This window comes from Nocardia sp. NPDC049935 (assembly GCF_055586645.1).
In genome coordinates this window covers 227,032-283,805 of sequence record NZ_JBVJHV010000007.1, presented here as the reverse complement: position 1 = coordinate 283,805, position 56,774 = coordinate 227,032, and the positions used below count along the sequence as shown (strand labels likewise).

Below are 56,774 nucleotides of genomic sequence, written 5' to 3'. Positions count from 1 at the left end.
GAGCGTTTCCGGGGCCCGCTCGGTGATCTCGGCACGGACCCGCGCCGCCGCCGAGGTGGCGGCCAGGCCGCCGTAGCGGAGCATGGAGTGGCCGGTGAGGACGGCCGGGGCGATTCGCACCTCGCCGGGCGGGGCGACCTCGAGCATCTGCAGGCGGCAGCGGCGCACACCGTGCTCTTCGGCGATCGCGGGGAACAACCGGTCGATATCGTGACCGGTGGCGTGCACGATCGCGGTCGCGGCCAGGTCGCCGCGGGCGGTGTGTACCGCGCCCGCCGAAACGGCGGCGGCCTGGGTGTGCCAGGTGAAGGTGACGCCGCGGGCGGCCAGCCAGGCGGCGAGGGCGGGGACGGCGGCGCGCGGGTCGACTCGCAGGTCCAGCGGCAGGTGGGCGGCGCCGGTGACAGCACTGTCCGGGTGGGCGGCCGCCGGGAACATCCGGCCCGCCTCGTCGCGGGTCAGCAGGCGGGCCTGATCGCTGCCGCGTTGCGCGGCGAACTCCTCGAGGACCGCCTGTTCGGCGTCGCCGCGTGCCACCACCAGCGTGCCCGCGCGGGCGACCTCGAAGCCGGCGAGTTCGCCGAGCCGCAGCCATTTCTCGCGGGCGGCCCACGCGTAGTCGAGCGCGATTCCGGTCTGCGGGGTGGCGCAGATATGCCCGAAATTGCGGATCGACGCCCCCACCGCGCGGGCGTCGCGTTCGACCACCGCGACCCGCATACCGCGTTCGGCGGCATCGACGGCGTGGGCGAGGCCGACGATCCCGGCGCCGACGACGGCGAGGTCGACGGGGCCGTCCGGGAGGGCGGAGGTGGGTTCAGGGGAGACCGGCATGGGTGAAGCGTGGCATCGCGGACCGGCCGCATCAAGGAGCTTCGGCAACTTGTATAGATAAGTTCACCGGATGTTCGAGCAGTTGGCGGCGCTGTCTCTGGTCCTCGCTGCGCTGTCCGGCGATACTTGTCTGGTCAAGAATGCCTCCGCTGAGGCCGACCCGATCGAGAGGATGTCGTGACCCCGACGCTGCACGCCCGCGTTTCCGCGGCGCTCCGTGACCGGATCGTCCGGGGCGAACTCGCCCCCGGCGCCGCGCTGCCGTCCGAGGCGCGCCTGTGTGCGGAATTCGGGGCGTCGCGCGGCACCGTCCGCACCGCGCTGGCCACCCTGCGGCACGAAGGCCTGATCGCGGGCGGCCGGGGGAAACCGCCGGTGGTACGCGATGCCGCGCTGGGTCAGCCGTTCGAAACGCTGCTGTCGTTCACCGCGTGGGCGCGGCGGATGGGCCGGACGCCCGGCCAGCGCACCCTGGAGATCGCGCGCCGCGACGCGTCGGCGGTCGTCGCGGCCGAACTGGGAATCGAGGCGGGCGCACCGGTGATCGAACTGCTGCGCCTGCGGTCGCTCGACGGTGAACCGGTGATGCTGGAACGTGCCGCCTTCGTGGAAGACGTCGGACGCCTGCTGTTCGATTTCGACCCCGATACCGCCTCGATCTACGCCTCCCTCGCGGACCGGGGTGTGGACCTGCACGCGGCCCGCCACACCATCGACGCGATCGGCGCGGACGCCGAGGACGCGGCGTTGCTGGGGACAGCGCCGGGTGCGCCACTGCTGCGGGAGCGGCGGCGCACCCTGTCCTCCGACGGGGTACCCCTGGAATACGGCGACGACCGGTACCGTCCCGACCGGGTCACCTTCACCATCGACAACGCCCGCCCGGCCGGTTTCGGCCCGGATCTGACGGTGGTCAAGGACGACGGCCGGCCGGGGTCGTGACAGCGCCTGGTCCGGCGGTGCTCACGCCCGCATCCGGCGGGCCACCCGCGCCCGCTCCTCGGTGATCGCGCGGCGGCGGGTGAGCATGGCCTCGGCCGGGGAGCCGCCGGTGACGATCGCGTGGTGCACCGCCTCGATATCCTCGATACCTTCGCGAGCCCCCACCCCGGCGGCGGGCGTGATGGCGTGGTCGGCATCGCCGACGAGGATCACCGGGGCGGCCGGTGCCGCCGCGGTCGCGAGCGTGACATCGCGCGCGTTGGAAACATGGACCTGGTCGGTGGCCGCGACCAGTAGCTCGGTCAGGTCCCGGATCGAGCGGGGAGCCGCCGCGGTCACCGCCCGGGCCCAGCGGTCCACCGGGACGATCCCGATCTCGCCGGGCGGCAGGGGTTCCCGTTCGATGCGCAGGAACCAGAGGGCGGCGTCGGCGCCGGGGCGCCAGATATGCCCGAAGGTGGTGGCGGGGCGGCCGGCGGCCGCGTCTTCGGCATGGAAATGCAGGACGAACGGGTCGGTGGGGCATTCCACGGGTGTCGCGGTCATTCCGTAGATCACGACGTCACCCGCGTATTCGGGGGTGCGGCCCGGTTCGGTCCCCGCCCGCGCCACCGAGTCGATACCGTCGGCGCCGATCACCAGGTCCCGGGCGGTGACCGCGCGGTCGCCGATCCGCAGGGTGGTATGTCCGGTGGAAGCGTCGACCGCCACCTCCTCGACCGGGTTGCCGTACTCGATAGCGGCGCCCGCGTCGAGTGCGAACCGGTTCAGCACCGCGATCAGATCACTACGCAGCCAGAACCGGTGCCCCTCGGCGGGGCGTCGCCGGGTGACCCCGTCGCCGCGTGTGTACTGCAGTTCGGTCAGTGGATACGACGCCGCGTGCAGCTGCTCCTGCGGCACTCCGAGGGAGACGAGACTGCGATGGCCGCGACCGTCGAGGATCAGGAACGCCCCGCCGCCTCCGCCGGCGCGCTGTTCGTAGACGGTGACCGGACGGCCGGACTTCGACAGTGCCCCGGCGAGTGCGGTTCCCGCGATTCCGCTTCCCAGAACGGTGATCATCGGATCCTTTCCGGACGAGGTGGATCGGTGGCGAATCGGGCTGCGCGCCAACTGTACTGGCCGCGGCACGTCCCCGCGCCGGGGCCGGCTCGCCCGGCGGCCTCACTCCGATCGGCTCAGCACTCCGATCGGTTCAGCACTCCGATCGACTCAGCGCCTCGGCGACCCGCCGGTACCGCGCCGCGTCGGCCGGCCGGCCGTCGTCGACCGACCAGATGATCTCCTCCACGGCGCGCATCAGCGCCCAGTCCCGGGCGCGCGCCCGATCCACCCCGAGGGCGTCGGCGGTGGTGGCCACCATCTCCGGGACGCCGGTGGAACCGGGATCGGTCTCCACCTGTTTCATGAGCAGGAAACCGGCGTCGAAAGCGGCCTCGCCCAGATAGCCCTTCGGATCTATCAGCAGCCACGGTTCCCGCTCGGCGGCCACGATATTGCCCAGATGCGTATCGCGATTGACGATCAGCAGCGGCCCGTCCGGTTCGGCGAGAGCGGCGCAGCGGTCGCGGGCCAGGCCGAGCATCCTGTCGTCGAGATACCCGGCCGGTGGCGCGTCCGCGAGCCGGCGCGTCCAGCCCGCGACGATATCGGCGACCAGCGGGAGCGGGGGGAACCCGTCCGGGAGGTCGCCGGGCGGCCGGCGCAGCCGCCGGTAGAGGGCGCAGGCGAGCCGGATCCGGTCGCGGTGTTCCGGCAGGCCTTCCAGCGGAATCTCCGGTTGCGATACGAGCGGGGTGCCGGGGACCGCCCATTCGAGCAGCAGCGCGGCGCTGCCGGGGTGGTAGTCGAACAGCCGGACGGCGCCGTCGCCGCCGTACCGGTACAGGGCGGCCGTTTCGCCGAGATCCTCCTCGTCGACGACCGGGATCTTCAGTACCGCGACCGTGCCGTCGCCGCGGCGGACCGGCGCCGCGAACGAGTGGGTGCCGCCCTCGAACGACGTCCCGATCACCTCGAGTTCCCAGTCCCGGCACCGGTCGGCGACCATCCGGGGCAGATCGGCCAGCCAGTCCGCGCCGCGCTGTCCGAAAACCGTGCGGATAGTGGTGGTCACCTCGAGTGGCAGTGTGATCGGCATCGGTCCAGGGTGCCGATCCGGTAGCACTCCCGGCAAACGGTTTTGCCGTCGGCCGGACGGCATCGGCGTACGCTGCGTGGGCAGGCCGGACGCGGTACCGGTCCGATACGAGAGAACGGACGCGACGATGGCGTCGGACAACGTCTTCCACCCCGAGCTACGGCGGGCGCGGTTCCTGCCACGGACCGTCGTGAACCCGCGCACCCTCGGTTTCATCCGCCGGGTCACCGCGCGCGCGGCCCGGGCCCGGCCGGAGGGCGGCACCATCGAGCGGGTCGACGACCGGGTGACGGTCCGGGTGTTCCGGCCCGCCGCGTCGGGTGGACGCGTGCCGGGGTTGCTGTTCGTCCACGGCGGCGGATATGTGATCGGCAATGCCGCGATGGGCGACCGGTTCTGCCGGCTGGTGGCCGAGCGGCTCGGGATGGTCGCGGCCTCGGTGGAATACCGGCTGGCGCCCGAGCATCCCTATCCTCTCCCGCTCGACGACTGCTACGCGGGTCTGCGCTGGCTGGCCGCGCAACCCGATATCGACCCCGAGCGCATCGCGGTCGCGGGGGAGAGCGCCGGCGGTGGGCTGGCCGCGGCGCTGACCCTGCTGGCCCGCCAGCGCGGTGAGATCCGGCCGGCCTTCCAGTTGCTGTCCTATCCGATGATCGACGACCGGACCTCGGCGCGCGCGGAGCTGGATCCGCGCCGGATGCGCATGTGGAGCCGGCGCAACAACCGGTTCGGGTGGTCGTCCTATCTCGGCGCCGCCGCCATGAGCGGGGAGGTCCCGGTGCTGGCGGCGCCGGGCCGCTGCGACGATCTGGCCGGGCTGCCGCCCGCCTGGATCGGTGTGGGCACCAATGACCTGTTCTACGACGAGGATGTCGCCTACGCGGCCCGGCTGCGCGCGGCCGGGGTGGCCTGCACCCTGTACGAGGTGCCGGGCGCCTACCACGGGTTCGACCTGGTGGAGCCGGGCGCCGGTGTTTCGCGGGTGTACCGCAACGCCCAGTTGACCGCACTGTCCGATGCGCTCGGCGACAGCGACCGCGTATCGTCGTGAGCCCGGGCCCGGGTCACGCTCGGGCCCGTGCGGAGCCGTAGTTCCGGACCGCCACCGGAACCGTCAGCAGCACTGTCACCGCTATCCAGCCCCACGCCGCCGCGACCGGTTCCCGCAGGGGCCACGCGGCGCCTTCGGCCACCACTCCCGGCGCCCCGAACAGTTCGCGTAGCGCGGCGACCACGGCGCTCACCGGATTCCACTCCGCCACAGCCCGAAGCGCCGCGGGCATGGACTCGGTGGGCACGAAAATATTCGAGAACATGATCGTCCCGAAGATCAGCGGCGCGACCTGCTGCAACATCTGCTCGTCCCGGATCGCGGCGCCGAGACAGATTCCGGCCCAGCCGAGCGCGAACCGGAACACCAGCAGCAGCGCGATCGCCCCGGCGAGGGCCGCCGGCCCGGCGTCGATCCGCCAGCCCGCCAGCAGCCCGACACCCGACATGAGCAGCAGGGCCAGGCCGCCGGTGACGGTTTCGGCGAGCGCGAGCCCGGCGGGCACCGCCACCGCGGGGAGCGGCAGGGCCCGGAACCGGTCGGTGAGCCCGCTGCTCAGATCCGAATTCGCGGTGGCGGCGGTGGCGGCCAGACCCATCGCCGCGACCAGCACCAGCACCCCGGGCGTGAGATACGACCGGTAGGCGGCCGCGTCGGCGGTTCCGGCGAGTGCGCCGCCGAAGACGAATCCGAACAGCAGCATCATGCCCGCCGGTGCGGCGAGGGTCACCGCCAGTAGTCCGGGAGAGTGTTTGTAGGACAGCAGGATACGGACGAACGTGGTCCGGACGGCGGCGGCCGGGGTGGGCGGGCGCGGGGTGGGTGCGGTCATCGGGTGGTCCTCGGGGTCGGGCCGGTCAGGGCGAGGAAGGCATCGTCGAGGGTGGCGCGGCGGCGGCCGATATCGTGCACATCGATACCGGCGGTGTCGAGGGCGCGCAGGATCGGCAGCAGCGGGATATCGGCCCGCGGAAACGAATACGACAGGGTCGCGCTGTCCGGGAGATCGGAATCGCCGTGCGCGGCGGGCACACCGCCGAAATCGGCCAGCACCGCGGTGATGTCGTCGCCGCGGTGCGCGTCCGCGACGATATCCAGACCGCCCCCGATCTCGGCGGTGAGGTCGTGCGGTGTGCCGGCGGCCACCACCCGGCCCGCGTCGAGAATGGTGACCGTATCCGCCAGGCGGGCGGCCTCCTCCAGGTACTGGGTGGTGAGCAGGACGGCAGTGCCCTCCGCGACGAATTCGGTGATACAGCCGTAGATCTGGTTGCGGCTGCGCGGATCGAGCGCGGTGGTGGGTTCGTCCAGGAACAGCACGGCCGGGCGCACCACCATCGCGGCGACGATATCCAGGCGCCGGCGCATCCCGCCGGAGTACTCCCGCGCCGGACGGTCCGCGGCGGACGTGAGATCGAACCGCTCGAGCAGTTCGCGGGCGTGCGCACGGGCCCGGCGGGCGGGCAGGCCGTTCAGTCGGCCGAACATGACGAGGTTCTCGGCGCCGGTGAGCCGGGGGTCGACGGCATGGAACTGCCCGACCAGGCCGATGCGGCGTTTCACCTCGCGGGCCTCGCGGACCGCGTCGTACCCGGCGATCCGGGCGGATCCGCCGGTCGGGCGCAGCAGGGTGGCCAGCATCCGGACGGTGGTGGTCTTACCGGATCCGTTGGGGCCGAGCAGGGCGTGGACCCGGCCCGCATCCACCTCGAGATCGACGGAATCGACCACGGTGCGGTCACCGTAGGTCCTGGTCAGGCCGCTGGTTTCGATAACAGCCATGCTCGCTCCTTAATTGGGAACAATGTTCGCTGATAAGAATCTAGCCGAATGCGAACATCGTTCGCAAACCTCTCGAGGCATGCTGGTCCGATGCCCTCCGCCGAACCGACGAACGCGCTGTGGCTGCGGACCGGCGACTCCCGGCCCGGCCCCCGGCCCGGTCTCACCCTCGACGACATCGCCGCGGCCGGTGTCCGGCTGGCCGATGCCGAAGGATTGCGCGCCCTGTCCATGCGCCGGGTCGCCGAGGAGATCGGCACCGGCGCCGCCTCGCTGTACCGCTATGTGTCCGGTAAGGGCGATCTGCTGTCGCTGATGTACGACCGGGTCGCCGGGGAGTGCGAATTCCCGCCCGCCACCGGAGATCTGCGCGCGGACGTCCTCGATGCCGCCGAACGAACCCGCGGCCTGTACCGCCGGCACGGCTGGCTCGCCGAGGTCCGCCCCGGCACTCTCGGACCCCACGGTCTGCGGTATCTGGACCATATGGCCGAGATCCTGGCCCCGGCCGGACTCACCCCGGCCGCGACGATGCACGGGATCGCGATGATCTCCGGCTGGGTCACCGTTTTCGCCGGTCAGGAGGCTTCGGGGCGGTCGGTGGACGCCACCGGCGGCGGGGCCGAGCATATCGCCGCCATGCTGTCCCTGGGTGATTACCCGCATCTGACCGCGCTCTTCGGCCGGCCGGACGCCCCGGCCGAAGCGCCGGTGGACAACGACGCGGCCTTCCGGGCCGGTATCGACGCTCTGCTCTTCGGGATCGGTGGGTCCGCGGGCCCGAGTGGAACCGGGCGGCTGTGAGCGGAGCGCGCACCAGGCACAGTTATGCCGGGCGGTCGGTCGCCGAGCGGCGGGCCGAACGGCGGGCGCTGTTCATCGACGCCGGGCTGACGGTGTTCGCGGGGCGGTCCTACGCGGCGAGTTCCATCGCCGATGTGTGTGCGGTGGCGGGCCTGTCGCGCCGCCAGTTCTACGAGCAGTACTCCGCGCGCGAGGACCTGCTGGTCGATGTGTACGACCATGTCCAGCGGCAGGCCCGGGAGGCGTTCCTCGCGGGGCTGGCCGACGCCGGCGGCAGTGACCCCCGGATGCTGATGGACGCCGGGATGCGGGCCTATGTCCGGGCCGTCACCGCGGACGACCGCTGGGTGCAGGTCGCGTTCGTGGAGATCGTGGGAGTCGGTCCGGAGGTCGAACGGCATCGTGAACGGGTGCGCACCGGCTGGGGCGAGGCGATCGCGGCGGCCGCCGCCGCGGTGCCGGGTGTGCGGACCCCCACGGGCGGCTGGGAGCTGGCCATGTCGGCGTTCATCGGCGCGGTGAACGGCGCCGTGCACCACTGGAGCCGGCGGGAACCGCGCCCGCCCGCCGACGATCTGCTCGCGGTGCTCTCGGCGCTGCTGGGGGCGTTGATCCTGCCCTCGCCCGGCACCGGCTGATTGTGTTGTCCGACACCGCCGTGCCATACTCTGCGCCATGTTTGAGACGTAGGCGTCTCAATGTGGTCGTGAGGATGTGGGTCGATGAGGACCGAGACCGGGCGGGTACGCCGGATCTGCACACTGCTGAGCGCACTGCTCCTGATCGCGGCGCCGGTCGCCGCGACAGCCGGGGCGCAACCCGTTCCGGAGGTGGTGGAACCCGCGCGGGTTCTGCCGCTGCCACCCGAACTGGACCCGGGTTTCTACCGGCCCGCGGCCGGAACGGTCGCGGCCCACGCGCCGGGCGAGATCATCGCGGTACGCCGGGTGAATGTGGCCAATTTCGGTCTCGTCCCGCTGAATGTCGACGCCTGGCAGGTCTCCTACCGGTCCAACAACAGCCGTGACGAGGCCGTACCCGCCGTCGCGACCCTGCTGAAGCCGCGCGGCTCGGCGGCGGCGCCGCGGCCGCTGCTGTCGGTGCAGATCGCCGAGGACTCCACCGCCGGATACTGCACCCCGTCCTATGCGCTGCAGCATCTTTCGGCCGCGCCGTTCCTGGGCCAGATCGTCGCGCCCGCCGAATTCGTGTTCGCGCAGGCGGCATTGCAGCAGGGCTGGGCCGTGGTGATCCCGGACCATCAGGGACCCGACTCCGCCTACGCCGCGGGACCGCTGGCCGGCCGGATCACGCTGGACGGTATCCGCGCGGCCACCTCGTTCGCGCCGCTGGAATCCGGGCCCACGGCGCCGGTCGGTATGTACGGCTATTCGGGCGGTTCGATCGCCACCGGTCACGCCGCGGAACTGCGCGCCTCCTACGCACCGGAGCTCAATATCGCCGCCACCGCGATGGGTGGTGTGGGCGCGGATCTGGGCGCCGCCCTGGAAATGGCCGACAACCAGGCGACCTCCGGTCTCGTCTTCGCCGCGGTGATGGGATTGGCCCGCGAATACCCGGATTTCGCGGCCTTCCTGGACCGCAATCTCGATCCGGTCGGAAAAACCCTCATGACCCTGAAAGCGCCGCTGTGTGTCCAGTACCAGTCGGCGCTGCTGCCGTTCCTGAATCTGAAGGGGATGATGCGCACCCCGGGCGATCCGATGCGCGACCCCGCGGTCACCGCGATGCTCGACGATACGCGGATGGGCCGGTCGGTACCCGATATGCCGCTGTTCGTCTGGCATTCGGCCTGGGACGAGATCCTGCCGCTGCCCGCCACGAACCGGCTGGTGGACACCTACTGCGCCGATCCCGGCGCCCGGGTCCAGTACACCCGCGATCACGCGAGTGAGCACATCGCGGCCGAGGTCACCGGCGGACCCGCGGCCCTGCTGTGGCTGCGCGACCGGCTCGGCGGCGTCCCCGCGCGACCGGGCTGCGTCACGTCCGATATGCCGACCATGCTGGCGACGCCCGGTGAATTGCCCTTCCTCGCCTCGGTGTTCGGTGAGACCGTGGCCTCGTTCTTCGGCAGGCCGATCGGCGCCCGGTAGCGTCGCGGCTCCGGCCGGGAGCCGGGCCGCAGTGGCAGACTGCGGGTATGAGTACACCTGATTGGGCGGATGTGGACCGGTACGTCGTGGACCATCTGGTGCGCGATACCGAGGCGAGCGCGACGTTGCGGGCCAACTCCGACGCGGGGCTGCCGGCCATCGATGTCTCCGAGGCGCAGGGCAAATTCCTGTCCCTGCTCGCCAGGTCCGCCGGCGCCCGCCGTGTCCTGGAGATCGGCACACTCGGCGGATTCAGCACCCTGTGGCTGGCGCGCGGGGTCGGCGCCGAAGGCCGGGTCACCACACTGGAATACGAACCGCGGCACGCCGAGGTGGCCCGGGCGAATCTGGATCGCGCGGGGGTCGGGGAGCGGGTCGAGATCCGCGTCGGCGCGGCGATCGACAGCCTCCCGGTGCTGGCCGAAGAACGACCGGACCCCTACGACCTGGTCTTCATCGACGCCGACAAGGTGAACAACGCCAACTATGTGCGCTGGGCGCTGCGCCTGACCCGGCCCGGCGCGACGGTGGTGGTGGACAACGTGGTGCGCGGCGGCGGTCTGGCCGACGACACCTCCGACGACCCCGCGGTGCGGGCGAGCCGGGAACTGGTCGAATTGCTGTCCGCCGAACCGCGGCTGGACGCCACGGTCATCCAGACCGTGGGCGCGAAGGGCTGGGACGGATTCGCGCTCGCGGTGGTGAACTGACGACCGCTATCCGTCGGTGGTGGCGGACGCGGTGATCCGGCCGTCGTCGATCGCCTGCCGCAGCAGGGTGTGGTCGCGGGCGCTCTGATCGACGTAGTCCTCGGCGAAGGCGGCCATGGCCTCGTCGAATTCCGTTCCGGTGCCGAGATAGCCCGCGAGCGCGAAGCGGTCGCCGCCGCGGGCGTGCGCCTGGGCCAGGACCCGCGCGCACAGCCGGCCGTACAGGGCCATCATCTCGGCCGGCATCGTATCGATCACCGCGCTGCCCTTGCCGTCGCGGAGCTGGCGGATATAGAAGTCGCGGGTGCTGCCGTCGGAATCGGGGCCCTGGTGCCAGCCGAGGAAGATATCGCTGGCCGCCTGCATGAGGCGCTGTCCGGTCACGACCCGTTCACCCTGGTTGGCGTACCGCGGACCGTCGAGGTATCCGGCGAGGACCGAGGGCTGGGCTTCCTTGGCCTGGAGGAACAGCGGATCCCCGCCGGGCCCGCGCAGCAGGGCGATCCAGCAGCGGGTGCCGACACTGCCCACCCCGACGACCTTGCGGGCCGAATGCACGTACTCGAAGCGGTCGAGCAGGAAGCGGCGGTCGGCCTGCAGGGTGGTGCGGTAGTCGACCAGCCGGTCCTGCATGGTTTCCTGGATGCGGGTCGCGTCGGCGGCGGAGAACAGCTCTTCGACCGGGACGATCAGCGGCGGCATACTGACGATCCGGGGCCGGCCGTCGGCTCCCGTGACCGTCAGTTTCGACAGCGCGTGCGCACTGTCTCGACCCCACGCCTTGTCCATCGCCTTGGTGACCCGTTTCCGGATCGACGAGTCGAGCGCCTCGTGCAGCTGTGCCATCTCCTCGGCCGCCGCGATATGGGCATACCAGACGTCCAGTTCACCCGATCCGGCCTGCCGGGCCATGGTTTCGCGGTACTCCGCACAGCAGGCCAGCGCGATCCGGCGGCGATGTTTGGTCTTGAATCCGTTATCGCGCCCGGCGACCACCAGGCTGGCGACGAGGCGTTTGACATCCCATTCGAACGGTCCGGGATAGGTCTCGTCGAAATCGTTGACGTCGAAGGCCAGCTGCCGTTCGGGGGTGGCGAAGAGGCCGAAATTGCTGAGATGCGCGTCGCCGCACAGCTGGGTGCGCAGGCCGCTGGCCGGTGAGCGGGCCAGATCGTCGGCCATCACCAGTGCCGCGCCCCGGTAGAAGGCGGTCTGCGAGGTCGCCATCCGGGCATAGCGCACCGGCACCAGTTCCGGGACGCGGGCCGGGGCCTGCGATTCGAGTAGTGCCAGCGGGTCGCGCCGGTCGGACGGGTGATAGGCGGCGACGGCGGCGAACGGCGCCAGCTCGCGCTGCCGGACACCGTCGGCGTGCCGCTGCGCACAGGTCGCGGTATCGGCGGGTGCGGCGGCGGGCGGGCGGGACATCGGCCCAACCTAGGGCCGCGCCGGCGGGTCGTCGTCACCCGATCCGGGTGAAGCCGTGCCGGACCGCGAGCGGCTTCGGATCACCCTGCGCTCAACCCTGCGCCGCGTGTCAGCAGGCCACTACCGTTTTCCGGCGGCGCAGTGATGAAGAGGTGGCGGCGATGGCGGACGGCAGCGCGGGATCGGTCCTGCGGGCGGTACTGGAACTCGGGCCCGCGCCGCGCAGCGTGATCGCCCGGCACGCCGCGATATCCCCCGCGACCCTCACCGTGCAGTCCCGGGCGCTGCTCGACGCCGGACTGCTGCGCGAACTGCCGGAGACCACCGCCGCCGGGATCGGGCGCCCCTACAGCCCGCTGGCGCTCGACACCGAGGGCAATGTGGTGGTGGGCGTGCATATCGCGGCCGAGCATACGACCGTGGCGGTGGTGGATATCGGGGGCGCGATACGGCACAGCCGCCGCGTGCCGCACCCCTGCGCCGATCCCGAGGTGATCCTCGCCGCGGCGGGTGGACAGGTGCGCCGGATCCGGGACGAGTGCGGCGCGCGGCGCATCGTCGGGCTGGGCGTGGCGACCGGCGGATGGGTGGATACCGGAGCCGGTACCGTGGTGCACCATTCCTTTCTGGGCTGGCGCGATGTGCCGGTGCGCGCGGCGCTGGCGGCGGCGACCGGATTACCCGTCGCACTCGACAACCACACCCGGGCGCTGATGTACGCCGAACAGCTCTACGGGACGATGCGCGCGGCGCCGAGTTCGATCATGCTGTTCGTCGGCAATGTCATCGACGTGGCCTTCGCCGTTCATGGGCGGGTGCACTACGGGCCGCGGTCGGCGGCGGGTTCGCTGGCCCGGTGGCTGGGCGGCTCCCCGGACGGTCCGCTCGAACCCGCCGAGCTCGAGCGGCTGGCCGATCACGCGCTGCTGCGCGCCGCCCGGAAGCGGGCGCCCGGCCGGTTCGCGAGTTTCCCGGATCTCCTGGAGCACGCCGCGGATCCGCTGGTACAGGAGCTGTTCCGTGAACGCGCCGTCACACTGGGCGGGGTGCTGGCGGCGCTCATCGACCTGCTGGACCCGGCGGCGGTGGTGGTCGGTGACCGCGCCTACGGGCGGGTGCCGGGAGTGCGCGAAGCCTATCTGGACACGGTGGGCCGGCAGGGTATCGACCCGGACCACCTCATCACGGCATCCTCGTTCCAGGGCCGGGTCCTGGAGACCGCGGCGGCCGCGGTGGCATTGCAGCGGCTCTTCGACCGGCCGCTGGCCGTTCTCGCCCCGGAGGCATTCGACTCGGACTTAGTTTAATACGGACGAATATTGACGGTCTCCGGGAGGTTCGGCACAGTAATTCCATGAGCGGAATGTATCTCGCGGCGGATCCGGAAACGAGCACATCGTGTCGTCCGGTGGCGGAAATTCATGTCATCGAATCCGGAATCGGACCCAGGAAATCGAAGTGCTCAATTATCTGCGAAGAATAGGTGTCGTGCTCGCGGCGGCCGGGTTGCTCGCCGCCTGCGCGACCGATAGCGGCGGCGATGTGGACCTCACCGCCGCGCTCCCCGATTCGGTGCCGCCGGGCACCGCGCTGTCGATCTCGGTGCGCACCTCCAAGGTGGCGCTGCAGGCGTCCGGCGAAGTCGCGGAACTGCCGTTCACCGTGACCGACTGGCCCGCGGTGCAGGCCGGTCCGGATGTGATCCAGGCCTTCCGCGGCGGGGCGGTCGATATCGCCTCCAATGCCGGTATCCCGCCCATCCACGCCCGCGCCACCGGACTCGATGCCAAGATCATCGGGGTCAAACAGCGCGCGCTGCCCAACTACCACCTCGCCACCGCGCCCGGCTCGAATATCACCGATATCGCGGGCCTGCGCGGTAAGCGGATCGCGTTCTCGCCCGGCCAGGCCCAGGGCGTGGTGGTGCTGCGGACCCTGCAGGCCGCCGGAATCGCTCTCGACGACGTGCAGCTGGTGGAGCTGAACAGCCCCCAGTTCCTCACCGCGCTGCAGGGCGGCCAGATCGACGTCGCCCCGCTGGGTGAACCGTCGCTGACCAAATATCTCGATCAGTACCGCGCGCAGGGCGCGACCGCGGTAGCCACCGGCGCGGTGGACGCGCTGACGGTCCTGTGGGCGCCCACCGCGGTGCTGCGGGATTCGGCGAAACTCGCCGCCGCGAAGAAATTCGTGGAATTCTGGGCGCGCGGCGAAGTATGGGCCTGGGAGCATCCCGAAGAATGGATAAAAGCCTATTACGTCGAGGATCAGGAAGTATCCGAGGCCGACGGCAGGCGAATTCTGAAGACGACCCCGAAACCGTATTTCCCATCGAATTGGGACGCGGCGATCCGCTGGGAACAGGAAACCGTGGACCTGGTCACCGGCTCCGGCTATTTCGGTGAATCGTTCGACGCCGGGGAATTGTTCGACCGGCGTTTCGAGGGTATCGCCGCCGCCGCGGTGGCGCCGCAGTACCGGACCGAGGAGTCACAATGACCATCGCACTCGACCGCGGCCCGATCGCGGCGCCGGTCCGGCCGGACGGCTTCGTCGCGCGGCGGCCGCTGCGCCGGCTGGGCCTGCGCAGAACGGTACCGTTCGCCCGGCTGCTCGGGGTGGTGCTGCTGCTCGGCGCCTGGACCGCCGGCGTCGCGGGCGGATTGATCGACGAACGTAAACTCGCCGCGCCGTGGACCGTGCTGCGGACCGGATGGCAGCTGGTGGCCGACGGGATCCTGCTGAGCAATATCGCGGCGTCGCTGGAACGGGCCGCCATCGGGCTCGGGATCGGCCTGGTGATCGGTACCGGGCTGGCACTGGTCTCGGGACTGTCCCGGCTGGGCGAATCCATCGTCGACGGACCGGTGCAGCTCAAACGCGCCATCCCCACACTGGGTCTCATCCCGCTGCTGATCCTGTGGCTGGGTATCGGCGAGACCTTCAAGATCGTGCTGATCACCCTCGGAGTGGTCGTGCACATGTACATCCAGGTCCACGCGTCGCTGACCACCATCGACAAACGACTGGTGGAACTGGCCGAGGTCCAGGGGGTTTCGCGGGCGACCTTCATCCGCCAGGTCGTGATACCCGGTTCGCTGCCCGGATTCTTTCTCGGACTGCGGCTCTCGGTCACCGGCGCCTGGCTGATCCTGATCGTCGTGGAATCGGTGAACGCGATCGACGGGCTGGGCAAGATGATGACCAATGCCCAGAACTACGGCCAGGCCGATGTGATCCTGGTGGGCCTGGTCGTCTACGGCGCCTTCGGCCTGCTCTCGGACGCGGCCATCCGGCTGCTGGAACGGAAGGTGCTGTCGTGGCGGCGGACGATCGCGACCTAGGCGTAGCGGTACGGCAACTGACCCGGAGCTACGGCGAGCGCGTCGTCCTCGACCGCTTGGATCTGCGTATCCCGCAGGGCCAGTTCGTCGCGCTGCTCGGACGCAGCGGGTCGGGGAAGAGCACGCTGTTGCGGGCGCTGGCCGGGCTGGACTACGACGTGGCGGGCTCCGGGTCGCTGCGGGTCCCGGACAAGACCTCGGTGGTGTTCCAGGATTCACGGTTGCTGCCCTGGCAGCGGCTGCTCACCAATGTGCTGTTCGGGCAGCCGCGCGGCCGCCGCGCCGACGGGGTGCGGGTGCTGGCGGAAGTGGGTCTGGCCGGCCGGGAGCGGGCCTGGCCCGCGGAACTGTCCGGCGGGGAACAGCAGCGGGTCTCGCTGGCCCGGGCCCTGGTCGACGAACCCGATCTGCTGCTGGCCGACGAACCCTTCGGCGCGCTGGACGCGCTGACCCGGATCAAGATGCACGAACTGCTGCGCGCGCTCATCCGCCGCCGTAAACCCGCCGTGCTGCTGGTGACCCACGATGTCGACGAGGCGATCGCGCTCGCCGACCGGGTGCTGGTGCTCGAGGACGGGGCGATCGCGGTGGACGTCACCGTGGACCTGCCCGAGCAGCGCGATACCGGCCTGCCCGAATTCCGGCGCATCCGGCGCACCCTGCTGACGGCGCTGGGTATCGACCCGGTCGCCGCGTGAAAGGAAACCGATATGACCTCGGCCGATAAGCCGCGCGGGAAAACTCTGCATCTCAACGCCTTTCTGATGTCGGTCGGTCACCACGAGGCGGCGTGGCGGTTGCCGGAGAGCGATCCCTACGCCCATGTGGATATCGACCATTTCGTCCGGCTCGCCCGGACCGCCGAACGCGGCAAGTTCGATTCCATCTTCTTCGCCGACAGCCCGGTCCTGATGGGGGATCCGGGCCGCCGGCCGGGCGGGAAACTCGAACCGACCGTCGTCCTCACCGCGGTCGCGGTGCAGACCGACCGGATCGGGCTCATCGCCACCGCCTCCACCAGCTACAACGATCCCTACAATCTGGCCCGGCGGTTCGCGTCGGTGGACTGGGTGAGCAACGGGCGGGTCGGGTGGAACATCGTCACCACGGCGGGCGCCGACGCCGCCCGCAATTTCGGGCTCGACGACACTCCCGATCACCGGCTGCGCTACGAGAAGGCCGCCGAATTCGTGGAGGTCGCCACGAAACTGTGGGACAGCTGGGAAGACGATGCCGTCGTCGCCGACAAGGCGCTCGGGGTGCACGCGGACGCGGACAAGGTCCGCAGGATCGGCCATCGCGGGGAGTTCTTCTCCGTGGACGGTCCGCTGAACGTGCCCCGCTCGCCCCAGGCGTATCCGGTGCTGGTGCAGGCCGGTTCGTCGGAGGACGGCAAGAACTTCGCGGCCCGCTACGCCGAGGCGGTGTTCACCGCACAGCAGACCCTCGCCGACGGCACCGCCTTCTACACCGACCTCAAGGACCGCGCCCGCCGGCTCGGCCGCGACCCGGACACGCTCAAGATCCTGCCCGGAATCGTGCCGGTGATCGGCGATACCGAGGCCGAGGCCCGCGCGCAGGACGCCGAACTCGAGCGGTTGATCTCCCCGGAGTACGCGCGCCGCCAGCTGGCCGAGCGGTTCGGGTTGCCGGTCGAGGCGCTGGAACTCGATCGCGAACTCCCGGAAGATCTGCCCAGCGAGGACGATATCCAGGGCGCCAAGAGCCGGTACACGCTCATCGTGAACCTGGCGCGGACCGAGCGGCTCACCGTGCGCCAGTTGATCGCCCGGCTCGGCGGCGGGCGCGGGCATCGCACCTTCGCCGGGACCGCCGAACAGGTCGCCGACACGATCGAGGAATGGTTCCGGGCCGGGGCCGCCGACGGGTTCAACGTGATGCCCGCGGTTCTGCCGTCCGGGCTGGACCGCTTCGTGGAACGCGTGGTGCCGATCCTGCAGGAGCGCGGACTGTTCCGCACCGACTACACCGAGACCACGCTGCGCGGTCACTACGGGCTGGCGCGGCCGGAGAACCGGCTGGCCACCGAGACCCCGCTCGCGGTCGCTCGGTGACCCCCGCCCGAACCACGCCGGAGGCGCCGGAGTCCGGGGTGGGCGGCGCCGCCGGTGGCGTGGGCTGGTTGCGCTATCTGGCGCGCCGATGTCTGGTCCACCGCCGGCTGGTGCTCGCCGCCTACCTCGGCGCCGCCGCGGCGGCGGCGCTCACCGCGGCGCTGCCGCTGGTGGTCCGGCATGTGGTGGATACGCTCACGGTGACCGCCGAATCGGTGGCGCCGTGGGCGGTGATCCTGCTCGTGCTCGGGGTCGCGCGGTTCGGCGCGTCGTTCACCCGCCGCGTCGGGTCGTCGAAACTCTCGCTGGGCGTGCAACACGATCTGCGCCGCGATCTGTTCGCCGCTCTGCTGCGTCTGGACGGGCGCGAGCGGGAAGGGTTGCAGACCGGGCAGGTGGTGAGCCGGGCCATCACCGACGTCACCCTGATCCAGATGTTCCTGCAGCTGATCCCCATGGTGTCGGGCAACGTGGTGCTGCTGGTGGGCGCGCTGGGACTGATGGCGGTGATGTCGCCGCCGCTGACGGTGATCGCGCTCCTGGTGCTGCCCGCGCTGTGGTGGATCGCCCGGCGCAGTCAGCGGGAACTGTTCCCCGCCAACTGGGACGCCCAGGCGCGGGCCGCCGAGGTGGCCATGCGGGTGGAGGCCGCGGTGGCCGGAGTCCGCGTGGTCAAGGGCTTCGGGCAGGAGCGGCACGAACTCGACGGGTTGCGTGACAGCGCGGGCGCGCTGTTCCGGTCGCGGTTGCGGGTCGCGCGGATCACCAGCCGGTTCACCCCGGCCATGCAGGCCGTGCCCGCGGTGGGGCAGGCGGCGGTGCTGATCGTGGGGGGTCTGCTGGCGTTGCGCCAATCGATCACGCTGGGAACGTTCCTGGCGTTCATGACCTACCTGGGCGCGTTCGTGAGCCCGATCCGGCAGTTCTCCATGTTGCTCACCGTCAGCCAGCAGGGCCGCGCCTCGCTGGACCGGGTGCGGGAGGTGATCGATACCCCCGCGCCCGCGGTCCCGGCCGCGTCCGGGGAGCCGTCCGGCGGCGCGCCCCCGCGGATCGAATTCCGTGGTGTGGGTTTCCGTTTCGGTGACAACCGGGTGCTCGACGATCTCGACCTCGTCATCGAGGCGGGGGAGACCGTCGCCGTCGCGGGCAGTGCCGGGTCCGGTAAATCGATACTCGCGCAACTGGTACCCCGCCTGTTCGACCCCGATTCCGGCAGTGTGCGGTTCGACGGCGCCGACCTCCGGGCGCTGCCGGATTCCCGGGCGCGGGTCGCGATGGTGTTCGAGGACACCCATCTCATGGCCGACACCATTCGCGCCAATGTCGCCTACGGCCGTCCGGACGCGAACGACGAACAGGTCTGGCACGCGCTGTATCTGGCCGCCGCCGACGGTTTCGTCGCCGCCACCCCCGACGGACTCGGGACCAGGGTCGGTGAACGCGGCCAGCGGCTGTCCGGTGGTCAGCGCCAGCGCATCGCCCTGGCCCGTGCCCTGCTCACCGAGGCCCCCGTCCTGGTACTCGACGACGCCACCTCCGCCATCGACGCCCGTGTCGAGGAACTGATCTTCACCCGGATCGCGGGCGAGGTACGCCGCCGGACCACCCTCGTGGTGGCGCATCGGCTGTCCACCCTGGCCCTCGCAGACCGGGTCGCGATCCTGGACGGCGGCCGGGTCGCCGAACTGGGCGCCCTGTCCGAACTGCAGGATCGCGGGCGGCTGTTCCGCACCCTGTTCACCCCGCCCGACCCGGGCACGATCGATACCGCCGCGGTATCCGGCGAGGCGCCCGTCGCCACCGCCGTGCTGTGGGTGGAACCCGATACCGGGACCGACGACGCGCGCACCCTCGAACAGGTCGCCAAGGCGTTCGCGCAGCGGGCCGCCGGGGCCCCGGCCGGTGCCGGCCGGGGCGCCGCGATGGGCGCCGTGATGGCGGCCGCACCGCCCAGCGGCGATGTGGCGCGGCTGATCGAAGGCCTGCCACCCGCCACCGGCGAACCCGGGGTGCCGGAATCCTTCTCCCATACCGCCGATCCGCGGTTCGCCCTGCCACGGCTCCTGCGCCCGTTCGCCTGGCCGCTACTGGCCGGTCTCGCGCTGGTCGGTATCGACGCGCTGGCACAGGTGCTGATCCCGTTCCTGGTGCGGCACGGTATCGACCACGGTGTGCTGGCCGGGGCGCAGGACGTGCTGCTGGCGGCGGCCGGTCTCACCGTGCTGGTGGTCGCGGTGGACTGGGTGATCGGGGTGGCCCAGGTGCGGGTCACCGGCCGGGCGGGTGAACGGCTGCTGTTCGGGTTGCGGGTCAAGACCTTCGCCCAACTGCAACGGCTGGGATTGCAGTACTACGAGCGCGAACTCGGCGGCCGCATCATGACCCGGATGACCAGCGATGTCGACGGACTCTCCGGATTCCTGCAGACCGGCCTCGCGACCGCCCTGACCAGCACGATCACCATCCTGGGGGTGATCGTGGCGCTGCTGGTCGTGGACGCCGCGCTGGCGCTGGTGGTACTGGCGACGCTGCCGGTGCTGGTGGTCACGACGATCGCCTTCCGCCGCGCCTCGGTGCCGGCCTACAACCTCGCCCGCGACCGGGTGAGCGTGGTGAACGCCTATCTGCAGGAGAACGTCGACACCATCAAGGTGACGCAGAGCTACCGGCGGGAAGCGGTGAACCAGGCCGAATTCGAACGGCGCTCCTGGCGTTACCGGGATGCCCGGCTGCGCAGTCAGACCCTGATGGCGGTGTTCTTCCCGTTCATCGAATTGATGTCGGTGGTGGCGACCGCGGCGGTGCTGGCGGTCGGCGTGCACCAGGTGCGCGACGAGGTGGTCACCGCGGGCACACTCATCGCGTTCCTGCTCTATATCGATCTGCTGTTCTCGCCGATCCAGCAGTTGTCGCAGGTATTCGACAGCTACCAGCAGGCGGTGGTCGGCGTGGACCGGCTCGGCGAACTGATGCGGACGCCCGTCGACACGCCCGACGACCCCGACCCCCGGCCGGTGGCCGCGCTGCGCGGCGAAATCGAGATGCGGGCGGTGGATTTCGCCTACGCCCCGCGCGGCGCCACCGCCGGGGTGCCGCCGGTGCCGGCGCTGAGCGGTGTGGATCTGCGGATCGCGCCCGGACAGCGGGTGGCACTGGTCGGTGAGACCGGGGCGGGTAAGTCGACGCTGGTGAAACTGCTGGCCCGGTTCTACGATCCGACGGCGGGCCGGGTGCTGGTCGACGGTGTCGATATCCGCCGCTACGCCCTGCGCGACTACCGCAAGCGGCTGGGTGTGGTGCCGCAGGAACCGTTCCTGTTCGGCGATACGGTGCGCGATGCCATCGCCTACGGCCGGCCCGAGGCGAGCCCGGCCGAGATCGAATGGGCCGCGCGGGCGGTCGGCGCGCACGAGATGATCGCGGCGCTGGATCACGGCTATCTGCAACCCATCGGTGAGCACGGGCGCGGACTGTCGGCGGGGCAGCGCCAACTGCTCGCCCTGGCCCGCGCCCAGCTGGTGGAACCCGACATCCTGATCCTCGACGAGGCCACCGCCTCACTGGATCTGGGCACCGAGGCCCGGGTGCAGGCCGCCATCGACGTTCTCACCGCGGGCCGCACCACGCTGGTGGTCGCGCACCGCCTGGCGACCGCCGCGGACGCGGATCTGATCGTGGTGCTCGGCGACGGCCGCCTGCTCGAGACCGGCACCCACGCCGAACTGCTCACCCGGGAGGGCGGCGCCTACCGCGCGTTGTGGGCGGCCTATGTGGGTGAGAACGCGGAGCAGCCGGCGGCGGCGCGCTGATCCGGACGCCCGCGGAGGCGGCCGGCGCCCGGGCGGGCGCCGGCCGCGTCGCGGAGCCTAGGCGGGTTCGGTGACGATGGTGTGGTCGGTGATCTCGGCCAGCGCCCGGCCCCAGTCGGGGTAGAGCGCCACCTTGGCCAGGTGCAGTTCCTCGATGCGGGCGGCGAGGCCGGGGTCCGGATCGTCGGAGAACCGGACCGCCGAGAGCCGTTCGAAATGCGGCAGGATATGCGGGTCGCCGGCGAGGTGCACCGGGTCGTGCAGGTAGCGCTCGAGCGCCGCCAGGTCGGCGACCGCGGCGCAGTAGGCATGGGTGAACCCGTCCCGGGGGTCACCTATATCGCGGCCCACCGATCCGAAGGCGACCGATTCGACACTCGCGGTGCGGCGCATTCTCGCCAGCACCTCGTCCTGCTGTTCGGCCGAGACGTCGCCTTTGAAACGGAAGCGCAAGAGATTGACTATCACCGGGGTACCTCCTGATTGAACCAGCGGGTTCAGAAAATGGATTGTGACGGTTCAGTGAAGCACGGTTTTCCATTTTGAACCAGTGGGTTCAATCGATCGGAACGGCTGATACGCTCGATCGGTGCGAGCGGCGGAGGTCCCGGGCCGGGGACGGATCGATAAACGGCAGGCCATCCTGGATGCGGCCTTCGAGGTATTCGCCCGGCTCGGCTACGAGCAGGCGTGCGTCCGGGAGATAGCCGCCGAGGCCGGGGTGGCCAAACCGACCGTCTACAACCACATGACCGACAAGGAGGGCCTGCTCCGCGAATCGCTGCTGCTGGCGGCCGACCGGGTGGGCGCCGAATGCCTGGAGGCCGTCGAGCGCCTCCGTGACCCCGGCGCCGATCTGCCCGCGGCGCTGGAGGACACCGCCCGCCGGCTCCTGCGGATCTGCGCGGGCGATACCTCGCACGCGCTGCGCCGGCTCGCCGCCGCGCAGGCCAACCGGCTGCCCGAACTGGTCCTGCGGGTCAGGGAACGTACCGCCGCCCGGACCCTGGACGCGCTCACCGACCGGTTCGGCCTGCTCTCGCTGTCCGGGCGGCTGACCGCTACCGAACCCGCGACAGCCGCCGAACAGTTCCTGGCGCTGCTCACCGGTCCGCTGGAGAACCGCTCGGCCCAGGGCACCCGGAAGGTACCGGTCGCCGAGCAGCGCGCCATCGCCGCCGCGGCCGTCCGGACGTTCCTCGCGGCGTACGGTTCCGGCGGGCGCGCCTGATCGGGGCGGGTTCAGGACCCGCGCAGCGGCGGATCGGCCGCCTCGGGAATCCGCAGTTCGTCACCGTATTCGCGAACCCAGTCGGCCAGGGAACGCAGCGGTCCGTCCACCAGGCTCGCGCCGAGACCGGTGAGCCGGTACTCGACCCGGGTGGCTGCCCGCGGGCACGGACGCCGGGAGATCAGCGCCCGCCCGATGAGCCGGCGCAAGGCCTCGGTGAGCGCTTTATCGCTGATCGAACCGATCTCGGCGCGCAGCTCCGTTCGCCGGCGCGGGCCGCCGGCCAGCGCCGCCAGGATCACCGGATCCCAGGTGTGGGCGAACAGGTCCAGGGCCCCGCGTAAGCGGCAGTCGGCGATCGGTTCGGTGTGATCGGTCATCGCCCACCAGCGTTCTCGGCCGCTACGCACCGATCGGTGCGTATTCCGGTTCCTACCGTAGCTCTCGCACGTAATACGCGGTGACGGAGGAGTTCGACGATGCGGATCGCCATACTGGGAACAGGACATCTCGCCGAGGCTCTCGGCGCCCGCTGGGCGCGGGCCGGGCATCGGCTCACGGTCGCCGGGCGAACACCGGAGCGAGCGGAGCAGCTGGCCGCGCGACTGGAGCACGCCGCCCATCCCGGCGCCGCGGCCACCGAAGCGTTCGCCCGCGGCGCCACTCCCCGGGAAGCGGTTCGCGGGGCGGACGCGGTGTTGCTCGCGGTGCCGTGGGATGCGATCGACGCGGTGATCGAAGCGGCCGGCGGCAGAGACGGGAACTGGGCGGATCTGCCCGTTATCGACCCGACCAATCCGGTGGCCCACGGGGTGGGCGAGGTGCTCACCCCGCCGGGCGTGTCCAATGCCGGGCGGATCGCCGCCGCCGCGCCGGGAGCGCACGTGGTCAAGGGTTTCCATCTGGTCCCGTCCACGCACTGGGGTGCGGCCGGCGCGGAGACGACGGTGGTGTTGTGCGGCGACGACCCCGCAGCGCTGGATACCGTGGCGGCACTGGTCCGCGACGCCGGCGCCGCGCCGGTGGTACTGGGACCGCTGACCCGGGCCCGGCAGCTGGAGGAAGCGGCCGGTCTGTTCATCGCGCTGGCGTTCGCCGGAGTGGACGCCCGGACCGTGGTGCCGGCGTTGCCACCGGTCCGGGCATGAACGCGGGCGTCAGACCGCGACGGGTTCCCGATGCGCGCCGGGGCGGTATGACGGGTCCGGAACCGGGACGGCCGCCACCAGTGCCCGGGTATACGGGTCGCGCGGAGTGCCGAACACCGCGCCGACGGGCCCGGTTTCGACCACCGCACCCGCGCGCAGTACCGCCACCCGGTCGGCGACCCGGTGCACCACGGCCAGATCGTGGCTGATGAACAGGCAGGCGAAACCGAGTTCGCGCTGGATCTCGGTGAGCAGATCCAGGATCTCGGCCTGGACGGAAACATCGAGAGCGCTGGTGGGTTCGTCGGCGATGAGCAGCCGTGGCGCGAGCGCGAGCGCGCGGGCCAGCGCGACCCGCTGCCGCTGACCGCCCGAGAGTTCGTGCGGCAGGCGGTCGGCCAGTGCCGTGGGCAGCCGGACGGCGTCGAGCAGTTCGAGCACCCGGCGGTGCCGTGCGTCCGGCGATCCCTGCCTGTGCACATCGAGGGGTTCGCGGATCGCGGCCCCGATCCGCAGCCGGGGGTCCAGCGAGGTCGCGGGGTCCTGCTGGACGAAGGCCAGACCGCGCCGGACGCGGCGCAACCGCCGCGGCGGGAGGGCGGCGAGATCGTGACCGTCGAATCGCACCCGCCCGGTGGTGAGCGGCACCAGACCGGCCGCGACCCGGCCGAGCGTCGTCTTCCCGGAACCCGATTCACCCACCAGCCCGAGGACCTCGCCGCGACGCACGGTGAGATTCACCGAGTCGACGGCCCGGAAGGCCGGGGTGGGCCGCCGGGCCGGGTAGGTGACCACGGCATCGGCGAATTCGAGCACGATATCGGAATCCGGTCCGGCGGCCGGTGTGGCCGCGGCCGCGGCGGGCAGCCGGGGCACCGCCGCGAGCAGCGACCGGGTGTAGGGATGGGTGGGGGCGTCGAACAGCGCACGCGCGGAACCGGTTTCGACGACCTGCCCACCACGCATCACCAGGACCCGATCGGCGTGCTGGGCGACGATCCCCAGATTGTGCGTGATCAGCAGGACCGCCATCGCGGTGCGAGCGCGGATGCGGTCGAGCAGCGCCAGGATCTCGGCCTGCACGGTGACATCGAGGGCGGTGGTCGGTTCGTCGGCGATCAGCAGATCCGGATCACCGGCCAGGGCCAGCGCGATGGCGACCCGCTGTTTCTGGCCGCCCGAGAGCTGATGCGGGAAATAGTCCACCCGGCGGTCCGGATCGGGAATCTCGACCTGCTCGAGCAGATCGACGGCCCGCACCCGGGCCTCGGCCGCCGAGATCCCGCGGTGGGCCCGGATCGCCTCGCGCAGTTGCCAGCCCACCCGCCGCACCGGGTTCAGGGCGGTCTGCGGTTCCTGCTGGATCAGGGCGATCCGGGTGCCACGCAGCCGGTTCAGCTCCGGTTCGGCGGCGCCGATGATCTCGGTCCCCTCCAGCGCTACCGATCCGGCTACGCGGGCGGCGGCCGGCAGCAGACCGATGATCGCGCGGGCGGTCATCGATTTACCGGAGCCGGATTCGCCGACCAGCGCCACGACCTCGCCGCGATGTATCCCGAACGAGACGCCGCCCACGGCGGGTGCGTCCGGATCGAAAGCGATGCGCAGGTCACGGACATCCAATAGGGCAGTGGGCACCGGGAACTCCTCGAAGAGACGGGTCACCCTCGCCGCGACCGGGCGGCGAGTGCTTGGGAGATCAGCAGCAGTCCGAGGACCAGCAGCAGGACCACGGCCAGCGGACCGGCCACGAACAGCGGGGAGTAGTAGGCGTTCTGGGTGCCCTCCTCGATGAGCGACCCCAGCGACGGTGCGGGCGGCACGATCCCGAGACCGAGGAAACTCATCGCGCCCTCGATGAACACCCCGGCCGACATCGCCAGCGCGAGTTGCACGGTGAGTGGTTCGAGGCAGTTGGGCAGGATATGCCGCCGCAGGATCCAGCCCTCGCCGGCGCCGATCGCCCGGGCCGCTTCCACATAGGGCGCCTGCCGGACGGTGAGCGCCGAGGTCCGGGTCAACCGGCCGAACACCGGGATCTCGGCGAGGGCGATCACCAGGCCGATCGTCAGCACGCCCGGACCCACCACCATGGTCAGCGCGATGGCCAGCACGAGGGCCGGGAAGGCGAGCAGCAGGTCGAACGTCCGTTGAACGGCGGTATCGAGCCGGTCGAAACGGGTGGCGGCCAGGCCGAGCGCGGCGCCGGTGACGGCGCCCAGCGGAACCGCAAGGAAGATCACCAGCAAGTCGATCCGGATCCCGTACAGGGTGCGCGAGAAGATATCGCGGCCCACCGAATCGGTACCGAACAGATGCTCGGCGTCGGGCGCCAGCAGGACGGCGCCGGGTATCTGCTGATCCGGCGCGTAGGGCGCCAGCCACGGGGCGAACAGCCCGGCCACCGCCACGACCGCGACCAGGACGACCCCGGCCAGGCCGCGACCGGTACGCAGGCCCGACCACGGGCTCACCCGGTCGGCGGCCGGAGTTGCCGCCTTCGGCAGTGTGGTCACCGTGCTCATCGCGATCCCGCCAATCGGATCCGGGGATCCAGCCAGGCGTTGGCCAGATCGGTCGCCAGCTGGATCACCACGAACAGCGCCACCGAGAACAGCAGCATCACCTGCACCACCGGATAGTCACGGGCGCCGATAGCGCGTTCGATGAGATACCCGAGCCCGGGCCAGGCGAATATCACCTCGACCAGGACGGCGCCGCCGAGCAGATGGCCGATCTGGATACCCAGCACGGTGACCGTGGCGGGCAACGCGTTCGGCAGCACCTGGGTGAAGACGATGCGCCGCCGCGGGATTCCGAGGGCGCGGGCCGTGATGACATACGGTTCGGCCAACTGGGTGCGCAGTGCTTCGGTGAGGAACCGGGTGAGCGCGGCCGCGATCGGCAGGGCCAGGCATACCGCCGGCAGCACGAGGTACTGCGCCGAGATGCCCAGATCGTCGAGGAAACCGCGGCGGGGAATACCACCGGCGGGCAGCACCATCCACACCACGCCGAACAGCACCACCAGGATCGCGCCGGTGACGAAATTGGGAACCGCGACGGCCAGCGTGCCGAATACCGTGACCGCGCTGTTGAGCCACGGCCGGTCGGTGATCACCGAGACGGTGCTCAGGACGAAGGCGAGCAGTACCGCGATCAGCAGCGCCGCTACCGCGAGGATCAGCGTATTGCCCAGGGCGTCCAGGACCAGGGTGCCGATATCGCCACCCAGGATGAGCGAGCGCCCGAGATCGAAACCCGCGATATCGCCGAGCCAGGACAGATAGCCGCCGACCGGGGAACCGGTGAGCCCGAGTTCGGCGCGCAGCGCCGCCAGCGACTCCGGGGTGGCGTCCGGGCCGGCCAGGGTCAGCGCCGGATCACCGGGGACCAGCCGCAGCATCGCGAAGACCAGAACCGAACCGGCGAACAGGACCAGCAGCGCCGACGGAATCCGGCGCAGGGTGTAGCGCAGCATCACCCCTCACCCGCCCAGGTAGGCGTCGGCGAGCTCGAGCTCGGCTCGTTTGGACCAGGCCACCCCGTGCACACCGCCGGCCATCAGCAGATCGTTCTCGAAGCCGACCAGTTCGATGACGAACGCGTTGTCGAGCAGTTCGGTATTGAACCGGTGATAGGCGGCGGCCGCCTCGGGACTGCGCGGATCGACGATCGCCCAGGCCGCCTCGACCGCGCGGCGATAGTCGTCGTCCGCGAAATTCGAGGCGTTCTTCTGCGGATTGAACGGATACGCGCTCGTCGGGAGCGTCGCGGGGTTGAACTGCGCGTAGGTGTGCGCGGTGATCCACAGCCCCGGATAGGTACCGCCGATGAGACGTTCGATCGTCGTCGCGTAATCGAGGGGATCGAGCCGGGTTTCGATACCGGCCGCGGCGAGATCGGCCTGCACGATCTGGGCGACCGCCTCGGTTTCGGTGGAACCGGTGGTGTAGCTGATCGGGATGACCGGCAGATCGCCGGCCTCCGCGACCAGGGCCCGGGCCCGGGCGGGATCGTGGCCGTAGGCGGTGTTCAGCCCGGCGTCGAAGGCGGGGGAGTATTCGGGCCAGGGCAGCGCGTCGATGGATCCGTGACCCCGGTAGACATCGGCGAGGATCCGCGCGCGGTCCACGGCGTGCGCGATGGCGCGGCGCACCCGCACATCCTGCAGGCCCGGAGCCCGCACATTCGCGCCGATGTACCAGTTGGCGCGGACACCGGTCTGCGGGACCACCCGGAAGGCCGGGTTGCGGGCCAGGGCGTCGGCGTCCCGGGGACCCGCGCCGAGCAGCAGGTCCAGCTGGCCGGAGCGCAGCTGGGAGATCCTGGTCTGCGCGTCGGGGACCACGACGTATTCGACCCCGTCGAGGTGGGGTCTGCCGCCCCAGTAGTGCTCGTTGGCTGTGAAGGTCATCGACGCTCCGGGTTTCCATTCCACGAACCGGAAGGCCCCGGTTCCGTTGTAGCCCTTGCCGGTATCGAAATCGGCGAGGGTGAAGCGGTCGATGATCGGCACCACGGCGAGCAAGTCGACCACGGTGCCCGCCGGCCGGGCGAGCCGCAGCGTCAGCCGGTGCGGATCGCGGATGTCGTAGCCGGTGATGAGCGCCGCGGTACGGGCCAGCTGTCCGGCGCGCCGGGGCTCGGCGTAGGTGGTGAGGCTGAACTGGACATCGGCCGCGGTGAAGGGCCGGCCGTCGTGGAAGGTGACATCGTCGCGCAGGGTCAGGTCCACGGACCGGCCGTCGCCGGAGATCCGCCACGATTCGGCCAGCGCGGGTCGCGCTTCGAGACTTTCGGCCGGATAGGTGAGAAGGGTGTCGTAGACCAGACCGGTGAGCGTGGCCTGGGCGGGTGCGCCGGAATACAGGCTGGCCGGGGCGAAATCGCCGTTGTTGCCCACCCGCAGGGTGCCGCCCTCGGTGACCTCCGTGCCGGAGCGGGCCTGTTCGACCGCCGATCTGCAACCGGTCAGGGCGAGCGCGGTGGCGAAACACAGTGCGGCCGTCACCCAGAGGGATCGGCGGAGCCGGAGCGGGTGTCGGCTGAACACGGACGGGTCCTTTCGGGGGCACGCGGACCGGCCGTGATGATTCGGCGGCCGGTCCGCGTGACGGAGTATCAGGAATCGAAGCCCGGGAACCGGTCGGCCGGATCGATGATCGAGAAATGGGAGGCGTCGCCGGTGCGGATCCGGCTGGTGCTGCCGTCCAGTGCGACCGGGACGTCGCCGGCCAGCGTCACCCGGTGCACACTGCGCTTGTGATCGCCGAAATCGGCGATCCCGTAGTGCTGGGTGGCGCGGTTGTCCCAGATCACCAGATCGCCGGGGGTCCAGTTCCAGCGCAGGGTGTTCTCCAGCCGGGTGATCCGTTCCTGCAGGAACTGGAAGATCGCCGCGGATTCCGAGGACTTCACCCCGATGAGGTTCTTGACGAAATGGCCCAGCAGCAGGGACTTCTCACCGGTCTCCGGGTGTACCCGCACCACCGGATGCTCGGTTTCGAAGATGATGCGGGTGAAATTCCGCATCCGCTCCTCGGCCGGACCGGTGCGTTTCGGGTCGCTGCCGGTGATGCCCGCGTAGTCGTATTCGTTGCTGTGCACGGCCCACAGGTTGTCGGCCAGCGCCTTGAGCGAATCCGGGAGCTGTTCGTAGGCCGCGACGGTCGAGGCCCAGGTGGTCGCCCCACCGTAGGGCGGGATATCGACGGCGCGCAGGATCGAGGCCTTCGGCGGGCGGTCGATGAAGGTGACATCGGTATGCCAGCTGTTGGCGGCGCCCTCGATCACCAGCGTCCGGTTGTCCTCGGAGGTAAGGGTCGGATGGGTGGTGGTGGGGGTGCCGAGGGTCGAGGCGAACCGGTACTGCTCATCGTCGTCGAGATGATGCTGACCGCGGAACACGATCACCTTGTGCGCGGCCAGGGCGTAGCGGATCGCGTAGGCCGTCTCCGCGGAGATGTCCCCGGTGGCGCGCACGCCCTCGATGAGTGCGCCGATGTGCTCGCCGAGTTTGGTGACGGTGAGACCGCCCGCGGAGTAGATATCGGCGGCGGCGACAGGACGGCTTTCGGTGGTGGTCACGAGTTTCCTCCGAGATCGGTGCGACGGTGGCGGCCCGGTCGGACGCGGCGGCGGACGGCCGCGAGGTGGTCCGGTGTGGCAGGTACCCGAGAAAAAGTAATAGCGAGCCATTAATTTGCGAAGGCATCCGATCGGCCTGCTCGCTTCCCTTTACAAACCCGGCGGCGTTCGGTACGACGGCAGCGTCAGATGTCGATCACCCGCTTCCGGATTGGGCCGAATACCGATGACCGCCAGACGCGGCCGCTACAGCGCCGGAGAGGAAACCCGGGTGCTGCTGATCGAAACCGCCGAGCGCCTGTTCGCCCAGCGCGGCTACGAGGCCGTCACCCTCGCCGAGATCCGGGCCGCCGCGGGGCAGCACAACTCCTCGGTGATCGGCTACTACTTCGGGTCGAAGGCGAATCTGCTGCGCGCGGTGTTCGACCATCGGCTGCCCGTCATCAATGCCGAACGCGAGGCCCTCATCGGGGAACTGAGCCGCTCCGGCGCGGAATTGACCACCCGGGAGGCGCTCTGGGCGCTGGTGCTGCCCCTGGTCGACAGTGTCCGGCGCGGCCACCATTACGCGGGGCTGCTCGACCGGCTGCTGGAGGCCGAGATACTCGACAGCGCCTTCCATTCCGCGGACCCGGAGGTCACCACCAGCGGCTTCACCGTGAACCGCGTGCTGCACGCGGCGCTGGACCGGTTACCGTCCGAACTCGGGCACCGCCGGGTGCTCATGGTGTACGCGAGTGTGATGCGCACACTGGCCGGTTTCGGCCGGTCCGGAAGTTATCCGGACGAGGCCGCCCTGGCGGATCTGATCGACGCCTGGGACGGTCTGCTCAATGCCCCGGCGACCGGCCGGATGATCCGGCGCGGTGCCGGCGCCTTACCGGGTGACGTGCGATAGGGCGGTCCGGCCATCGCCCCCCGGGGCTATCCGGTCGGGGCATCGACTTCCTCGAAAGAGCGCTGTGCCGAGAGTAATTCGGCGGCCACCCGGTCGGGGTGTGTCAGATGGGGATAGTGTCCGGCGCCCTCGATCACGGTCACCGGGAACCGCATCCCCACCCCGGACGGGCCGCCGGTGAGCGCGCTGTCGAGCGGATCGTCGGAGCCGACGACGATCCGGATCGGCACCGTTACCTCCGACAGCAGGTCGCGAGCGCCGGCGCGGCGGCGTTCGCGGCTCGCGGCCCGCAGTGCCGCGACGGTCCGGCGCGCCACTCCCGGGCGGCGCAGCGCCGCCCGCGCGCTGTCGACGGCCGGGCCGTCGGGGACGCCGAGCAGCCGCGCGAGCCGGGCCGGGGGCAGCCGGCGCAGCAGGGCGGCCGTGAACGGCATTCCGAACAGGCGGGACGCGCGGGGTTGCAGGAAAGCCGGGGCCAGAAGTACGACGCCGGAAACGCGATCGGGGTGGGCTTTCGCATAGCGCAAAACCGGGAGGCAGCCGAGAGAATGGCCCACCAGCACCGGACGTCCGGGGATCGCCGCCAGGAATTCGTCGAGGCGGGAATCGGGCACGGGGGCCGAGCGGCCGAGGCCGGGTAGATCCACGGCCAGGGTGGGCCGGCCGGTGAGCTCCCGGACGGCCCGCCAGGCCTCGCTGTCGGTGGGAAGCCCGTGGAGCAGGACGAATTCCGGTGCCCGGCGGTAGCCTTCCGTCCACAGCCCGCCGTGGAATCCCGCTTCCGGATCCGCCGCCGTCGTCCCGAAACGGCTGCTCACCAGATGATCCGCCCAGGCGCGCAGTGCCGTCGCGGCCGGGGGCATGACGAGACCGGCGGCAGCCGCCACGGCTTCCGCCGCGGAGGTGTCGTAGCGGTCCTCGGCGATGAAGGCCAGCCGCTCCCGGTCGACACCGGTCACCCGGCGCGGCAATTTCTCGACCAGCCCGGCCGGGACGGTGATCCGGGGTGCGCGCACGCCGAGATGCGCGGCCAGCAACCGGACCATCTCGGGAAGCGGCGGACTCGACGGGTCCAGCACGGTGAAGGACCGTCCCGCCGTATCCGGCCGGGTCGGAAGTGTTCTCAGGAAGTCGACGAAATAGTCGAGGTCCACGATGGGCAACAGGGTCCGGGAAGTGCCCGGTAGCGCGGACAGCCGCCCTTCCCACAGGTCTCGGACCAATTCGGCTAATCCGATGTACTGCCCGGGACCGATCACCGTGCTGGGATCGGCGACGGTCAGCGGAATTCCGGCCGCGGCGGCGCGTTCGCGCAGTACCGCGTCGCCCTCGAATTTCGACGCACCGTAGGCGCCTACGCGGTAATCGTGTTCGGCGGAGTCGGGCACGGTCACCCGGTAGCCGGTGATGTGGACCAGCCGGCGTAATCCGGATCGGCGCGCGGACCATTCGAGTATGCGCAGCGCGCCGTCGATATTGACCGCTCGGGCCGCGTCCGGATCGGCGCCGAAGGCGAACAGCGCGGCGCAGTTGTACACATCGCGGACGCCGTCGAGTCCGGCCGCGCGGCCCAGCTCGCCGAGTTCCGGATCGGTGATATCGCAGGCGTACACGGTCAGCGCGGCGCGCGATACACCCCGCGTATCGAGATAGGTGGTCAGCCGGTCTCCGGTGCCGGGGCGGACGGCGGCGGCGACGGTATGCCCCGTGGTCAGGAGCCGGGCGACGAGTGCGCGGCCGATGAATCCGGCGGCGCCGAAGACCGCGGTATCCGGTGTGGTCATTGTCCTAGTCCTAACTAGACTGGTCTACATATTCTGTGACGATGCGAAAAGCTGTCGAAAAGCCTTCTGTCAGAGCATGGTTCGCGCGACGCGCGCCACGCTGTCCAGTGGTGCGCGGCTGCGCTGTGCCTGCGCGAGTACCAATCCGCCCTCGATGAGGGCGAGCAGCGCGACCGCGAGATCATCGGCGTCGGAGCGGCCGGTGGCCCGCAGGATGACACCGAGGGCCTGTGTCCACCGCTCGTACACCTCGGCGCAGGCGCGCTGCACCGTATCGTTGTCCCCGGCGACCTCCAGGGCGACCGTGGCGATCGGGCAGCCGCAGACCCAGCCCGATTCCTCGAGCCGAGCGCCGAGCAGCGTGATCAGATCGGTGATCACGGCGGCCGGATCGGTCATATCGGCATCCCGGATCGCCGCCTCGATCGATCCCGTGGACCGGGTGACCGCCGCCGCGACCAATTCGTCCTTACCGCCGGGGAAGTGGAAGTAGAGCGAACCCCGCGGGGTGTCGCTGTCGGCCAGTATCTGATTGAGCCCGGTGCCGAAATAGCCGCGGCGCTCGATCGACGCGCGGGTCGCCTCGATCATCCGCTGCCTGGTTTCGGCACCTTTCGCGCTCATGGAGAAAAAGTAGACCGGTCATCATATTAAGTCAAGGGGTCACCTGTCCCGCCTCGAACGGCGTGCTCAAGCGCGGGACCGGGTGGTCTTGTTGCGGTACATGGCGGCATCGGCGGCCTGCATGGCCTCGTCCACCGCCGTGGGCGCGTCCTCGAGATACACGGTGCCGATACTCGCGCCGACGCCGATGGTCTGGCGCCGCACCGTCATCGGCGCGGTGAGCGCCGTGCTCAATTCGTCGCGTAGCGCGGTGAGCCGGTCGGTGCCGGCGCATTGTTCGATCATGACGATGAACTCGTCACCGCCCAGGCGCGCGGCGATTCCGTCCGCCGCCTCCACCACGCGGCGCAGCCGGGCGCTCACCGTGCGCAGCACCTCGTCGCCCACCGAATGGCCCCACCGGTCGTTGACCTCCTTGAACCCGTCCAGGTCGAGGTAGGCCACCCCCACCGGCGGGCGCGCGGCCGCCAGCCGGTCGAAGAAATGCCCGCGATTGGGCAGTCCGGTGAGTTCGTCGTGGTTGGCGTCGTGCCACAGCCGCGCCGCCAGTTCGCGGCGTTCGGTGACATCCACCGCGACGCCGATCAGGAACAGCACCTCGCCGCGGCGGCCACGGACCGCCGACATGGACAGGTCGATCCCGGCGGTCGAACCGTCGCGGCGAAGGTGGTCTATCTCCAGGCGGAAACGATCGATACTGCCGGTCAGCAGATGGGTCATCCGGGTGTAGGCGGCGCCGATATTGGCCGCGCCGATCAGTTCGACCACCGTGCGGCCGGGCATCTGCTCGACATCCAGGCCGAGCATATCGGCGAACGCGGTATTGGCGTCCAGGACCCGGCCCCCGGTGTCGACCGTGCCGATACCCACCGAGGCGCCGGCGAATACGGCGGAGAAGCGGGCCTCGGACAGTTCGCGGCGCCGGTCGGCCTCATGGGCGGCCGCCAGGGCCGCGGCCAGTGTGACCTCCTGCTCCAGCAGTGCCGCCGACCGCAGCGCGTCGGTATATCCCGTGGCGAACTCGGCCGCCACCTCGACGGCCCGCTCGTCGATCCCCGCGGTCCCGACGCCTTCCCGGCGGATATGGCCGGCCATCGGGCCCAGGATCACCGGCAGGGTCCGCCCCGCGACCCGGGGATCCCGATAGTTCACCGCGACCAGTGCCGCGGCCGCCGACTGCGCGGCCTCGGGTGGGCGGTGACCCCGCAGGGCGTCGAGCAGTTGGCCGGTGAGCGTGGTCAGCAGGTCCTCGATCCGGTCCCGGGTCAGCGTCGGCGCCACCGTTCCGTCCAGCGCGTCCGCCCACTCGGCGGCGAGGTCCCGTGCGCGCACCCGAATCCCCTACCGCGCCGCGGCCGTCAGGCCTTGCACGCCACACCGGCCAGTCCGAGCGACCGGCCCGGCGCCTCGTGCCGGTCGCGCTCCGATTCCGGCCGCCACAAGGGTAGTTCGGCCACCCCCGGATCCACCAGTTCCCAGCCGTCGAACAGGGCGGTGATGGCGGCGCGTGAGCGGAACTGGATCCCGACCTGGTTACCGGTGGCCGAGGATTCGTGCAGCCGTTCGGCGTCGTCGGGGCGCAGCGCGGAGGTCAGATGGGAGAGGGCCACGTAACTGCCCACGGCCACCGCCTGCCGCAGGGCCGCGACCCGGGCCGCGGGGAGATCCTCGTCGGTCAGCAGGTGCAGCACCGCGAAGAGCAGAACCCCCACCGGCCGTTCGAAATCGAGCAGCCCGGCCGCGCGTACCCGGCGCAGCAGTTCGTCCGGATCGCGCAGATCCGCTTCCAGGGCGCCGCAGTGGTCGTCGCCCACCAGGATCGCGCGGGAATGGGCGACCGCGATCGGATCGATATCCACATAGAGCACGCGGGCCCGGGGGTCGCGTTCCCGCACGATCTCGTGCACATTGCCGGCGGTCGGGATACCGGAACCGATATCGAGGAACTGGGTGATACCGCGGTCCAGCAGAAACCGCACCGCCCGCCGCAGGAACGCCCGGTTGCTCAGCGCCAGCCGGGGCAGATCGGGCACCAGCCGGCTGCCGCGTTGCGCGGCCATCCGGTCCACCTCGAAATTATGCGACCCGCCCAGTAGCGCGTCGTACATCCGCGCCGGGCTCGGCTGGGTCATATCCACACCCTCGGGCGCCCATCCCGGCCTGTCCATCTCGTCCCCTCCGCGTTCGCGGTCCGCGGACCGACGGGTCGCGGGGGACGCTGCGGCCGTGCGGATGACTCCTGTGCCGCGCAACGGGTCCGTCCGCTGTGCCGCGCTCGCCGCCGGACGGCCCCGGACGGCGCTGTGCGAATAGTAGCCGCTGCGGGGCCGTGCGACCGGGTGCCGGGGCCGGGGAGGAAAGTCCGGTGTGGTTATCCGATTCCCGGTACGACCCCGCGCGGCTGGATCAGCGGGAGATCGTTGTAGGTGACGATGCCGGGCTCGGCGGCGACCACCGCGGGGATCGCGTTGATCACCGGCATCGCGGTCATGATGTGCCCGAGGGTCATGAAATCGGCGATGGTCTCGGCCTGGAAATCCGGGGGCGGCAGGAAACTCACGATGTTCTTGACCGTCGGGCGGCCGTCCACCTGCAGCACCCAGCCGTCCTGGTCGATCTTCCAGTCGGGTTCGAGGGTCTGGCCCTTACGCCAGCGCACCGTCAGTTCCACCAGCGTGCGGCCGCCGGCCAGACCTTTCCAGGAGGCGAAGACGCCGGCGACGCAACCCGCCGGAATGGTCCACGATCCGAGGTCCAGATCGGCCGTGGTCTGCGCGAATTCGGCATCGCAGCGCACCTCGTCGAGTTCCACGCCCAGCGCGTCGGCGATGAGACGGACCGCCTCACCGAAGACGGCGGTGCCCTCGGCGGCCATCGCCGGGAGGTCCGGGCGGTCGATCGGCTCGCCGAAACCCACCGGCCGCTCGGTCGCGGGCGAATCGTAGAAGGTGGTGTCGGCCGCCTCGCTCACCGTGACCTTGTCGACCCGGTCGCAGATTCCCGCCGACACGATGGCCAGCAGGTTGACGAACCCGGGGCTGATACCCGATCCGAAGATGGTGGCCCCGCCGCGCCGGCAGGCCTCGGCGATCCGGTCCCGCCCCGGCCCCTGCCGGTGGCCGGTGATGAACGAGGCGCTGGAGACCACATCGACGCCGGCGGCCAGGATGCGGACCAGTTCGTCGACATCGATCCACATGGGGTTGTAGACCACACAGTCCGGCTTCAGGGCCAGCAGCGCGTCGATATCGTCGGTCGCGGCCAGCCCCAGGGGGTCCAGTCCGCACAGCTCACCGATATCGCGGCCGACCTTGTCCGGCGACCACGCGTAGCAGCCGACGAGTTCCAGCGTCGGGTTCGCGACGATCGCGCGTACCGAGCTCTTACCGACATTGCCGGTCGTCCATTGGACGACCCGGTAGCGACGATCCTTGGGCACGCGCTCAGCATAGGGCGGCCGGTGTCGTTTCGGAACGAAACCTGTCATATCCGGAGAACGGGATTCTCGAACCGGTGGCACCGGACCTATCGGGCGTATCGGACCCGGGGTGGGCGAGGGCGCGCCGCCCGGCGCTGAGGTTTGCGTCACAGTCGCCGGGAGTCCCGGGTGGCGGGAGGCGCAGGCGCGCACGCTGCTTCGGCGCGGACCGCGCCTGCCCGGGCGCCGGAGGGCGCCCGGGTGCGATCATGTTGGCGACCAAGAGTGTTCACCTGTTCGACGCGGCCTCGTAGCCGTACGGAAACCGCTGATCGGATCGGCCGCCCAGGGGGACCCGTGAAACCGCGTGAACGCGTTGACTTCCGCCATCTGCTGTCATCTGCCGGTCATGGCACGGTAATATCAAAGTATTCGCCGTCGGCGTGTTACGGCGAGTTCGCCCGATCGAAGGTTGGTGAGGCCATCCATGTCGGTATCGATGTTCGACGAGACCCTGCCGCGTGGAGAGCGAGACGGGGTCGGACTGAGGGTCGGCGCGATCATCGATCGGGGCGGGGAGATCCTATTGCTGGAACTACCCAGCACCGGGCCCATTCGTCCCACGCGGAAGCTGCCCGGAGCCACGGTCGAGTCCGGTGAATCGGTGACCAGCGCACTCGTGCGCGGCGTCTTCGAGGAGACCGGGCTCACGGTGACCGATATCCGCCACCACATCGGTGATTTCGATTATCTGTCGCCCCAGGGCAAACCGGTCCGGCGGCTGCATTTCGCCGTCGAGGTCGCGGCCCACGGTCCGGTGGTCCTGAGCGCGCACGCGCGCTATCTCTGGGCGCCGCTCGGTGCGAAGGATCTGTCGGTGACCTCCTCGATCCAGAAGATTCTCGACACCTATCGCGAGCGGGTCTATCCCTGATCCCGGGAACCGCTGTCCCGGCATCCGATTCGGACGCCGGGACGCGCGGTCGTCATCGTCGCGATTTCTCGTGCGGTAGCAGTTCGAGTCCCAGCACCGCCACCACGATGCCCGCCAGGCAGGCGATTCTGGCAGCGGTGACCAGTTCACCGCCGGCCACCATGGCGTAGCCGACGGTCAGCGCCGTACCCACACCCGTCCAGGTGGCGTACGCGCTGCCGATCGGGATCTCGCGGACCGCGAGTCCGAGCCCGGCCATACTCGCGGCCAGCGCCACGAAGAAGACGATGGTGGCGACGGGCCGGGTGAACCCGTCGGAATGCCCGAGCGCGGTCGCCCAGACGGCCTCGCAGACGGCGCTGGCCAGCAGGATGATCCATGCCATCTCAGCTCACCACCTTCAGGCCCGCCACCGAGGCGATGAGCAGGGTGAGCAGCAGCAGACGGGCCGTGCCGGCGCGCTCGCGTCCGGTGGCGACGCCCCAGACAACGGTCAGGGTCGCGCCGGTGCCGACCCATACCGCGTAGGCGGTACCGGTGGGGAGATCGATCATCGCCCAGGCCAGACCGGCCATACTCAGCGCGAGGGCGACCAGGAAGAGGGCGGTGGGTTTCCAGCGGCGGAAGCCGTTCGACGCCGACAGCGCCGTGGCCCACACCGCCTCCAGCACGCCGGAGAGCAAGAGAACGAACCAGGACATGACAAACCCTTTCGAGTCAGTCTTGTCGCGATGCGGGTACTGCTCCCTCGTCCGCGAGCCCGCTCACCGGGCTCCCCGCGTCCAACGATACCGGCCCACCGCGGATTCCCGTGGTGACTCGAACCACCACCCTCAGCGCGCGATGCCGGGGGCCCGTGCCGGAGGGGTTCCGGGAGTCGCGGGTGCGGGCGGTCGCCGGCGCAACCGGGTGCGCACGGCGGTGCCGGCGCAGCCGATCACCGCGAGCGCGCCGAGGACGGTCGGCCAGGTCAGCGGTTCACCCAGTAACAGCGCCGCCCAGCCGATACTCAGCACCGGCTGGATCAGCTGTACCTGGCTGACCTGCGCCATGGGGCCGAGCGCGAGCCCGCGGTACCAGGCCAGGAAGCCCAGGAACATGCTGACCAGCCCGAGATAGGCGAACGCCGCCCACTGTCCGGGTGCCGCCGACGGGGTTTCCGCGGATACCGCGACACCGCTGAGCGTGATCATGAGCGGCGCGGCGAGCACCAGCGCCCAGGAAATCGTCTGCCAGGCGCCCAGTTCCCGGCTGAGCAGGCCGCCTTCGGCGTACCCGGCCGCGGCGGCGGCGACCGCGCCCAGCAGCAGCAGATCCGACCAGTGCGCACCACCGGCCCCACCGCCCTGGAGCGCGGCGAATACCACGGCGGCGGCGGTCCCCGCGGCCGCGGTGAACCAGAACGCGCGCGGCGGATGTTCCTGGGCACGGAGTACGGCGAGCGCGGCGGTGGCGGCCGGGAGCAGGGCGATGACCACGGCGCTGTGGCCGGCCGATGCCTCGGTGAGCGCGAAGGTCGTCAGCAGCGGGAAACCGATCACCACACCCGCGGCGACGATGCCCAGCCGCAGCCACTGTGCCGTGCTGGGCAGCGGCTGGCGGTAGTAGGCGAGGGCGGCGGCCGCCGGGACCACCGCCACCACCGCGCGGGCGGCGGCGATGAACAACGGGGACAGGCCGTCGTCGGCGACGGCGTGTTTGGTGAGGGGAACCGTGAGCGAGAACGCCGCGACACCGAGCAGTCCCCAGGCGGGTCCGGCCCACGTATTCGACGCCGCGGGGCGCTGCGGTCGCACGGGTGTCCGCGGTGGTGCCGGGGAGCGTGATAGCACCGGGGTCCGGGAGGCGATAGCGCTACTATTGTCTCTCATGTTCAACGATAGCAGTTCGCGGATTGTCGCGGATCTGCGCGAGTGGATCGCGGCCGCGCCCCCGGGCGCCCGGCTGCCGTCCACCCGTGTGCTGGTGCGGCGGTACTCGGCCGGCCCGGTCACCGTGCAGAAGGCGTTGCGAACGCTGACCGCGCAGGGGTTGATCGAAAGCCGTGCCGGGATCGGGACTTTCGTTCGCGCGGTGCCGGTCGCCCGATCCGCCGACTACGGCTGGCAGACCGCTGCCCTCGGCTCGCCGCGCGGCCACGGGTCGCGCATGTTCAGCGCGCTGCGGACCATTCCGAACGATAGGATCGCGCTGCATTCCGGCTATCCGGACCGGGAACTGCTTCCCGAGCGCCTGGTCCACGCCGCGTTCACCCGGGCCGGCCGGGGCGATGCCGCGGTGAACCGCCCGCCCAGTGCCGGGCAGCCGGATCTGCAGGCCTGGTTCGCCTCCGAACTGGCCGCGCTGGCCCCCGCCGGAATCATGCCCCCGGCGCCGAGCGACGTGGTGGTGTTCCCGGGCAGTCAGAGCGGCCTCAACACCACCTTTCAGGCGCTGGTCGGGCCGGGGCGGCCGCTGCTGGTGGAATCGCCGACCTATTGGGGCGCGATCCTGGCCGCCGCCCGGGCCGGGGTCCGGGTGGTGCCCGTGCCCGGTGACGCGCAGGGTCCCAGGATCGAGGAGCTGGTCCGCGCCTTCCGGCAGACCGGAGCGCGGGCGTTCTACGCCCAGCCGCATTTCGCCAACCCCACCGGGGTGCAGTGGGCGCCGGAGCGGGCCGCCGAGGTGCTCGAGGTGGTGCGGGACAACGGGGCGTTCCTGGTGGAGGACGACTGGGCCCACGATTTCGGGATCGACTCCGTGCCCGTACCGCTGGCCGCCCGGGACGACGCGGGGCATGTGGTCTATCTCCGCTCGCTCACCAAGAGCGTCTCCCCGGCGGTCCGGATCGCCGCCGTGGTCGCCCGGGGCCCGGCGCGGGAGCGGATCGTCGCGGACGCGCAGGCGGAGTCGATGTATGTGAGCGGGCTGTTGCAGACTGTCGCCCTGGATATCGTCACCCACCCCGGCTGGCGCACCCATCTGCGGAGCCTGGCGCAGCGGCTGGCCACCCGCCGCGATCTGCTGGCCGGCGCGGTGCGCGAGCACATCCCGGACGCCCGCCTGGAGGTGGTGCCCCGGGGTGGGCTCAATCTGTGGGTCCGGCTGCCCGACCGCACCGATCTGGCGCGACTGGTCCGGGACTGCGAGAACGACGGTGTATTCGTCGCGCCGGGCGACGAATGGTTTCCGGCCGAACCCACGGGTGAGTACCTGCGGATCAATTTCTCCGGACCCAATCCGGGCGCCTTCGCGGAGGGCGCCCGGATCATCGGGGCGGCGCTCACCCGGCAACTCGGCGATTAGAGCCGCCGGTCGCGGCCGCCGGTCACCGATATCGGCACGGTGATCAGGTGGGTTCCGCCGCCGGGCGACCCGCGGCGAGTTCCAGCAGTACGTCGACCGGCCACTGATCATCGGCGTGTACGCCGTATTTCGCGGCGAGCACGGCGCCGCCGGGGGCGATCAGGAAATCGGCGGGCAGGCCCAGGCGGCCGCCCTCGGCGTGGGCCGGGGGCGCGGGCCGGGAACGGTCGCGGGCGGCCGCCAGTTCGACGCCCACCGATCGCGCGATCGCCGGCCACGCCCGCGGATCGAGCAGGGCGCGGGCGCCGGATTCGACCCCGAATTCGCGATACAGCGTCCGCTGCGGGTCGGCGACCACGTCCAGGCCGAGATCGTCGGTGTATTTGCGGAGTTCCGCGGCGGTGGAGTGGAAGACGACCACCTCGTGGATCCCGTGGGCGCGGATCTCGGCGTGCCGGGCGACGACCGAGCGCAGGTGCAGATTGCAGACGGGACAGCCCGCGAAACGCCGGAACTGCAGGTGGGTGAGCAATTCGGGATGGGGGACCGCGACCGGCTCGCCGGTGGTGGTCAGGAGGGTTCGGGCGGGAACCGGATCGGGGAACGACACGGGCGGACTCCTTTAGGTGTACAACGTACGCTTACAAACGAGTATGCGCGTATCCAGTACGCTGTCAACTCGTGCCCAGACCGCGCTCGCTCACCGAGGACGACGTGGTGGCCGCGGCCCTGGCGGTCCTCGACCGCGACGGACTCGAAGCGCTCACCATGCGGGCCGTGGCCGGTGAACTCGGCATGGCCACCATGGGGCTCTACCGCTACGTCGCCGATCGGCGGGCGATGGAGGTGCTCGTGGCCGACCGGGTGTTCCGGACGATCGACCTGACCCTGCCCGATACCGCGTGGCCGGACCGGATCCGCGTGCTCATGGACCGGATCCGTCTCGCGGTCGCGGGACATCCGGCCGCGGTGCCGCTGGTGCTGCGGCACCGTCAGGCCTCACGGGGCGCCCTGCGCCTGATCGACACCGTGCTCGGCGTGCTCACCGACGGCGGGCTGACCGGGGTGGACCGCGTGATCGCGCAGCGCGCCCTCATCGCCTATGTGCTCGGATTCCTGCAGAACGAGCACTACGCGGCCCTCGCGGGCGCGGGTACGGCTGCCATGGCCGCACTGCCCCCCGGCGAGTTCCCGTTCCTGGCGCGTACCGCCGCCGACGCGCGGACGGTGACGCCCGACGTGGAATTCGGGCGCGGGCTGGATGTGGTGCTCCGCGGGCTGGGCGGTTGAGCGGCCGCGGAGACGGTGTGGACGCGACGGCGGCCGGTTACCGCCCGGGATCCGGATGGTCGCCGGTGGAATCCGGATCCTCGGATTCCGTGGGATCGCGCACCAGCACCGAACCCAGCCGGGTCCGGTGCGGGGGCGGTGTCACCGCCGCTTCCAGGATCGCCAGGATCTCGTCCTCGACGCCGCGGCCGTGATCGCCCGCGCGGACCTGCAGGGCGCGGTACACCGCGTCCGGTACATGTCGAACAGATAGCGTCACCATGAGAGCGCGTCTTTCGTCGACAGTGGTCGGTGCCCCGATTATATTTCCGCCGCCCCCGGCACCCGGCCGCGGAGCGGTTTCGTTCCGATATCGAGTCACCGGGAATCCGATCCGGTGAACCGGCATGCCGCCACCGGGCGCGACCCGTAACGTATGCGCCCGAAAGTCGTTCCCGCGCTGCGGATACGGCTGCGCGCCGGGCTTCTTCCGGTGCGACGGGAAGGCCGGGCCGGGTGGTCCGGCAGCGGTGCGCGGCGGTTCGCGCGCGCGGAGCAAAGTGAGGCGGAAATGAATCACAAACTCTGGTTGCTCGGCCGGCTGGTGGCGGTCGGGGGGCATATCGCGGGGGAGAAGCTCACCGGGCACCGGGCGCGGACCATCGACGACGTGCCCGCCTCCGGCGCCGCGCTGACCACCGAATGGCTCACCGCGGTGCTGTGCCGCGATACGCCCGGCGCGCAGGTGCTCTCGTTCGAGCTCACCGACGCCAGTAGCGGTACCTCGACCCGGGTGGCGATCCGGGTGGAGTACAACGAGGCGGGTCTGGCGGCCGAGCTGCCGCGCGCGTTGTTCGCCAAGACCACCACCTCGCTGAGCCAGCGCATTCTGCTGGGCGGCGGCAAGATGATCGACGGTGAGACCCGGTTCTTCCGGGATTTCCGGCCGAAGCTCGATATCCAGGCCCCGCTCGGCTACTGGGGCGCCTCCGACGACGCCTCGTGGCGTTCCATCGCGCTGATGGAGGATATCGCCGTGACCCGCGGCGCCGTGTTCAGCGAGCCCACCGCCCCGATCGGCCGGGCGGAGATGGAGGATCTGGTCCGCAACCTGGCCCGGCTGCACGGCACCTTCTGGGAGGATCCGGCGATCGAGGTCCTCAAGACCACCAACGAGGCGTTGCGGGCCTACCTCGCCGCGATCGATATGAAAACCCGCTGCGGGGTCGGGCTGGAGCGGGCCGCGGAAGTGGTCCCCGAGGCGCTGCACGGCCGCGCGGACCGGTTGTGGGCGGGCGTCGAACGGGCCGTGGACCTGGCGACCCGGGAACTGCCGCACACCCTGCTGCACGGCGATCCGCATATCGGCCAGACCTACCGCACCGCCGAGGGCCGGATGGGGTATGTGGACTGGCAGGTGGTGATGCGCGGCGGCTGGGGTCACGATTTCGCGTACACGGTCAATTCCGGATGCGAACCCGAGGACCGCCGGGATTGGGCGCCCGATCTGCTGCGGGCCTACCTCGAGGAGCTGGCCGCCGCGGGCGGCCGGGCGCCGTCCTTCGACGAGGCGTGGCTCGTCTACCGGCAGCAGTCGATGTTCGCCTACGCCGCGTGGGCCTTCACCATCGGCCGGGCGGCCTATCAGCCGGAGATGCAATCGCGGGAGACCTGCCTGACGCTGATGCACCGGATCACCACCGCGGTGCACGACAACGAATCGCTGGACGCACTCGGAGTCTGAGCGGGAGCGGCCGGGCCGCGGGGGTCCGGCCACTCGCCCCCGGGGCCGCCGCCGCGCCGCGCGAAATGCGATCGGACCAGTCCAATCGAGCCGAAAAGCGCGGCTGTACAACATGATTCGAAATCGATCAGATGTAATAAGTGTGTCGTACCATCGCCAGGTTCCGGCTCGAGTCGGCAGTATCGCAGGAGGAGGCTCGAACCGGTGCAGGTCGCTGGAAAACCAGTGACCCCGCAATACGACGGCATGGAGTCTCGTCCTTGACTACCTCGGATTACAGAAGGCACGCACAGGCCCCGCTCGTGCACGGCGCACCGGTGGATTCCGATGATCCCCGGGTACCGCTCTACGTTCCCGAGTTCGCGGCCGATCCGCACCGGGTGTACCGGGAGTTGCGGCGGCGCTACGGGTCCCTGGCACCGGTGGAGCTGGCCCCGGGGGTGCCGGCGACCCTGGTGATCGGATATTCGACCGCGCTGAAGGTGCTCAACGATCCGGACCGCTTCCCGGCGGATCCGCGGGTGTGGCAGAAGGATATTCCGGCCGAATGCCCGATCCTGCCGCTGCTGGAGTGGCGCCCCATGGCCAGCCGGTGCGCCGGGCAGGAGTTCCTGCGCTATCGCCAGGCCATCACCGCGAGTATCGACGAAGTGGATATGTACGCCATCCACAGCGTCGTCTCGAATATCGCCGGCCCGCTGATCAATTCGTTCTGCCGTGACGGCGCGGCCGAGCTGATCCAGCAGTACGTGTTCCCGCTGACCTTCCAGGTGATGAACTATCTGCTCGGCAGCCCGCCCGAGATCGGCCATCAGGTGGCCGCCGGGATCGCCGCCATGCTCGAGGGAGTGGACGCCGAGGAGGGCAGCCGGTTACTGGGTGAGGCCCTGATGAATCTGGTGCTGCTCAAACGTGCCGAACCCGACAGCGATATGACCTCGGTCCTGCTGCAGCATCCCGCCGGACTCACCGAGGAGGAGGTCTCTCACCATGTCTCGCAGGTCTACGGAACCGGGATCGAGTTCGAGCTGAACCTGATCGTGAACACCCTGCTGCTGATCCTCACCGACGAACGTTTCGGCGGCAGCGTCCTCGGCGGCAACCTCACCTCTCGCGACGCCCTCGACGAGGTGCTGTTCAACGACCCCCCGCTGGCGAACCTGCTCATCACCTATCCCCGGATGCCCATCCTGCTCGACGACGTCTGGCTGCCCGCGCACCAGCCCGTGGTGATCAGCATGGCCGCCTGCAACAACGATCCCAAGATCCGGTCCTCCGAGCTCACCGGTAACCGCGCCCATCTCGCCTGGGGCCTGGGCCCGCACGCCTGCCCCGCCCAGTCGCTGGCCTACATGATCGCCGAGGGAGCCATCGACGAGTTGCTGGACGCCCTACCGGAGATGCGGGCAGCCTTCCCCGACGACGAGCCCGTATGGCGCCCCGGCCCCTTCCATCGCTCCCTGTCCGCCCTGCCGGTCACCTTCCCGCCCGGCGCCCCCCTGCTGGGCCACGACGACCCCGCCCTACCCCCCGCGCTCCGCGCCTGACGTCACCATCGAGGTCCGTGCGCGGGCCCGGCATACCACCGGCCCCGCGCACAGACCCCCGATCCGATACCCCGCCCCCACTGACCCCCGCCGGCCCGGCCCACCCACCGGCGAGCCCCCGCCCGCCCCCAGATCCTTCAAGCCCCCCGCGGAAAACACCCCCCATCCCAACCAACCGCCGAGGTGCAAACAAGACCAGAGAGACTCCATACCCAGGTTCAGCGAATGCTCACCCACCGGCCGCCTACCACGAGAAGTGTGCCGGATCAGGATCACCCCGGAACTGTCCAGGGTTCGGCCCGCGCCTGCTGTCAGCACTCGAAGCGCATGCGGCGCAGCCGCGAGTCTCGAGTGCTGACAGCAGGCGCTCAGGAGGGCCGAACCTCGAGCAGCGGAGCTGCTCCCAAATTATTGAATCCGGATTCAAGTTCGATTACCGTCGGGAGCAGCGAACGGCTGCCCCGGCGCATCGAGTCGCGCCCCGAAGATCGGAGTTCTGAGTGGAACTGTTCACCTCGACCGACCGTGCCCGCGAGTACCGGGAGCGCCTGCTCGCGTTCATGGACGAACACGTCTACCCCGCCGAACCGGTGTACGCGGAGCAGATGGCCGAGGCCGCCGATCCGCACCATCATCCGCGGATCCTCGAGGATCTGAAGGCCGAGGCGAAGAGTCGTGGGTTGTGGAATCTGTTCCATCCGCACGAGGAGTGGGGGCCGGGGCTGAGCAATCTGGAGTACGCGCCGCTGGCCGAGATCATGGGCCGCAGCCCGGCGCTGGCGCCGGAGGCGTGTAACTGTTCGGCGCCCGATACCGGGAATATGGAGGTGTTCACCCTCTTCGGTACCCAGGAGCACAAGGAGCGCTGGCTCGAGCCGTTGCTCGACGGGACCATCCGGTCGGCGTTCGCGATGACCGAGCCCGGAGTGGCCAGCTCCGACGCGACGAACGTCGAGATGCGGATGGAGCGCGACGGCGATGTCTACGTGCTCAACGGCCGCAAATGGTTCGCCTCCAATGCCATGCACCGCAATTGCAAGGTGCTGATCGTGATGGGCAAAACCGATCCGGACGCTCCGAAGCACCGGCAGCAGTCGATGATGGTGGTGCCGATCGACGCCCCCGGGGTGCGGGTGGTGCGCAATCTGCCGGTGTTCGGTTACGTCGACCGCGAAGGGCACGCGGAGATCGAGTTCACCGATGTGCGGGTACCGGTCACCGATGTGCTGAAGGGGGAGGGTGAGGGGTTCGCGATCAGTCAGGCGCGGCTCGGCCCGGGCCGGATCCATCACGCGATGCGGGCGATCGGGATGGCCGAGCGGGCGCTCGAGCTCATGTGTGCGCGCGCGGAGTCCCGGACCACCTTCGGCCGCAAGGTCAGCGAACGGGCCAATATCCGGGACTGGATCGCGGAGGCCCGGATCGATATCGAACAGGCGCGGCTGCTCACCCTGAAGACCGCGTGGATGATGGACACCGTCGGCAACAAGGAGGCGCGCACCGAGATCGCGGCCATCAAGATCGCCGCGCCGGTGATGGCGCTGCGGATCGTGGACCGGGCGATCCAGGTGTACGGCGCGGCGGGTGTCACCGAGGATTTCCCGCTGGCGAGTATGTACGCGCATCTGCGGACGTTGCGTATCGCCGACGGTCCCGACGAGGTGCACAAACTCACCATCGCGCGGGCCGAACTGGGCAAGGCGCGCGCGGCGGCGGAGGCCGCCGCCGGCTGAACCGGGCCGCGCCGCGGCGCGTATCGGCGGGAGGTGGCCCGGGCGCGGGCGGCCGCCGCCCGATACGTTGGATATGTCCGGTCGGCCCGGCGTGGGTCCGGTGCCGTACCAGGGCGGGCACGAGGAGGCTACCCATGACGGTGGAGACCGGAACCGAACCGAGCAGACGGCGTCACATCCTGCTGGAGCTGGGCTTCGCGACCACATTGCGCGGCGACGAACTGCACGGCGCGGCGACCGTCACCCCGCAGATGCATGTGCCGGGCACCGGCCGGTTGCGCACCTCGGTGCTCGCCACCTGGACCGATACCGTGACCGGCCTGCTGGCGGCGCTCACGCTGGGTCCGCGGGTCCCGGTCACCCTCGAACTCGATGTGCACCTGTATCGCCCGGCGCCGGAGGCCGGGGAGGTCAGGGCGGTGGGCCGCAAGATCAAGGCGGGCCGTTCGGTGTTCGTGGCCGAGGTCGAGTGGACCGTGGACGGCGAACCGTTCGCCTTCGGCGGCGGATCGTTCATGGTGTCGCCGAACGAGGAACTGCGGCTGCCCGAGCAGCTCAGCCTCGATATGCCGGTCTCCGGGCGACTGCTCGAGATACCGCTGGCCGAACGGGCCGGATGCGAGCGGACGGCGCCCGGTACCGCGGTGCTGCCGCGCACCGACGACGGACTCAACGCCTCGCGGACCGTGAACGGCGGCTTGATCGCCCTCGCCGCCGAGGAGGCGATGCTGTCGCTGGCGCCCGGCGCCACCCTGAGCACCCTCGGGTTGCGCTATCTGCAACCCGCGCGGGTGGGTCCGGTGGTCGCCGAGGCGTCGCTGCGGGCCGATGTCGGGCGGGCCACGTTGCGCGACTCCGGTAACGACGACCGCGTCACCACGTTGGCGACCGGCCGCCTGTTCCCCTCCTGACCGGTGTCGTGGCAGGTCATCCCGATACCGGTACCCCGGGCGGCCGGGGCCCGGCTGTTAGGATTCCGGCCGGTCCGGACAACCCTTCGATGACAGTGAGCAGCCGGTGAAAGCCCAGGAAGGCAGTGGTTCTCCCGGGTCGGCGGCGGTTTCGGCGGCGGGCGGGTCCGTACGGCCGGCTCCCAAGAGCCGGCGCGGGATACGCACCCGCGGCGCCCTGGTGGACGCGGCCCGCCGGGTTTTCGAGGCCGACGGGTTCCTGGACGCCCGGATCGGCGATATCACCCGGACGGCCGGGGTGGCCGCGGGTTCCTTCTACACCTATTTCGACAGTAAGGAAGAGATCTTCGCCGAGGTCGTGGCCCAGGTCCGCGACGAGATGCTGCATCCGGACGTCCGGGTCCGCGGCGGCAGCGCCGATCCGCGCGACTGGATCTCGGCGGCCAACCGGGAATACCTGAAATCGTATCGGCGCAATGCCCGCCTGATGGCCGTGCTCGAACAGGTATCGCGGATCGACCCCCAGTTCGCGGCATTGCGCGCCGAACGCGCGTCGGCGTTCATCGACCGCAACGCCGCCCTGATCCGGGACCTGCAGGAGCGCGGCATGGTGGCGGCCCGGCTGGACCCGCGGGTCACCGCGCTGGCGCTGTCCAGCATGGTCAGCAAGATGGCCTATCTGGTGTTCGTAGAGGGCGAGAAGATCGAATTCGCCACCCTGCTCGATACGCTCGACTGGATCTGGTTCAGCGCGTTGCAGTTGCCCGGCGAGCCGGGGTGAGCGGGCCTACTCGGCGGGCGTTTCCGGGGCGGCGCGGGTCGGGCTGAAACCGCGGAACCGGCGCGCGTAGCCGACGATGCGACGCAGCGGTACCGGTCGCGGCCAATCGTCGGGGCGGAAGTAGGCGTCGGTGCCGCCGTCGACGAAAACAACACTGCCGCACAGGAATTCGGCCGCGGGTGACAGCATCATGCCGACCCATTCGGCGATGTGCTCGGGCTTACCGTAGCCGCCGGTGGGCACCGGGAAGGCCTGGACGGCCTTGGCCTCCGTGGGGGACTCGAGCTGGCGTTCCAGCAGCGGGGTCAGGATGGCGCCGGGCGCGATGACATTGAGCCGGATTCCGGCCCCCGCCCATTCCGGCCGGACAGCGTGGCGGCGGACCCAGCGGCTCACCGCGATCTTGGAGGCCGCGTAGACGAACGGCCCCGCCTGCTTTCCGAACATCCGGACCGTGCGGACGGCCCGTTCGGTATCGCCGGCCAGGAAGGCCCGGACGGTACGGCTCTGCACCACGGGCACGGTGGTGGAGGAGTTGCTGCCGAAGACGACCGCCCGGGCGGCACCGGCGGCGGCCAGTGCCGGTCGCCAGCCGTCGAGCAGTTCCACCACACCGAGATAGTTCACCGCCGCGATCACCGGCAGCCGGGCGGGATCGGGCGCCGGGCCCAGACCAGCGGCGAGGACGGCCCCGTCGAGATGGCCGCCGGCGGCGGCGAGCACACCCTCGATGGCGGTGCGGCGGCCCGCGGCGGTCGACAGATCGGCGACGATCTCCGTTTCCTGGATATCGACCCCGATCACCCGGTGGCCCTGTGCGGTGAGTTTGTCGGCGACCGCCCTGCCCATCCCCGAGGCAGCCCCCGTGACCGCGTAGACACCCATCCGCCATCCCTTCGTCCGACCCGCCCGCGGGCCCGCGCGCGAATTTCGTCGCAGTCTGTCAGAACTACGGACGGTGTCAAGCGCACTGGAAGGGGCGTGCACCTGCGGCGCGGCGGGCGCCGCACGGTCAGAACGGCAGGCGTAACCGTTGGGGCAGAGTGAGGCAGACCAGCCCGAAATCGTGGCCGACTTCGACATTCACCACGGTGGACGCGCCTTCGCGGAACCGGTCCGGGCCCGCGGACACCATATGGCGGCCGATCACCGCGGGGCGCCAGTCCGCGGTGTAGATACCGGGCTCGTCCTCGGTGACCGGACCGAAGGTCCCGCCGCCGGGGCTGTCGTTCACCCAGTCCTGCAGGGTGATCCCACTGCCCGGATCGCCGGCGGCGACCACGGTGTAGGTGCAGCCCACGCCGTATTGGATGAAACCCAGGCCGAATCCACCGGTGACCCGGACGCCGGTCACCTCCGCCGAGGCGGCGGGCGCGAAACCGGCGGCCGCGGCCGTGATCGCGAATGCGGTGATCCCGATGCGCAAGAGGGTCATGGCGCGTCTCCGGTCCTCGGCGGTGCCTGCGGGTGGAAACTCCTGTGAGTAGTGCAGCACGCCCGGACCTCGCGGCACAGCCCGGCCGGGTCACGAAGTGGGCGCGGAACGGCCGGTGGGTGTAACACGCGCGCGCCTGCGCGTGAATAACGGTGCGTAAACGTTATCGGCCCCGGTTGATTGCCAGGGGAATGCTGACGGACCGGCTCCCGGCGGGTTCTCGGATATGGCATCGGCCTATAACCTTTGCCACGGGGGATTTCGGGGAATTACCGCCCGGTAATTTGGTTATTGGACAGCAATTTAAATGATCAATTATCCGGTTAATTGTGGATATGCACGGTAAGTCGGAATATCGGTATGGTCCTGTGCGCGAAGTGAAATCGCAGCCGCCCGCCTCCCGGACGGTCCACGTGAGAAGGAATTGAACGTAATGAAGTTCGGCACTTTCGCCGCCACCACACTTCTGGCCGTCGCCGCTGTAGGAATTTCCGCCGGGGCGGTGCACGCCGAACCGGCGGCGCCGGCTCCCGTGCTCGAGAGCGAAGGCGTCGACCAGGGCGTCGCCTACGAGACCAGCGTCGACCAGAAGACGCAGACGATCACCACCGAGGTCCGCGACGGGCTGTTCGAGCTGGCTCCCGACGGCGCCAAGGCGGTCCTGAAAGCCGTCAGCGGAGCCGTGGTGGCCGAGGTCCCGCTGAAGTACGACGTCTCCGGTAGCGAGATGGCCGTCGCCCACGAGATCAGTGCCGACGGCACCACCCTCGAACTGACCCCGACCGTGACCGCGGAGAACATCGGCGAGATGCGGCCCGTCAGCTCGATGGCCCGGCTGACCGACGAACTGAACAAGAACGTCGCCGGTGTCGCGGTGGGCGCGGTGGTGGGCGGGCTGCTCGGCGCCCTCGTCGGCCTGGGCTTCCTGAGCATCATCACCGGTCCGATCGGCCTGGTCGTGGGCGCGGTGGCCGGCGGCTACATCATGGGTGGCCAGCCGTTCGGCGACGCCGTGACGGCGGTCCTGCGCGGGGAGCCGTGACCCAGCCGGAGCAGGAGGACGGCGGTCGCCCGCCGCTCTCGCAGCAGGACAAACGCGCGCGCGTCGGGGCGACCGCGGCGGCGATCGCCATCGCGGCCGTGGTCACCTCGATCGTGCTGGGGATCGGTGTGGCCGCACTGCTGGCCACCGCGGGCGGTGGCGACGAGCCCACCGCGGAGCTCGCGGCGCCGACCCCCACCGGCACCACCGGAGCGGTCGCCTCCACCGAGGCGCCGGCGGTTCCGGCGGTGCCGCCCCCGGCGGCTTCCTCGTCCGCCGCCCCGACCACCACGCCGCCGGCGTCGGGGATCGCGGGGGAGATGAACAAGGAGGCCAAGGAAGCGCCGCCGAAGGTCGAGGTCGCGGCCGGGGAATGTCTCAGCGGCTTCGGTGAGAAGGATGTCACCGAGGCGGCCTGCGGCAGTAGCGAATCCCGGTACAAGGTGACCAGCGTGGGCCCGCCGGGCACCGCCTGCCCGGCCGACGCGGATACCACTCACACCGTCGCCGACAAGGCCCTTTGTCTCGATATCGACTGGGTCGTCGGCAGTTGTGTGGACGTTTCCGGTGATCAGCCGCAGCGCATCGAATGCGGACCCGGCGCGATGCGGGTCGTCAGCATTCTGCCGGAGACCAACAACGTGAACGCGTGCCCCTCGGCCGATAATGGATTCGTCTACGACGAGCGTCGATTCGTGGTGTGCTTCGCCGATCTCTAGGGCGGTGCCCGACCGGCCGGACCCCCGGGTCCACGGCCGGTCGGGAAGCCCCGTGTGGCGGCGGTTTGTCCGGTTCGCGCGATAATGGGGTCATGGTCCTGACCCGTCGCCGGCTTCTGCAGACCGGCACGGCCGCAACGGCCGCCGTACTGGCCGGGGCCGGTCTGGTGAGCAGCGCGCCCTACCGGGCGCCGCGCCTGCTGGGTGATCCGTTCACGCTGGGCGTGGCCTCCGGCGATCCATTGCCCGACGGGGTGGTGCTGTGGACCCGGCTGGCACCCGACCCCTTCGCTCCGGACGGTCTCGCGTCTACCGCCCGCGCCCCGGTCACCGTGGAGTACGAGGTCGCCGAAGACGAGCGTTTCCGCCGCGTCGCGGCCCGCGGCAGCGCGGTGGCCACCCGGGACCTGGCGCACAGTGTGCATCCCGAAGTGCGGGGGCTGGCCCCGGATCGCTGGTACTTCTACCGTTTCCGCGCGGGTTCGGCGATCTCACCGGTCGGCCGCACCCGGACCGCCCCGGCCCCCGGCACCCGGGTCGATCGGCTGCGGTTCGGGGTCGCGTCCTGCCAGCACTGGAGTTCGGGCCACTACACCGCCTACCGGCATCTGTGCGACGAGGACCTCGACCTGGTCGTCCATCTCGGGGACTACATCTACGAGATGGAGTGGGCGCGCGGCCGGGTGGGTGTCGAGATCCCGTGGGCGCTGCGGGAGGAATCCACCGATCTGACCGGATACCGGCTGCGCTACGCCCACTACAAGGCCGAACCCGAACTGCGTGCCGCCCACGCCGCGTTCCCCTGGGTCTGCACCTTCGACGATCACGAGATCGACAACAACTGGGCGGGTTTCGAGCCCGGCGCCGGTATCGATATCCATCTGCTGCCCGCGCTGTTCCGGCGCCGCCGGGCGGCCGCCTTCCAGGCGATGTACGAGCATCTGCCGCTGCGGATCGGCCAGTTGCCGTCGGGGCCGTATACGCGGATGCACCGCCGCTACTCCTTCGGCTCGCTGGCCGATCTCACCATGCTCGACACCCGCCAGTACCGTTCGCCGCTGGTCTGCGGGGACGGCGCCAATCTGGTGACCGACTGTCCCGATCGATTCGCCGCCGACCGCACGATTCTGGGTGCGGGCCAACGGCAGTGGCTGATCGACGGGCTCACCCGGTCCACCGCGCGCTGGCAGATCCTGGGCAACCAGGTGGCGATGGCCCAGTCCGATCACGACCCCGGTCCGGCCGTCGTAGTGGGCACCGACGCCTGGGACGGTTATGTGGCCGATCGCGACGCCGTTCTCGCCGCGGCCGCCGCGCGCGGGCGCGGCGATCTGGTCGTGCTCACCGGTGACCGGCACGAGAACTATGTGGCCGATATCCGGGGCGACTACCGCGATGCCGGGTCGCCGGTGGTGGCGACCGAGTTCACCGGTACCTCGATCACCACCGGCCGGGACGGCGCCGATCTCACTCCGCGCGGCCGGATGTTGCTGGCCGCCAATCCCGATATGAAGTTCTTCAACAGTCAGCGCGGTTATCTGCGTGTGGAAGTGGACGAACGGCAGTGGCGCACCGATTTCCGGGTGGTGCCCTATATCCGGGAACCGGGGGCGCCGGTGAGCACCCGGGCCTCGTTCGTGGTGGAGCACGGCAGACCGGGGGCGGAGGCCGCCTGGGATCCCGGTGCGCCCGCGGGGACCGACGGCGCCGGCCAAGGGCAGCGGCCGGTGGCGGGGCCGGGTGGATGAGTCCACTCGCCGCGGCCTCCCCGCGTGGTCGCGGCCGACCGGGTTGGCCGCAAATGTCGATTTTGTGTCCGTGGGTATATTTCCCGCGGGGTGATCCAGGCCATAGTCTCGATGAATGTCCAGTTCCGCTTCCAGTCCCGCATTCGACTACGACGTCCTGGTGATCGGCTCCGGATTCGGCGGCAGTGTGAGCGCCCTGCGGCTGACCGAGAAGGGCTACCGGGTCGGCGTGCTCGAGGCCGGCCGCCGGTTCGCCGACGACGAATTCGCGGCGACCTCATGGCGCGCCAAACAGTATCTGTGGGCCCCGTTTCTCGGATGCTTCGGAATCCAGCGCCTCACCCTGCTGAAGAACACCTTGATCATGGCCGGCGCCGGGGTGGGCGGCGGGTCGCTGGTCTACGCGAACACGCTGTACGAACCCCCGGACAAATTCTTCCGCGACAGCCAGTGGGCACATATCACCGATTGGAAGGACGAACTCGGACCGTACTACGACCAGGCCAAGCGCATGCTGGGCGTGGCCACCAACCCGGCCACCACCGCGCCGGACCGGGTGCTGAGCGAGATCGCCGCCGAACTCGGCGTCGCCGACTCCTATCAGCGCACCCCGGTGGGCGTGTTCTTCGGCGGGCCCGGCGCCCGTCCCGGCGAGGATGTCGCCGATCCGTATTTCGGCGGGGCCGGCCCGGCCCGGCGCACCTGTACGCATTGCGGCGAATGTATGACCGGATGCCGCCACAATGCCAAGAACACCCTGGTCAAGAACTATCTCTACCTGGCCGAGCAGGCGGGGGCCACGGTGCACCCGCTGCGCACCGTCACCGATGTGAGGCCGCTGCCCGGCGGCGGCTACGCGGTGAAGACCGTGACCACGGGACGCTGGATCCGCAAGAAGCGCACCACCTACACCGCCGAGCAGGTGATCTTCTCCGCGGCGTCGCTGGGCACCCAGCGGCTGCTGCACAAACTGCGCGATTCCGGATCGCTGCCGAATATCTCCGGACGGCTGGGCTACCTGTCCCGCACCAACTCCGAGGAACTGCTCGCGATCCGCGGCCGCGACAAGAACACCGATTTCACCAAGGGGGTGGCCATCACCTCCTCGATCCATCCCGATGCCGATACGCATATCGAACCCGTGCGCTACGGCAAGGGCAGCAATGTGATCTCGCTGATGGGCAGCGTGATGGTCGACGAGGAGCCCGGGGTGTCCAAGCGCCGCCTCTGGTTCCGTGAGATGTGGCGGCACCGCCGGGATCTGCCGCATCTGCACAACCCGCGGGGCTGGTCGGAGCAGATGATCGGCCTGCTGGTGATGCAGTCGCTGGACAACTCGATCACCACCTACACCAAACGCGGGCTGTTCGGCCGGAAGATGACCACGCGCCAGGGTGAGGGCGCGCCCAACCCCACCTGGATTCCGGCCGGTCACGATGTGGGCCGCCGGGTCGCGGACAAGATCGACGGAATTCCCGGCGGCGCCAGCAGCAGTGTGTTCAACATCCCGATGACCGGTCATTTCATCGGCGGCTGCGTGATCGGCGAGAGCCCGGAGACCGGCGTGGTGGATCCCTATCACCGCCTGTACGGGCACCCGGGCCTGCATGTGATCGACGGCTCCACCATTTCGGCCAACCTCGGCGTGAACCCGTCGCTCACCATCACCGCGCAGTCCGAACGCGCCGTGGCGCTGTGGCCGAACAAGGGCGAGGCCGATCCGCGCCCGCCGCTCGACGACCCGTACCGGCGGATCGCGCCGGTGGCCCCGGTGTCGCCGGCGGTGCCCGCCACGGCGCCCGCGGCCCTGCGGTTGCCGCTGACGGTGGTGAATCATCGCGAGCATCCCCAGGTGGTCGTCGGCGAGGAGATCTCCTGATCGGAGCCGGATTTCCGAACCGGATATACCGGACACCGGGTCGCCGGCGGACGCGCGCCGGCGACCCGGATCACCGCACCTGTGAGGCCCTTCACATAGGCTGGGAAGTAGCTGATCGGAACCGGTCGGTGGTGGCCCTCGGGCAGGCGTGGCGTTTACCCGGGGCATATGCCGGGTAACGGTTTGGAGTCGATATCTCGCCGGAACCCGGTCGCCGGCGAGCGCGACGTTCTGGGTCGGCCGGGCCGACGCGGATGCGTACGCCGGAGAGGACTGACCGTGACGGACCAGCAGCCGGAAGCACCACCACTAGAAGCACCTCAGCTCAAGAAATCGGTAGCGGCCTCGGCCATGGGCAATGCCACCGAATGGTTCGACTACGGCGTCTACGCCGCCACGGCCACCTACCTGACCGACGCCTTCTTCCCCGGCGATCTCGGGACGCTGGGCACCATGCTCGGCTTCGCCATCTCTTTCCTGCTCCGCCCGCTCGGCGGCATGGTGTGGGGTCCGCTCGGCGACCGGGTCGGCCGCAAGGTCGTCCTGGCCACCACCATCCTGATGATGGCCGCGGCCACCGGTTTGATCGGTGTCCTGCCGACGCACGAACAGGTCGGGGTGCTCGCGCCCATCCTGCTGATCCTGCTGCGCGTGGTCCAGGGCTTCTCCACCGGCGGTGAGTACGGTGGCGCGGCGACCTATCTGGCCGAATGCGCCACGGACAAGAAGCGCGGATTCTTCGGCAGCTTCCTGGAGTTCGGCACCCTCGGCGGCTTCGTCGGCGGCTCGGCGGTCGTCCTGCTCTGCCAGCTGATCCTCGGATCGGACGCCATGCACGACTGGGGCTGGCGGATCCCGTTCCTGATCGCGGTCCCGCTCGGCGCCATCGGCTGGTACCTGCGGACCAAACTCGACGAATCGCCGGTGTTCACCGAGGTCAACGAGCAAGAGCACCCCGACACCGGCCTGCGCGTCCTGCTCACCGACTACCGCCGCGAACTGCTGACCCTCGGTGGGCTGGTCATCGCGCTGAACGTGGCCAACTACACCCTGCTCACCTATCAGCCGACCTATCTGGAAAAGACGATCGGCCTCGACGAGTCCACCACCACGGCCATGATGCTCATCGGCCAGTTGATCATGATGGCGTGTGTGCCGTTCTTCGGCAGGTTGTCCGACCGGGTGGGCCGCCGCCCGATGTGGCTGACCTCGCTGATCGGTCTCGCGGTGCTGTCGGTCCCGATGTACTGGCTGATGGGCGTGGGGACCGGCTGGGCCATCGTGGGCTTCGTCGTGCTGGGTCTGCTGTACGTGCCGCAGTTGTCGACCATCTCCGCGACCTTCCCCGCGATCTTCCCGACCCACGTCCGGTACGCGGGCTTCGCCCTCGGTTACAACATCTCCACCGCCGCCTTCGGCGGGACCGCCCCGCTGGTCAACGAGGCGGTGATCGAGGGGACCGGCTGGAATCTGTTCCCGGCCCTCTATATGGTGGCCGCCTCGCTGATC

General features: G+C 70.3%; 53 protein-coding genes and 1 riboswitch (2 of these 54 only partly in view). Of the genes, 28 read left to right on the top strand and 25 right to left on the bottom strand.

The window, feature by feature from the left end:
• Positions 1–834 carry the 5' portion of a TIGR03364 family FAD-dependent oxidoreductase gene (locus ACZ6SF_RS26190; RefSeq protein ID WP_466065351.1) on the bottom strand. It extends 321 nt beyond the left edge of the window, so only the first 834 of its 1,155 coding nucleotides appear in the window; it begins with the start codon at positions 832–834; its stop codon lies beyond the left edge, outside the window.
• A 177-nt stretch (positions 835–1,011) separates the two neighbouring features.
• Here ACZ6SF_RS26190 and ACZ6SF_RS26185 point away from each other — a divergent pair, with 177 nt between their 5' ends.
• A complete protein-coding gene (locus tag ACZ6SF_RS26185; RefSeq protein ID WP_466065349.1) occupies positions 1,012–1,776 on the top strand; it encodes a GntR family transcriptional regulator in 765 nt (254 codons plus the stop codon).
• 21 nt (positions 1,777–1,797) lie between these two features.
• Here the strand turns inward: ACZ6SF_RS26185 and ACZ6SF_RS26180 are convergent, their stop codons facing one another.
• Positions 1,798–2,841 carry an FAD-dependent monooxygenase gene (locus ACZ6SF_RS26180; protein WP_466065348.1) on the bottom strand — a complete coding sequence of 348 codons (1,044 nt, stop codon included), beginning with the start codon at positions 2,839–2,841 and terminating at the stop codon, positions 1,798–1,800.
• Positions 2,842–2,974: 133 nt separating this feature from the next.
• Positions 2,975–3,919 (bottom strand): aminoglycoside phosphotransferase family protein, encoded by a 945-nt coding sequence (locus tag ACZ6SF_RS26175; RefSeq protein WP_466065346.1) that lies wholly within the window; start codon positions 3,917–3,919, stop codon positions 2,975–2,977.
• Positions 3,920–4,046: 127 nt separating this feature from the next.
• On the opposite strand from ACZ6SF_RS26175, the gene ACZ6SF_RS26170 reads away from it, so the two are divergent.
• Positions 4,047–4,973, top strand: coding sequence for an alpha/beta hydrolase (locus ACZ6SF_RS26170; RefSeq protein WP_466065344.1), 927 nt, complete (start codon positions 4,047–4,049; stop codon positions 4,971–4,973).
• Positions 4,974–4,986: 13 nt separating this feature from the next.
• Here the strand turns inward: ACZ6SF_RS26170 and ACZ6SF_RS26165 are convergent, their stop codons facing one another.
• A complete protein-coding gene (locus ACZ6SF_RS26165) occupies positions 4,987–5,805 on the bottom strand; it encodes an ABC transporter permease (RefSeq protein ID WP_466065342.1) in 819 nt (272 codons plus the stop codon).
• Complete coding sequence (locus ACZ6SF_RS26160) at positions 5,802–6,755, bottom strand: ATP-binding cassette domain-containing protein (protein WP_466065340.1); 954 nt, start codon at positions 6,753–6,755, stop codon at positions 5,802–5,804. Before ACZ6SF_RS26160 ends, ACZ6SF_RS26165 begins: the two co-directional genes overlap by 4 nt.
• Before the next feature lie 90 nt (positions 6,756–6,845).
• On the opposite strand from ACZ6SF_RS26160, the gene ACZ6SF_RS26155 reads away from it, so the two are divergent.
• The 4 genes from ACZ6SF_RS26155 (at position 6,846) to ACZ6SF_RS26140 (ending at position 10,386) form a co-directional block, all read left to right on the top strand.
• Entirely contained in the window at positions 6,846–7,559 is a 714-nt protein-coding gene (locus tag ACZ6SF_RS26155; protein ID WP_466065338.1) for a TetR/AcrR family transcriptional regulator, read from the top strand.
• A complete protein-coding gene (locus tag ACZ6SF_RS26150; protein ID WP_466065336.1) occupies positions 7,556–8,197 on the top strand; it encodes a TetR/AcrR family transcriptional regulator in 642 nt (213 codons plus the stop codon). Before ACZ6SF_RS26155 ends, ACZ6SF_RS26150 begins: the two co-directional genes overlap by 4 nt.
• 84 nt (positions 8,198–8,281) lie before the next feature.
• Positions 8,282–9,676, top strand: coding sequence for a lipase family protein (locus ACZ6SF_RS26145; RefSeq protein ID WP_466065335.1), 1,395 nt, complete (start codon positions 8,282–8,284; stop codon positions 9,674–9,676).
• 47 nt (positions 9,677–9,723) lie between these two features.
• Positions 9,724–10,386 (top strand): O-methyltransferase, encoded by a 663-nt coding sequence (locus tag ACZ6SF_RS26140; RefSeq protein ID WP_466065333.1) that lies wholly within the window; start codon positions 9,724–9,726, stop codon positions 10,384–10,386.
• A gap of 6 nt (positions 10,387–10,392) precedes the next feature.
• On the opposite strand, the gene ACZ6SF_RS26135 is transcribed toward ACZ6SF_RS26140, so the two are convergent.
• Positions 10,393–11,814: a DUF2252 domain-containing protein gene (locus ACZ6SF_RS26135; protein WP_466065332.1), complete on the bottom strand. Its 1,422-nt coding sequence runs from the start codon at positions 11,812–11,814 to the stop codon at positions 10,393–10,395.
• A gap of 161 nt (positions 11,815–11,975) precedes the next feature.
• On the opposite strand from ACZ6SF_RS26135, the gene ACZ6SF_RS26130 reads away from it, so the two are divergent.
• From ACZ6SF_RS26130 to ACZ6SF_RS26105, 6 genes are all read left to right on the top strand, one after another.
• On the top strand, positions 11,976–13,121 hold the full coding sequence (locus ACZ6SF_RS26130) for an ROK family transcriptional regulator (RefSeq protein ID WP_466065330.1): 1,146 nt from the start codon (positions 11,976–11,978) through the stop codon (positions 13,119–13,121).
• A gap of 151 nt (positions 13,122–13,272) precedes the next feature.
• Positions 13,273–14,313 (top strand): ABC transporter substrate-binding protein, encoded by a 1,041-nt coding sequence (locus tag ACZ6SF_RS26125; protein WP_466065329.1) that lies wholly within the window; start codon positions 13,273–13,275, stop codon positions 14,311–14,313.
• Positions 14,310–15,158: an ABC transporter permease gene (locus ACZ6SF_RS26120; protein WP_466065327.1), complete on the top strand. Its 849-nt coding sequence runs from the start codon at positions 14,310–14,312 to the stop codon at positions 15,156–15,158. Before ACZ6SF_RS26125 ends, ACZ6SF_RS26120 begins: the two co-directional genes overlap by 4 nt.
• Entirely contained in the window at positions 15,134–15,856 is a 723-nt protein-coding gene (locus ACZ6SF_RS26115; RefSeq protein WP_466065326.1) for an ABC transporter ATP-binding protein, read from the top strand. The genes ACZ6SF_RS26120 and ACZ6SF_RS26115 overlap by 25 nt, the downstream gene beginning before the upstream one ends.
• 12 nt (positions 15,857–15,868) lie before the next feature.
• Positions 15,869–17,233, top strand: a complete 1,365-nt coding sequence (locus tag ACZ6SF_RS26110) for an LLM class flavin-dependent oxidoreductase (protein ID WP_466065325.1) — start codon at positions 15,869–15,871, stop codon at positions 17,231–17,233.
• Between the two features lie 38 nt (positions 17,234–17,271).
• The gene (locus ACZ6SF_RS26105) at positions 17,272–21,045 is read left to right on the top strand and encodes an ABC transporter ATP-binding protein (RefSeq protein ID WP_466065570.1); all 3,774 of its coding nucleotides are present in this window, start codon (positions 17,272–17,274) and stop codon (positions 21,043–21,045) included.
• Between the two features lie 57 nt (positions 21,046–21,102).
• On the opposite strand, the gene ACZ6SF_RS26100 is transcribed toward ACZ6SF_RS26105, so the two are convergent.
• Positions 21,103–21,513: a Dabb family protein gene (locus tag ACZ6SF_RS26100; RefSeq protein ID WP_466065324.1), complete on the bottom strand. Its 411-nt coding sequence runs from the start codon at positions 21,511–21,513 to the stop codon at positions 21,103–21,105.
• A gap of 121 nt (positions 21,514–21,634) precedes the next feature.
• On the opposite strand from ACZ6SF_RS26100, the gene ACZ6SF_RS26095 reads away from it, so the two are divergent.
• Positions 21,635–22,276 carry a TetR/AcrR family transcriptional regulator gene (locus tag ACZ6SF_RS26095; protein ID WP_466065322.1) on the top strand — a complete coding sequence of 214 codons (642 nt, stop codon included), beginning with the start codon at positions 21,635–21,637 and terminating at the stop codon, positions 22,274–22,276.
• A gap of 11 nt (positions 22,277–22,287) precedes the next feature.
• Here ACZ6SF_RS26095 and ACZ6SF_RS26090 read toward each other — a convergent pair whose 3' ends face one another.
• Positions 22,288–22,656, bottom strand: a complete 369-nt coding sequence (locus tag ACZ6SF_RS26090) for a winged helix-turn-helix transcriptional regulator (protein WP_466065320.1) — start codon at positions 22,654–22,656, stop codon at positions 22,288–22,290.
• Between the two features lie 99 nt (positions 22,657–22,755).
• Between ACZ6SF_RS26090 and ACZ6SF_RS26085 the strand changes: the two genes are divergently transcribed.
• Complete coding sequence (locus ACZ6SF_RS26085; RefSeq protein WP_466065319.1) at positions 22,756–23,424, top strand: NADPH-dependent F420 reductase; 669 nt, start codon at positions 22,756–22,758, stop codon at positions 23,422–23,424.
• Positions 23,425–23,433: 9 nt separating this feature from the next.
• On the opposite strand, the gene ACZ6SF_RS26080 is transcribed toward ACZ6SF_RS26085, so the two are convergent.
• The 5 genes from ACZ6SF_RS26080 to ACZ6SF_RS26060 all read right to left on the bottom strand — a co-directional run bounded on the left by ACZ6SF_RS26080 (position 23,434) and on the right by ACZ6SF_RS26060 (position 29,514).
• A complete protein-coding gene (locus ACZ6SF_RS26080; RefSeq protein WP_466065318.1) occupies positions 23,434–25,062 on the bottom strand; it encodes a dipeptide ABC transporter ATP-binding protein in 1,629 nt (542 codons plus the stop codon).
• 23 nt (positions 25,063–25,085) lie between these two features.
• Entirely contained in the window at positions 25,086–25,949 is an 864-nt protein-coding gene (locus ACZ6SF_RS26075) for an ABC transporter permease (protein ID WP_466065316.1), read from the bottom strand.
• On the bottom strand, positions 25,946–26,905 hold the full coding sequence (locus tag ACZ6SF_RS26070) for an ABC transporter permease (RefSeq protein WP_466065314.1): 960 nt from the start codon (positions 26,903–26,905) through the stop codon (positions 25,946–25,948). The genes ACZ6SF_RS26075 and ACZ6SF_RS26070 overlap by 4 nt, the downstream gene beginning before the upstream one ends.
• 6 nt (positions 26,906–26,911) lie before the next feature.
• Positions 26,912–28,480, bottom strand: a complete 1,569-nt coding sequence (locus ACZ6SF_RS26065; RefSeq protein WP_466065313.1) for an ABC transporter substrate-binding protein — start codon at positions 28,478–28,480, stop codon at positions 26,912–26,914.
• 68 nt (positions 28,481–28,548) lie between these two features.
• Positions 28,549–29,514, bottom strand: a complete 966-nt coding sequence (locus tag ACZ6SF_RS26060) for a TauD/TfdA dioxygenase family protein (protein WP_466065312.1) — start codon at positions 29,512–29,514, stop codon at positions 28,549–28,551.
• A gap of 226 nt (positions 29,515–29,740) precedes the next feature.
• On the opposite strand from ACZ6SF_RS26060, the gene ACZ6SF_RS26055 reads away from it, so the two are divergent.
• On the top strand, positions 29,741–30,412 hold the full coding sequence (locus ACZ6SF_RS26055) for a TetR/AcrR family transcriptional regulator (RefSeq protein ID WP_466065310.1): 672 nt from the start codon (positions 29,741–29,743) through the stop codon (positions 30,410–30,412).
• A 26-nt stretch (positions 30,413–30,438) separates the two neighbouring features.
• On the opposite strand, the gene ACZ6SF_RS26050 is transcribed toward ACZ6SF_RS26055, so the two are convergent.
• The 5 genes from ACZ6SF_RS26050 to ACZ6SF_RS26030 form a co-directional block, all read right to left on the bottom strand.
• Positions 30,439–32,196 carry an alpha/beta fold hydrolase gene (locus ACZ6SF_RS26050; RefSeq protein ID WP_466065309.1) on the bottom strand — a complete coding sequence of 586 codons (1,758 nt, stop codon included), beginning with the start codon at positions 32,194–32,196 and terminating at the stop codon, positions 30,439–30,441.
• A 69-nt stretch (positions 32,197–32,265) separates the two neighbouring features.
• On the bottom strand, positions 32,266–32,820 hold the full coding sequence (locus tag ACZ6SF_RS26045; RefSeq protein WP_466065307.1) for a TetR/AcrR family transcriptional regulator: 555 nt from the start codon (positions 32,818–32,820) through the stop codon (positions 32,266–32,268).
• 66 nt (positions 32,821–32,886) lie between these two features.
• Positions 32,887–34,152, bottom strand: coding sequence for a diguanylate cyclase domain-containing protein (locus tag ACZ6SF_RS26040; RefSeq protein ID WP_466065305.1), 1,266 nt, complete (start codon positions 34,150–34,152; stop codon positions 32,887–32,889).
• A gap of 26 nt (positions 34,153–34,178) precedes the next feature.
• Positions 34,179–34,988, bottom strand: a complete 810-nt coding sequence (locus ACZ6SF_RS26035) for an SAM-dependent methyltransferase (RefSeq protein ID WP_466065304.1) — start codon at positions 34,986–34,988, stop codon at positions 34,179–34,181.
• Positions 34,989–35,191: 203 nt separating this feature from the next.
• Complete coding sequence (locus ACZ6SF_RS26030) at positions 35,192–36,259, bottom strand: NAD(P)H-dependent amine dehydrogenase family protein (protein WP_466065303.1); 1,068 nt, start codon at positions 36,257–36,259, stop codon at positions 35,192–35,194.
• Positions 36,260–36,725: 466 nt separating this feature from the next.
• Between ACZ6SF_RS26030 and ACZ6SF_RS26025 the strand changes: the two genes are divergently transcribed.
• Positions 36,726–37,172: an NUDIX hydrolase gene (locus ACZ6SF_RS26025; RefSeq protein ID WP_466065302.1), complete on the top strand. Its 447-nt coding sequence runs from the start codon at positions 36,726–36,728 to the stop codon at positions 37,170–37,172.
• Between the two features lie 52 nt (positions 37,173–37,224).
• Here ACZ6SF_RS26025 and ACZ6SF_RS26020 read toward each other — a convergent pair whose 3' ends face one another.
• The 3 genes from ACZ6SF_RS26020 to ACZ6SF_RS26010 all read right to left on the bottom strand — a co-directional run bounded on the left by ACZ6SF_RS26020 (position 37,225) and on the right by ACZ6SF_RS26010 (position 39,043).
• Positions 37,225–37,557 carry a DMT family transporter gene (locus ACZ6SF_RS26020; RefSeq protein WP_466065300.1) on the bottom strand — a complete coding sequence of 111 codons (333 nt, stop codon included), beginning with the start codon at positions 37,555–37,557 and terminating at the stop codon, positions 37,225–37,227.
• A 1-nt stretch (position 37,558) separates the two neighbouring features.
• Positions 37,559–37,873 (bottom strand): DMT family transporter, encoded by a 315-nt coding sequence (locus ACZ6SF_RS26015; protein WP_466065299.1) that lies wholly within the window; start codon positions 37,871–37,873, stop codon positions 37,559–37,561.
• Between the two features lie 10 nt (positions 37,874–37,883).
• Positions 37,884–37,950, bottom strand: a riboswitch (guanidine-III (ykkC-III) riboswitch).
• A 55-nt stretch (positions 37,951–38,005) separates the two neighbouring features.
• Positions 38,006–39,043, bottom strand: coding sequence for a DMT family transporter (locus ACZ6SF_RS26010; RefSeq protein ID WP_466065298.1), 1,038 nt, complete (start codon positions 39,041–39,043; stop codon positions 38,006–38,008).
• Here ACZ6SF_RS26010 and ACZ6SF_RS26005 point away from each other — a divergent pair.
• Entirely contained in the window at positions 39,042–40,457 is a 1,416-nt protein-coding gene (locus tag ACZ6SF_RS26005) for an aminotransferase-like domain-containing protein (RefSeq protein WP_466065297.1), read from the top strand. The genes ACZ6SF_RS26010 and ACZ6SF_RS26005 overlap by 2 nt on opposite strands.
• A 43-nt stretch (positions 40,458–40,500) precedes the next feature.
• Here the strand turns inward: ACZ6SF_RS26005 and ACZ6SF_RS26000 are convergent, their stop codons facing one another.
• Positions 40,501–41,067 carry a peroxiredoxin-like family protein gene (locus tag ACZ6SF_RS26000; RefSeq protein ID WP_466065296.1) on the bottom strand — a complete coding sequence of 189 codons (567 nt, stop codon included), beginning with the start codon at positions 41,065–41,067 and terminating at the stop codon, positions 40,501–40,503.
• A gap of 71 nt (positions 41,068–41,138) precedes the next feature.
• On the opposite strand from ACZ6SF_RS26000, the gene ACZ6SF_RS25995 reads away from it, so the two are divergent.
• Positions 41,139–41,747 carry a TetR/AcrR family transcriptional regulator gene (locus ACZ6SF_RS25995; protein WP_466065294.1) on the top strand — a complete coding sequence of 203 codons (609 nt, stop codon included), beginning with the start codon at positions 41,139–41,141 and terminating at the stop codon, positions 41,745–41,747.
• A 37-nt stretch (positions 41,748–41,784) separates the two neighbouring features.
• Here ACZ6SF_RS25995 and ACZ6SF_RS25990 read toward each other — a convergent pair whose 3' ends face one another.
• Positions 41,785–42,009: a FitA-like ribbon-helix-helix domain-containing protein gene (locus ACZ6SF_RS25990; protein WP_466065292.1), complete on the bottom strand. Its 225-nt coding sequence runs from the start codon at positions 42,007–42,009 to the stop codon at positions 41,785–41,787.
• A gap of 288 nt (positions 42,010–42,297) precedes the next feature.
• On the opposite strand from ACZ6SF_RS25990, the gene ACZ6SF_RS25985 reads away from it, so the two are divergent.
• The 5 genes from ACZ6SF_RS25985 (at position 42,298) to ACZ6SF_RS25965 (ending at position 48,442) form a co-directional block, all read left to right on the top strand.
• Positions 42,298–43,470, top strand: coding sequence for an aminoglycoside phosphotransferase family protein (locus ACZ6SF_RS25985; RefSeq protein ID WP_466065291.1), 1,173 nt, complete (start codon positions 42,298–42,300; stop codon positions 43,468–43,470).
• A 317-nt stretch (positions 43,471–43,787) separates the two neighbouring features.
• Positions 43,788–45,017, top strand: a complete 1,230-nt coding sequence (locus ACZ6SF_RS25980) for a cytochrome P450 family protein (protein WP_466065289.1) — start codon at positions 43,788–43,790, stop codon at positions 45,015–45,017.
• A 506-nt stretch (positions 45,018–45,523) separates the two neighbouring features.
• Entirely contained in the window at positions 45,524–46,750 is a 1,227-nt protein-coding gene (locus tag ACZ6SF_RS25975; RefSeq protein WP_466065569.1) for an acyl-CoA dehydrogenase family protein, read from the top strand.
• 134 nt (positions 46,751–46,884) lie between these two features.
• Positions 46,885–47,661, top strand: a complete 777-nt coding sequence (locus ACZ6SF_RS25970; RefSeq protein ID WP_466065287.1) for a PaaI family thioesterase — start codon at positions 46,885–46,887, stop codon at positions 47,659–47,661.
• 106 nt (positions 47,662–47,767) lie between these two features.
• Positions 47,768–48,442 (top strand): TetR/AcrR family transcriptional regulator, encoded by a 675-nt coding sequence (locus ACZ6SF_RS25965; RefSeq protein ID WP_466065286.1) that lies wholly within the window; start codon positions 47,768–47,770, stop codon positions 48,440–48,442.
• Positions 48,443–48,448: 6 nt separating this feature from the next.
• On the opposite strand, the gene ACZ6SF_RS25960 is transcribed toward ACZ6SF_RS25965, so the two are convergent.
• Together ACZ6SF_RS25960 and ACZ6SF_RS25955 are read right to left on the bottom strand one after the other, a co-directional pair.
• Positions 48,449–49,327 (bottom strand): SDR family oxidoreductase, encoded by an 879-nt coding sequence (locus ACZ6SF_RS25960; RefSeq protein WP_466065284.1) that lies wholly within the window; start codon positions 49,325–49,327, stop codon positions 48,449–48,451.
• 127 nt (positions 49,328–49,454) lie between these two features.
• Complete coding sequence (locus ACZ6SF_RS25955; RefSeq protein ID WP_466065283.1) at positions 49,455–49,877, bottom strand: hypothetical protein; 423 nt, start codon at positions 49,875–49,877, stop codon at positions 49,455–49,457.
• Between the two features lie 433 nt (positions 49,878–50,310).
• On the opposite strand from ACZ6SF_RS25955, the gene ACZ6SF_RS25950 reads away from it, so the two are divergent.
• The 5 genes from ACZ6SF_RS25950 to ACZ6SF_RS25930 form a co-directional block, all read left to right on the top strand.
• Positions 50,311–50,919 carry a DUF8020 domain-containing protein gene (locus ACZ6SF_RS25950; protein ID WP_466065282.1) on the top strand — a complete coding sequence of 203 codons (609 nt, stop codon included), beginning with the start codon at positions 50,311–50,313 and terminating at the stop codon, positions 50,917–50,919.
• Complete coding sequence (locus ACZ6SF_RS25945) at positions 50,916–51,638, top strand: LppU family putative lipoprotein (protein WP_466065280.1); 723 nt, start codon at positions 50,916–50,918, stop codon at positions 51,636–51,638. Before ACZ6SF_RS25950 ends, ACZ6SF_RS25945 begins: the two co-directional genes overlap by 4 nt.
• Positions 51,639–51,730: 92 nt before the next feature.
• A complete protein-coding gene (locus tag ACZ6SF_RS25940; RefSeq protein WP_466065278.1) occupies positions 51,731–53,386 on the top strand; it encodes an alkaline phosphatase D family protein in 1,656 nt (551 codons plus the stop codon).
• Positions 53,387–53,501: 115 nt separating this feature from the next.
• Positions 53,502–55,265, top strand: coding sequence for a GMC oxidoreductase (locus ACZ6SF_RS25935; protein ID WP_466065276.1), 1,764 nt, complete (start codon positions 53,502–53,504; stop codon positions 55,263–55,265).
• A gap of 279 nt (positions 55,266–55,544) precedes the next feature.
• On the top strand, positions 55,545–56,774 hold the 5' portion of the coding sequence (locus tag ACZ6SF_RS25930; RefSeq protein WP_466065274.1) for an MFS transporter. 120 nt of this gene lie beyond the right edge of the window; the window shows 1,230 of its 1,350 coding nt (coding positions 1–1,230); it begins with the start codon at positions 55,545–55,547; its stop codon lies off the right edge, out of view.

Bases quoted from the DNA above. Each gene is read 5' to 3' on its own strand.
- ACZ6SF_RS25985 (WP_466065291.1), top strand. From the start codon at position 42,298: ATGAATCACAAACTCTGGTTGCTCGGCCGGCTGGTGGCGGTCGGGGGG.
- ACZ6SF_RS26050 (WP_466065309.1), bottom strand. From the start codon at position 32,196: ATGACCACACCGGATACCGCGGTCTTCGGCGCCGCCGGATTCATCGGC.
- ACZ6SF_RS26110 (WP_466065325.1), top strand. From the start codon at position 15,869: ATGACCTCGGCCGATAAGCCGCGCGGGAAAACTCTGCATCTCAACGCC.
- ACZ6SF_RS26045 (WP_466065307.1), bottom strand. From the start codon at position 32,820: ATGAGCGCGAAAGGTGCCGAAACCAGGCAGCGGATGATCGAGGCGACC.
- ACZ6SF_RS26005 (WP_466065297.1), top strand. From the start codon at position 39,042: ATGTTCAACGATAGCAGTTCGCGGATTGTCGCGGATCTGCGCGAGTGG.
- ACZ6SF_RS25970 (WP_466065287.1), top strand. From the start codon at position 46,885: ATGACGGTGGAGACCGGAACCGAACCGAGCAGACGGCGTCACATCCTG.
- ACZ6SF_RS26175 (WP_466065346.1), bottom strand. From the start codon at position 3,919: ATGCCGATCACACTGCCACTCGAGGTGACCACCACTATCCGCACGGTT.
- ACZ6SF_RS26075 (WP_466065316.1), bottom strand. From the start codon at position 25,949: ATGAGCACGGTGACCACACTGCCGAAGGCGGCAACTCCGGCCGCCGAC.
- ACZ6SF_RS26015 (WP_466065299.1), bottom strand. From the start codon at position 37,873: ATGTCCTGGTTCGTTCTCTTGCTCTCCGGCGTGCTGGAGGCGGTGTGG.
- ACZ6SF_RS26155 (WP_466065338.1), top strand. From the start codon at position 6,846: ATGCCCTCCGCCGAACCGACGAACGCGCTGTGGCTGCGGACCGGCGAC.
- ACZ6SF_RS26055 (WP_466065310.1), top strand. From the start codon at position 29,741: ATGACCGCCAGACGCGGCCGCTACAGCGCCGGAGAGGAAACCCGGGTG.
- ACZ6SF_RS26130 (WP_466065330.1), top strand. From the start codon at position 11,976: ATGGCGGACGGCAGCGCGGGATCGGTCCTGCGGGCGGTACTGGAACTC.
- ACZ6SF_RS25950 (WP_466065282.1), top strand. From the start codon at position 50,311: ATGAAGTTCGGCACTTTCGCCGCCACCACACTTCTGGCCGTCGCCGCT.
- ACZ6SF_RS26120 (WP_466065327.1), top strand. From the start codon at position 14,310: ATGACCATCGCACTCGACCGCGGCCCGATCGCGGCGCCGGTCCGGCCG.
- ACZ6SF_RS26010 (WP_466065298.1), bottom strand. From the start codon at position 39,043: ATGAGAGACAATAGTAGCGCTATCGCCTCCCGGACCCCGGTGCTATCA.
- ACZ6SF_RS26145 (WP_466065335.1), top strand. From the start codon at position 8,282: ATGAGGACCGAGACCGGGCGGGTACGCCGGATCTGCACACTGCTGAGC.
- ACZ6SF_RS26140 (WP_466065333.1), top strand. From the start codon at position 9,724: ATGAGTACACCTGATTGGGCGGATGTGGACCGGTACGTCGTGGACCAT.
- ACZ6SF_RS26025 (WP_466065302.1), top strand. From the start codon at position 36,726: ATGTCGGTATCGATGTTCGACGAGACCCTGCCGCGTGGAGAGCGAGAC.
- ACZ6SF_RS26135 (WP_466065332.1), bottom strand. From the start codon at position 11,814: ATGTCCCGCCCGCCCGCCGCCGCACCCGCCGATACCGCGACCTGTGCG.
- ACZ6SF_RS25955 (WP_466065283.1), bottom strand. From the start codon at position 49,877: ATGACCCTCTTGCGCATCGGGATCACCGCATTCGCGATCACGGCCGCG.
- ACZ6SF_RS26170 (WP_466065344.1), top strand. From the start codon at position 4,047: ATGGCGTCGGACAACGTCTTCCACCCCGAGCTACGGCGGGCGCGGTTC.
- ACZ6SF_RS25935 (WP_466065276.1), top strand. From the start codon at position 53,502: ATGTCCAGTTCCGCTTCCAGTCCCGCATTCGACTACGACGTCCTGGTG.
- ACZ6SF_RS26160 (WP_466065340.1), bottom strand. From the start codon at position 6,755: ATGGCTGTTATCGAAACCAGCGGCCTGACCAGGACCTACGGTGACCGC.
- ACZ6SF_RS26180 (WP_466065348.1), bottom strand. From the start codon at position 2,841: ATGATCACCGTTCTGGGAAGCGGAATCGCGGGAACCGCACTCGCCGGG.
- ACZ6SF_RS25940 (WP_466065278.1), top strand. From the start codon at position 51,731: ATGGTCCTGACCCGTCGCCGGCTTCTGCAGACCGGCACGGCCGCAACG.
- ACZ6SF_RS26165 (WP_466065342.1), bottom strand. From the start codon at position 5,805: ATGACCGCACCCACCCCGCGCCCGCCCACCCCGGCCGCCGCCGTCCGG.
- ACZ6SF_RS26090 (WP_466065320.1), bottom strand. From the start codon at position 22,656: ATGACCGATCACACCGAACCGATCGCCGACTGCCGCTTACGCGGGGCC.
- ACZ6SF_RS26020 (WP_466065300.1), bottom strand. From the start codon at position 37,557: ATGGCATGGATCATCCTGCTGGCCAGCGCCGTCTGCGAGGCCGTCTGG.
- ACZ6SF_RS26070 (WP_466065314.1), bottom strand. From the start codon at position 26,905: ATGCTGCGCTACACCCTGCGCCGGATTCCGTCGGCGCTGCTGGTCCTG.
- ACZ6SF_RS26085 (WP_466065319.1), top strand. From the start codon at position 22,756: ATGCGGATCGCCATACTGGGAACAGGACATCTCGCCGAGGCTCTCGGC.
- ACZ6SF_RS25990 (WP_466065292.1), bottom strand. From the start codon at position 42,009: ATGGTGACGCTATCTGTTCGACATGTACCGGACGCGGTGTACCGCGCC.
- ACZ6SF_RS26035 (WP_466065304.1), bottom strand. From the start codon at position 34,988: ATGGACAGGCCGGGATGGGCGCCCGAGGGTGTGGATATGACCCAGCCG.
- ACZ6SF_RS25960 (WP_466065284.1), bottom strand. From the start codon at position 49,327: ATGGGTGTCTACGCGGTCACGGGGGCTGCCTCGGGGATGGGCAGGGCG.